General features: G+C 30.1%; 60 protein-coding genes, 2 pseudogenes and 1 riboswitch (1 of these 63 running past the window's edge). Of the genes and pseudogenes, 4 read left to right on the plus strand and 58 right to left on the minus strand.

What is annotated here, in order from left to right:
* Positions 1–65: 65 nt before the first annotated feature.
* The 15 genes from TS70_RS00005 to TS70_RS00075 form a co-directional block, all read right to left on the minus strand.
* A complete protein-coding gene (locus TS70_RS00005; RefSeq protein WP_198049039.1) occupies positions 66–2111 on the minus strand; it encodes a hypothetical protein in 2046 nt (681 codons plus the stop codon).
* A 141-nt stretch (positions 2112–2252) separates the two neighbouring features.
* A complete protein-coding gene (lpdA, locus tag TS70_RS00010) occupies positions 2253–3638 on the minus strand; it encodes a dihydrolipoyl dehydrogenase (protein WP_198049040.1) in 1386 nt (461 codons plus the stop codon).
* Between the two features lie 16 nt (positions 3639–3654).
* A complete protein-coding gene (locus TS70_RS00015) occupies positions 3655–4932 on the minus strand; it encodes a dihydrolipoamide acetyltransferase family protein (protein WP_040093011.1) in 1278 nt (425 codons plus the stop codon).
* An 18-nt stretch (positions 4933–4950) separates the two neighbouring features.
* Positions 4951–5940, minus strand: coding sequence for an alpha-ketoacid dehydrogenase subunit beta (locus TS70_RS00020; protein WP_198049041.1), 990 nt, complete (start codon positions 5938–5940; stop codon positions 4951–4953).
* Positions 5940–7043 carry a pyruvate dehydrogenase (acetyl-transferring) E1 component subunit alpha gene (pdhA, locus tag TS70_RS00025; RefSeq protein WP_198049042.1) on the minus strand — a complete coding sequence of 368 codons (1104 nt, stop codon included), beginning with the start codon at positions 7041–7043 and terminating at the stop codon, positions 5940–5942. Before pdhA ends, TS70_RS00020 begins: the two co-directional genes overlap by 1 nt.
* 35 nt (positions 7044–7078) lie before the next feature.
* Positions 7079–8065: a lipoate--protein ligase gene (locus TS70_RS00030; protein WP_198049043.1), complete on the minus strand. Its 987-nt coding sequence runs from the start codon at positions 8063–8065 to the stop codon at positions 7079–7081.
* 2 nt (positions 8066–8067) lie between these two features.
* The gene (locus TS70_RS00035; RefSeq protein WP_198049044.1) at positions 8068–9426 is read right to left on the minus strand and encodes an FAD-dependent oxidoreductase; all 1359 of its coding nucleotides are present in this window, start codon (positions 9424–9426) and stop codon (positions 8068–8070) included.
* A 238-nt stretch (positions 9427–9664) separates the two neighbouring features.
* Positions 9665–10606 (minus strand): 3'-5' exoribonuclease YhaM family protein, encoded by a 942-nt coding sequence (locus tag TS70_RS08185; RefSeq protein WP_040093004.1) that lies wholly within the window; start codon positions 10604–10606, stop codon positions 9665–9667.
* A gap of 62 nt (positions 10607–10668) precedes the next feature.
* Complete coding sequence (locus TS70_RS08190) at positions 10669–12957, minus strand: 2-oxo acid dehydrogenase subunit E2 (RefSeq protein WP_241460123.1); 2289 nt, start codon at positions 12955–12957, stop codon at positions 10669–10671.
* A gap of 40 nt (positions 12958–12997) precedes the next feature.
* Positions 12998–14674, minus strand: coding sequence for a phospho-sugar mutase (locus tag TS70_RS00050; RefSeq protein WP_040093001.1), 1677 nt, complete (start codon positions 14672–14674; stop codon positions 12998–13000).
* A gap of 129 nt (positions 14675–14803) precedes the next feature.
* Positions 14804–15463: a phosphate signaling complex protein PhoU gene (gene phoU, locus TS70_RS00055; protein WP_127092788.1), complete on the minus strand. Its 660-nt coding sequence runs from the start codon at positions 15461–15463 to the stop codon at positions 14804–14806.
* A 26-nt stretch (positions 15464–15489) separates the two neighbouring features.
* On the minus strand, positions 15490–16299 hold the full coding sequence (pstB, locus tag TS70_RS00060) for a phosphate ABC transporter ATP-binding protein PstB (protein ID WP_040092998.1): 810 nt from the start codon (positions 16297–16299) through the stop codon (positions 15490–15492).
* The gene (gene pstA / locus TS70_RS00065) at positions 16299–18401 is read right to left on the minus strand and encodes a phosphate ABC transporter permease PstA (protein WP_198049045.1); all 2103 of its coding nucleotides are present in this window, start codon (positions 18399–18401) and stop codon (positions 16299–16301) included. The genes pstB and pstA overlap by 1 nt, the downstream gene beginning before the upstream one ends.
* 2 nt (positions 18402–18403) lie before the next feature.
* Complete coding sequence (ptsS, locus tag TS70_RS08195; protein ID WP_198049046.1) at positions 18404–19726, minus strand: phosphate ABC transporter substrate-binding protein; 1323 nt, start codon at positions 19724–19726, stop codon at positions 18404–18406.
* Positions 19727–19818: 92 nt separating this feature from the next.
* Positions 19819–22773, minus strand: coding sequence for a chromosome segregation protein SMC (locus TS70_RS00075; protein ID WP_198049047.1), 2955 nt, complete (start codon positions 22771–22773; stop codon positions 19819–19821).
* Positions 22774–23033: 260 nt separating this feature from the next.
* Here TS70_RS00075 and TS70_RS00080 point away from each other — a divergent pair, with 260 nt between their 5' ends.
* Together TS70_RS00080 and TS70_RS00085 are read left to right on the plus strand one after the other, a co-directional pair.
* A complete protein-coding gene (locus TS70_RS00080; RefSeq protein WP_198049048.1) occupies positions 23034–23171 on the plus strand; it encodes a hypothetical protein in 138 nt (45 codons plus the stop codon).
* 284 nt (positions 23172–23455) lie between these two features.
* On the plus strand, positions 23456–23860 hold the full coding sequence (locus TS70_RS00085; RefSeq protein ID WP_241460721.1) for a trypsin-like serine protease: 405 nt from the start codon (positions 23456–23458) through the stop codon (positions 23858–23860).
* Between the two features lie 70 nt (positions 23861–23930).
* On the opposite strand, the gene TS70_RS00090 is transcribed toward TS70_RS00085, so the two are convergent.
* The 29 genes and pseudogenes from TS70_RS00090 to TS70_RS06895 all read right to left on the minus strand — a co-directional run bounded on the left by TS70_RS00090 (position 23931) and on the right by TS70_RS06895 (position 49501).
* The gene (locus TS70_RS00090) at positions 23931–25433 is read right to left on the minus strand and encodes a uracil-xanthine permease family protein (protein WP_198049050.1); all 1503 of its coding nucleotides are present in this window, start codon (positions 25431–25433) and stop codon (positions 23931–23933) included.
* A gap of 486 nt (positions 25434–25919) precedes the next feature.
* On the minus strand, positions 25920–27458 hold the full coding sequence (guaA, locus tag TS70_RS00095) for a glutamine-hydrolyzing GMP synthase (protein WP_198049051.1): 1539 nt from the start codon (positions 27456–27458) through the stop codon (positions 25920–25922).
* The gene (gene hpt / locus TS70_RS00100; protein ID WP_232332170.1) at positions 27459–27977 is read right to left on the minus strand and encodes a hypoxanthine phosphoribosyltransferase; all 519 of its coding nucleotides are present in this window, start codon (positions 27975–27977) and stop codon (positions 27459–27461) included.
* Between the two features lie 114 nt (positions 27978–28091).
* A riboswitch (purine riboswitch) is annotated at positions 28092–28189 on the minus strand.
* Between the two features lie 122 nt (positions 28190–28311).
* Complete coding sequence (locus TS70_RS00105) at positions 28312–29049, minus strand: DNA-processing protein DprA (RefSeq protein WP_198049053.1); 738 nt, start codon at positions 29047–29049, stop codon at positions 28312–28314.
* Positions 29050–29127: 78 nt separating this feature from the next.
* Positions 29128–29751 carry a ribonuclease HII gene (locus tag TS70_RS00110; RefSeq protein WP_198049054.1) on the minus strand — a complete coding sequence of 208 codons (624 nt, stop codon included), beginning with the start codon at positions 29749–29751 and terminating at the stop codon, positions 29128–29130.
* A 3-nt stretch (positions 29752–29754) separates the two neighbouring features.
* Positions 29755–30633, minus strand: a complete 879-nt coding sequence (gene ylqF, locus TS70_RS00115; RefSeq protein WP_127092578.1) for a ribosome biogenesis GTPase YlqF — start codon at positions 30631–30633, stop codon at positions 29755–29757.
* Between the two features lie 41 nt (positions 30634–30674).
* Positions 30675–31523 (minus strand): ribosome biogenesis GTPase RsgA, encoded by an 849-nt coding sequence (locus TS70_RS00120; RefSeq protein WP_040092975.1) that lies wholly within the window; start codon positions 31521–31523, stop codon positions 30675–30677.
* 65 nt (positions 31524–31588) lie between these two features.
* The gene (gene rplS / locus TS70_RS00125) at positions 31589–31945 is read right to left on the minus strand and encodes a 50S ribosomal protein L19 (RefSeq protein ID WP_040092973.1); all 357 of its coding nucleotides are present in this window, start codon (positions 31943–31945) and stop codon (positions 31589–31591) included.
* 35 nt (positions 31946–31980) lie between these two features.
* Positions 31981–32706 carry a tRNA (guanosine(37)-N1)-methyltransferase TrmD gene (gene trmD / locus TS70_RS00130; protein ID WP_198049055.1) on the minus strand — a complete coding sequence of 242 codons (726 nt, stop codon included), beginning with the start codon at positions 32704–32706 and terminating at the stop codon, positions 31981–31983.
* Positions 32707–33198, minus strand: a complete 492-nt coding sequence (gene rimM / locus TS70_RS00135) for a ribosome maturation factor RimM (RefSeq protein ID WP_040092970.1) — start codon at positions 33196–33198, stop codon at positions 32707–32709.
* Positions 33199–33450, minus strand: a complete 252-nt coding sequence (locus TS70_RS00140; protein WP_198049056.1) for a hypothetical protein — start codon at positions 33448–33450, stop codon at positions 33199–33201. It abuts the gene before it with no gap.
* A gap of 30 nt (positions 33451–33480) precedes the next feature.
* Complete coding sequence (gene rpsP, locus TS70_RS00145; protein ID WP_174842681.1) at positions 33481–33771, minus strand: 30S ribosomal protein S16; 291 nt, start codon at positions 33769–33771, stop codon at positions 33481–33483.
* An 895-nt stretch (positions 33772–34666) separates the two neighbouring features.
* Positions 34667–35502, minus strand: a protein-coding gene (locus TS70_RS00150) for an IS5 family transposase (RefSeq protein WP_198049057.1) whose coding sequence is annotated in 2 segments (ribosomal slippage) — positions 34667–35106 and positions 35106–35502 — 837 coding nt in all. Because the reading frame shifts where the segments join, the coding sequence is not laid out codon by codon here.
* A 26-nt stretch (positions 35503–35528) separates the two neighbouring features.
* On the minus strand, positions 35529–36581 hold the full coding sequence (locus tag TS70_RS00155; protein WP_198049058.1) for a hypothetical protein: 1053 nt from the start codon (positions 36579–36581) through the stop codon (positions 35529–35531).
* A gap of 289 nt (positions 36582–36870) precedes the next feature.
* The gene (locus TS70_RS00160; protein WP_232332156.1) at positions 36871–37545 is read right to left on the minus strand and encodes a hypothetical protein; all 675 of its coding nucleotides are present in this window, start codon (positions 37543–37545) and stop codon (positions 36871–36873) included.
* Between the two features lie 234 nt (positions 37546–37779).
* The gene (locus TS70_RS00165; RefSeq protein ID WP_040092967.1) at positions 37780–38256 is read right to left on the minus strand and encodes a hypothetical protein; all 477 of its coding nucleotides are present in this window, start codon (positions 38254–38256) and stop codon (positions 37780–37782) included.
* Entirely contained in the window at positions 38256–38744 is a 489-nt protein-coding gene (locus TS70_RS00170; RefSeq protein ID WP_040092965.1) for a hypothetical protein, read from the minus strand. Before TS70_RS00170 ends, TS70_RS00165 begins: the two co-directional genes overlap by 1 nt.
* A gap of 161 nt (positions 38745–38905) precedes the next feature.
* On the minus strand, positions 38906–39223 hold the full coding sequence (locus tag TS70_RS08200; protein WP_040092963.1) for a helix-turn-helix domain-containing protein: 318 nt from the start codon (positions 39221–39223) through the stop codon (positions 38906–38908).
* 122 nt (positions 39224–39345) lie between these two features.
* A pseudogene (gene asnS / locus TS70_RS00180) lies at positions 39346–40712 on the minus strand (asparagine--tRNA ligase).
* Between the two features lie 20 nt (positions 40713–40732).
* On the minus strand, positions 40733–41443 hold the full coding sequence (deoD, locus tag TS70_RS00185; protein ID WP_040092962.1) for a purine-nucleoside phosphorylase: 711 nt from the start codon (positions 41441–41443) through the stop codon (positions 40733–40735).
* Between the two features lie 78 nt (positions 41444–41521).
* The gene (locus TS70_RS00190; protein WP_198049059.1) at positions 41522–42352 is read right to left on the minus strand and encodes a MurR/RpiR family transcriptional regulator; all 831 of its coding nucleotides are present in this window, start codon (positions 42350–42352) and stop codon (positions 41522–41524) included.
* A 3-nt stretch (positions 42353–42355) separates the two neighbouring features.
* Positions 42356–43171 (minus strand): MurR/RpiR family transcriptional regulator, encoded by an 816-nt coding sequence (locus TS70_RS00195; protein ID WP_198049060.1) that lies wholly within the window; start codon positions 43169–43171, stop codon positions 42356–42358.
* A 5-nt stretch (positions 43172–43176) separates the two neighbouring features.
* Positions 43177–44133 carry a tRNA (adenosine(37)-N6)-threonylcarbamoyltransferase complex transferase subunit TsaD gene (gene tsaD, locus TS70_RS00200; RefSeq protein WP_198049061.1) on the minus strand — a complete coding sequence of 319 codons (957 nt, stop codon included), beginning with the start codon at positions 44131–44133 and terminating at the stop codon, positions 43177–43179.
* 128 nt (positions 44134–44261) lie between these two features.
* A complete protein-coding gene (locus tag TS70_RS00205) occupies positions 44262–44525 on the minus strand; it encodes an HPr family phosphocarrier protein (protein WP_198049062.1) in 264 nt (87 codons plus the stop codon).
* Positions 44526–44609: 84 nt separating this feature from the next.
* A complete protein-coding gene (locus tag TS70_RS00210) occupies positions 44610–45185 on the minus strand; it encodes a hypothetical protein (RefSeq protein WP_198049063.1) in 576 nt (191 codons plus the stop codon).
* Positions 45186–45188: 3 nt separating this feature from the next.
* Positions 45189–45518: a hypothetical protein gene (locus tag TS70_RS00215; RefSeq protein WP_198049064.1), complete on the minus strand. Its 330-nt coding sequence runs from the start codon at positions 45516–45518 to the stop codon at positions 45189–45191.
* Between the two features lie 15 nt (positions 45519–45533).
* Positions 45534–47723, minus strand: coding sequence for an ATP-dependent helicase (locus TS70_RS08210; protein WP_198049065.1), 2190 nt, complete (start codon positions 47721–47723; stop codon positions 45534–45536).
* A 38-nt stretch (positions 47724–47761) separates the two neighbouring features.
* Positions 47762–48523 (minus strand): RDD family protein, encoded by a 762-nt coding sequence (locus tag TS70_RS00225; RefSeq protein ID WP_232332157.1) that lies wholly within the window; start codon positions 48521–48523, stop codon positions 47762–47764.
* A 6-nt stretch (positions 48524–48529) separates the two neighbouring features.
* Positions 48530–49501 (minus strand): glycosyltransferase family 2 protein, encoded by a 972-nt coding sequence (locus TS70_RS06895; protein ID WP_198049066.1) that lies wholly within the window; start codon positions 49499–49501, stop codon positions 48530–48532.
* A gap of 129 nt (positions 49502–49630) precedes the next feature.
* Between TS70_RS06895 and TS70_RS08215 the strand changes: the two are divergent.
* Positions 49631–49735 (plus strand): annotated as a pseudogene (locus TS70_RS08215) (hypothetical protein); the annotation flags it as partial.
* 59 nt (positions 49736–49794) lie between these two features.
* A complete protein-coding gene (locus TS70_RS08035) occupies positions 49795–50112 on the plus strand; it encodes a hypothetical protein (protein WP_258267046.1) in 318 nt (105 codons plus the stop codon).
* A 46-nt stretch (positions 50113–50158) separates the two neighbouring features.
* On the opposite strand, the gene TS70_RS00240 is transcribed toward TS70_RS08035, so the two are convergent.
* The 14 genes from TS70_RS00240 to rplF all read right to left on the minus strand — a co-directional run.
* Entirely contained in the window at positions 50159–50338 is a 180-nt protein-coding gene (locus TS70_RS00240; RefSeq protein ID WP_040092954.1) for a hypothetical protein, read from the minus strand.
* A gap of 98 nt (positions 50339–50436) precedes the next feature.
* The gene (gene map / locus TS70_RS00245; protein ID WP_198049067.1) at positions 50437–51180 is read right to left on the minus strand and encodes a type I methionyl aminopeptidase; all 744 of its coding nucleotides are present in this window, start codon (positions 51178–51180) and stop codon (positions 50437–50439) included.
* 69 nt (positions 51181–51249) lie between these two features.
* On the minus strand, positions 51250–51609 hold the full coding sequence (rplQ, locus tag TS70_RS00250) for a 50S ribosomal protein L17 (RefSeq protein ID WP_040092952.1): 360 nt from the start codon (positions 51607–51609) through the stop codon (positions 51250–51252).
* A gap of 18 nt (positions 51610–51627) precedes the next feature.
* A complete protein-coding gene (locus tag TS70_RS00255; RefSeq protein ID WP_198049068.1) occupies positions 51628–52581 on the minus strand; it encodes a DNA-directed RNA polymerase subunit alpha in 954 nt (317 codons plus the stop codon).
* A 15-nt stretch (positions 52582–52596) separates the two neighbouring features.
* Positions 52597–52986, minus strand: coding sequence for a 30S ribosomal protein S11 (rpsK, locus tag TS70_RS00260; protein ID WP_070406476.1), 390 nt, complete (start codon positions 52984–52986; stop codon positions 52597–52599).
* 18 nt (positions 52987–53004) lie between these two features.
* The gene (rpsM, locus tag TS70_RS00265) at positions 53005–53370 is read right to left on the minus strand and encodes a 30S ribosomal protein S13 (protein ID WP_040092949.1); all 366 of its coding nucleotides are present in this window, start codon (positions 53368–53370) and stop codon (positions 53005–53007) included.
* Between the two features lie 21 nt (positions 53371–53391).
* Positions 53392–53505, minus strand: a complete 114-nt coding sequence (gene rpmJ, locus TS70_RS00270; RefSeq protein WP_004028447.1) for a 50S ribosomal protein L36 — start codon at positions 53503–53505, stop codon at positions 53392–53394.
* Between the two features lie 42 nt (positions 53506–53547).
* The gene (gene infA / locus TS70_RS00275; protein ID WP_040092948.1) at positions 53548–53766 is read right to left on the minus strand and encodes a translation initiation factor IF-1; all 219 of its coding nucleotides are present in this window, start codon (positions 53764–53766) and stop codon (positions 53548–53550) included.
* Positions 53767–53790: 24 nt separating this feature from the next.
* Positions 53791–54429: an adenylate kinase family protein gene (locus tag TS70_RS00280; protein ID WP_198049069.1), complete on the minus strand. Its 639-nt coding sequence runs from the start codon at positions 54427–54429 to the stop codon at positions 53791–53793.
* 18 nt (positions 54430–54447) lie between these two features.
* Positions 54448–55875: a preprotein translocase subunit SecY gene (gene secY, locus TS70_RS00285; RefSeq protein WP_040092946.1), complete on the minus strand. Its 1428-nt coding sequence runs from the start codon at positions 55873–55875 to the stop codon at positions 54448–54450.
* Positions 55875–56312, minus strand: a complete 438-nt coding sequence (gene rplO / locus TS70_RS00290) for a 50S ribosomal protein L15 (RefSeq protein ID WP_198049070.1) — start codon at positions 56310–56312, stop codon at positions 55875–55877. Before rplO ends, secY begins: the two co-directional genes overlap by 1 nt.
* 12 nt (positions 56313–56324) lie before the next feature.
* Positions 56325–56798: a 30S ribosomal protein S5 gene (gene rpsE, locus TS70_RS00295; protein ID WP_198049081.1), complete on the minus strand. Its 474-nt coding sequence runs from the start codon at positions 56796–56798 to the stop codon at positions 56325–56327.
* A gap of 165 nt (positions 56799–56963) precedes the next feature.
* On the minus strand, positions 56964–57329 hold the full coding sequence (gene rplR / locus TS70_RS00300) for a 50S ribosomal protein L18 (RefSeq protein WP_040092942.1): 366 nt from the start codon (positions 57327–57329) through the stop codon (positions 56964–56966).
* 21 nt (positions 57330–57350) lie between these two features.
* A protein-coding gene (gene rplF / locus TS70_RS00305) for a 50S ribosomal protein L6 (RefSeq protein WP_040092941.1) crosses the window boundary here: on the minus strand, positions 57351–57671 show its 3' portion. It continues 219 nt past the right edge of the window; 321 of the gene's 540 nt are visible here — the last part of the coding sequence; its start codon lies off the right edge, out of view — the gene reads right to left on this strand; the stop codon is at positions 57351–57353.

The following is a 57671-nucleotide window of genomic DNA, read 5'->3' on the forward strand; positions in this document are numbered from 1 at the left end:
TNTTTTTTNNAAATATTTGCAATTTTTTAACAAGTAATGCAAGAAGTCTACTGTTTATTATCTTATTAATAATTAATGTTAAAGCGGAAAGTGACCGCCTTTAAACTCTCTGGGATATTCCCACCTACTTGTAATGCTAATTTAATATCAAGGACCGTAAAAAGACTATAACGAGTTTCATCATTAGCAAGAAGGGTATTAAATCATTCAAGGAATGTGCCAGCACTACTATGATAATTATTAACTGGGGTAAATGTTGTTTGATAATCCTTTTTGAAAGTTGTTTCATATTGTGCTTTTGAAATACCATTAATAATATTTAATTTATTTCCTGCTACTTGGGCAATATTTTTGATAAACGCTCATGTTTGGTCAATAATTTGATTCATCAACATTGTTTCAAATGCCTTTTGATCAAGACTAATATTTCTTACATCAATATTAATTTGATTTAGTGTTGTTGTTGCTCCATATAAGTTAGCACTTCAATATTTTGTAAATAATGTATTTCGTTTTTGAGGATCATCAATGGTATACGCATCAACATTTCCTGGATGAACTAAATTAGTGACTGAGTGTAATGATGGTTGGTCAATTGTAACAAATTCTGTTCCTGGCACAGAATTACCAAGAAAATCAATTACTAAATTTTTATTTTCTTGAATTGTTCGTTTAATGACAGTATAATCACTTTTTTCAATAAAACCATATGATTGAAATGGTAAAATATTTCAATCATAAACCCATTTATATTTTGAATCATTAGGATTGCTCAAAACATCACGTTGTAAATCTTTAACAGCAGTTGCTAGTGTCTCTTTCCCGCTTAAGACATCTGTTACCTGATTGCGTAAACGATTACCAATGATATTTTGAACTGTTTCATCTTTTGGCAAGAACATAAAATAAAATTGTTCTGGTTTAGTGACGTCTAATCGTTTCGGTTGAATTAATTGATATCAATCTTTTCAATCATTTGGTACTAAATCTTCGGGTAAAACTAACCCCCGGTTTTCTGATGTTTCTAAAACATTAATTAAGAAAATTAATAATTGCGGAATGTATTGACCTCCAATATTAATGTCTTTTTTTGCTAGTGATCCGCTAAAATCAGGATTATTTTGTTGTGCTGATTGAATCACTCGATTCATATCAAACATATAGCCAACACTATCAAAAAATACCCCTGGTAAAATTTGATCTTGTGGATTAACACTTGAAATAGCAAAATTACTGTATGGATTATAATCACCAATAAATTCTTTATCTGTCCCTTTATTTTCGTTGTAAAAAGCAGCAAATTTTGTTTTATAAGCCGCATAAACTTCATCATCTAAAGTTAAACTATTATTGCTTCCATTTAACATAATATTATTTGCTTGACTACCAAGAATTTTTGTCTGATTTTCTCAAATTGTTGGGTCAGGTTTATCCTTGTTCATTGTTTCTGCTGTTTTAAAATTTAAAAAGTTTGATAAAAATCCTTCAATTCCAACAAAAAGCGTTGGCATTCAAATTAATGTTAATTGTTCTTCACCTTTATATTTAATTTTTAAATACAACATATTTTCCATTAAATTTAACTTATTTTGTTGAACATCAGCAAGTCCTAATGATTTTGTTCCTTGCGGATTAGTGTAAATATTTAAAATTTGAATTTGGTTAACATCACCATATTTTCCTTTAAAAAAGATATTATTCGCAATATACATTTTGGGGGCATTTGCAAAAATATAATTATAAGCATATTCTAATCGTAATGATGTCGTTTGAACTCGTGTTTGTGCAACACCGCCAGTTGTTGAATCAGGTAGCAGTTCATATGTTGCAAAAACAGGAGTTTTTTTAGTATTATCCCGTAGTTCAGTTTTAGCAAAATTAACTTGAAAATAATCCCCTGCCTCAAAGTCTGGTAAAGGACCATCCGTTTGAATTCCCCCATAACTTAAGATTTTCGCTAAAAATGACACCGCAAAATAAGCCGACGGAATTAAAACTGCGATATATAACAATACACAAATTGCCGCAATTCACCCTCTTTTTCGCGAAGCAACAGTAACGTTTTTCGTTAATTTATTAAGTTTATCTCAACTTCCTGGTTTTTTTGCCATTAGTTTCTTCCTTAATTCCCCTTTATATAACCTACGTGCTCTAATATGGACTCATTATAGCAAAATTAAGAATAAATGCAATTAAAGATTAGATTAGATTTTTTACAATTAATTAATAAAAAAAAGTTACTTTTTGTAACTTTAAATATGAATGGCATATCCTTCTAAACCGTGCGCAACTTCCATTAAAACTTCTGATAAAGTTGGATGCGGATGAATCGCTTTTCCAAATTCATGGATTGTTCCTTCTGTTTCCATACAAACAGTAATTTCTGAAATCATATCCGTTGCTGTTGCCGCAATAATATGGGCCCCTAAAATTTCACCGTATTTAGGTTCACATAAAATTTTAACAAACCCATCGGTTTCACCATCTGCTAGTGCTTTTCCATTCGCTGATAACGGAAAATTAAAAGCTTTATAAGCAATTTTATCTTTAATTGCTTGTTCTTCGGTGATTCCAACGGTTGCAACTTCTGGAAATGAATAAATACATGATGGAATGCGATTATAATTCATTTTTTCATTTTTTCCCTTAATATTATCAATTACTAAAAGACCTTGTGATGAAGCAACATGGGCTAACATTGCTCTTCCAACAACATCCCCAATTGCATAAACGCCTGGTAAATTAGTACGACATTGATCATCAACTTCAATATTTTTTCGTTCACCAATTTTTAACCCAATATTTTCAAAACCGGTTGTAACAGGGACACGACCAACTGATACTAAACAATAATCAGTTGCTAACTTAACTTCTTTTCCTTCACTATTATCATAAATGACGGTTTTACCTTTAATTTCTTTAATTTTAACAGATGTTTCAATTTTAACTTTATTTTTAATTAATAGTTTTGTTAATTCTTCACGAATATCTTTATCTAACATTTCTAAAATTGTATCTAAACCTTGTAAAATTGTTACTTCTGTTCCTAAACGACGGTATAAACAAGCAAATTCAATTCCAATAACACCACCACCAATAATTGCCAATTTTTTTGGAATTTTTGGTAATGATAAAGCTTCGGTTGATGAAATAACATAACCATCTTTTTCTGCTTGTTCAAAGCTTGGTAATGGTAAATTACGTGAAACACTTCCTGTTGCAATAATTAAATTTGTACATATATAGCGTTTTCCTGCTACTTCAATTGTGTTTTTATCAATTGCTTTTGCTTCACCCTTAACTAGGTCAACCTTATTTTTTTTCAATAAAAATTCAACCCCTTTTGTTAATTGTGTTACTACTTTTGCTTTGCGTTCTTGCATTTTTACTCAATTTGGGGCAACTTCTGTCATTTTTGAAATATCAATTCCATAAGTATCAGCATGACCAATTAAATCGTAAACTTTACTACTTTTTAATAACGCTTTTGTTGGAATACAACCAACATTTAGACAAACACCACCATAATATTTTTTTTCAATAATTAATGTTTTTAAACCTTCTTGGGCTGCTTTAATTGCCGCAACATATCCACCCGGACCAGCTCCGACAACAATTACATCATATTTATTTTCCATCTCATAACCTCTTCTCTTACAATAATAATAAAGCTGGTGATTCTAATAATTCAGTTACTCGTGCTAAAAAGCGTCCACCATCAGCACCATCAATTAAACGATGATCAATTGTTAATGACAATGGTAAGATTGAACTAACTTCAACTTCATTGTTGCTATTAATAACTGGTGTTTTTTTAATAATTCCAACTCCTAAAATTGCAACTTCTGGGAAGTTAATAACTGGTGTTGCTAGTTCAATTCCAGCTGACCCAAAATTTGTAATTGTGAAAGTTCCCTCTTTCATTTCATCTGGTTTTAATTTACGTTCACGTGTTTTTGATGCTAAATCATTAACCATTTTTGCAATTTGCATGACATTTAATTGATCAACACCTTTCACAACGGGAACCATTAATCCTGTTGGGGTATCAGTTGCCATCCCAATATTATAGTAATCTTTAAAAATAATTTCTTGTTGTTCTTGATCGTATGACGAATTTAAAATTGGAAAATCTTTTAACGCAACGGCACATGCCTTCATAAAGAAGGGCATATAAGTTAATTTAACGCCTTGTTTTTCTGCTTGTCCTTTTAATTGCGTTCTAATTTCAATTAATTTTGTAACATCAATATTTTTCATTAATGTTGTTTCTGCAATAACTGTTTTTGATAATGTCATTTGTTTAGCAATTGCCTTACGAATTGGTGACATTGGTTCACGACGAACAGCTCCCGTTGCCGTAATTTTTGGAATTTCAATTGGCATTGCTGATAATGATGGACCAGTTGGTGCGGCGCTATTACCCTGTGCTAAATCAGCTTTCATAATTTTACCATTTGACCCTGATCCTTGAATTTTTGTTAAATCAATTTTTAAATCAGCCGCCATTTTTCGCACAAGCGGTGTTGATAAAACATTACTGTTATTACCACTATTAATATTATTACTATTTGGTAAATGACGAGGAGCTAAAACAGTATTTGAAATTGGCACAGCACCAACTACCCCGGCTGCTTTTTCTTCTTCTACTGGGGCTGAGGCTGGTTGTGCTGGGGCGGTATCAGTGCTATCTGCACCACCATCATCAATTTCAACCACAACATCACCAACGTAAATTGTGTCACCAACATTCATATTAATCTTGCTAACAACGCCATCACATGGAGAATAAATTTCTGTATTAACTTTATCTGTTTCAACAGCAAACATTTCATCTCCATCTTTAATTTTGTCGCCAACTTTAATCATAATATTAGTAACTTTTCCTTCAGTTAATCCTTCTCCGATATCTGCAAATTTAAATTTAACCATTTTTCTTACAACTCCTCTCTAAAATTGGTAGTTAATTAATTCTTTAATTTTAACAGCAATTTTTTGTACTGATGGTTGATGATAATGTTCTCCACGATCAAACGGAATAATAATATCATAACCTGTTACCCGTCCAGCGGGGGCTCTTAAATATTCAAAACAATTTTCATTAACGGTTGTAATTACTTCTGAGGCAACTGAAAATGAACGAACTGCTTCATGAACAACTAAAATACGACCAGTTTTTTTAACTGATTCAATAACCATATCACGATCTCATGGTTGAATTGTTCGTAAATCAATTAGATCAACATTAACATTGACTCCTTCTTCTTTTAGTTGGGCCAATGCTTTTTCACAGTCACCAACCTGTGCCCCATAAGTAACAATTGTTAAATCATCACCTTCTTGAATTTTATAACCTTCACCAATTGGTAAAGTATAATATTCATCAGGAATTTCTTGTTTAAAGGCACGATAAATTTTTGTTGGTTCTAAAAAGATTACTGGATCTAGTGATTCAACAGCCGCTAATAATAATCCTTTCATATCATATGGACTTGAAGGAATAATCACTTTTAATCCTGGATTATGTGAAAACATTGCTTCCATTGCTTCAGAGTGGTGTTCTAACGCACGAATTCCTCCCCCCATTGGCATACGAACAATTAGGGGACAAGTGAAACGCCCACGTGAACGATTACGCATACGAGCAACATGAGTGAAAAGTTGTTGTAAAGCAGGATATGAAAATCCTTCAAATTGCATTTCAACAATTGGTTTCATCCCATTAATTGCCATTCCAACCGCACTTCCAACTAAAGTTGCCTCAGCAATTGGCGCATCAAAACAACGGTCTTCACCATATTTTTCTTGTAATCCAACTGTTGCTCGAAAAACTCCGCCTTCAAAACCAGCGTCTTCTCCATACACAACAACATTTTGATGTTTTTCCATTGCTAGATCTAAAGCATGTGTTAATGCTTGAATATTATTTACAACTGGCATTAGTGATGTCCTCCTTTACTTGGATATTTTGCAAAGAATGCCTCTGCTTCTTGATATTGTTCTTCTAAAAATTTTGGCATTTCAGCATATGTGTAAGCAAAAATATCACGAATTGAAACATTATTGTTTTCTTCAACTCAAGCAAATTCACCTTTAATAAATTTATCCTGCTCAGCATCTAATGCTTCTTGTTCTTTTTCTGATCATTTTTTCTTTGCAATTAAGTATGCTTTTAAACGAATTAGAGGATCTTTTTTTAAGGCTTCTTCGTGTAATTTTTCATCACGATAAACTTTTGGGTCATCAGCTGATGAGTGAGCTCCTAAACGATATGTATTACATTCAATTAATGATGGTCCTTTGCCCTTACGAGCAAGACTAATTGCTTCTTGAACGGCACCATAAACAGCAAAAAAATCATTTCCATCAACTAAAATATTACGCATTCCAATACCAACTCCTTTAACAGCAAAGTTAATTGCTTTTGTTGCTTTTCGGCGTGGTGTTGAAATAGCATATTGGTTATTTTCAACAATAAAGATCGCTGGAACTTCATGTAATTGCGCAAAGTTAATTGCCTCATAGAATTCTCCTTCTGATGTACCTCCATCACCAGTGGTTGTAATAGCAACACCATCACGTTTATTATACTTTTCGGCAAATGCTAAACCAGTTGCATGGGAATATTGTGTTGCAATTGGAATATTTACTGGCAAAGTATTGATTCCTTCTGGCATTTTACTCCCCATTTCATTTCCACATCAATATAACATAATGTTTCGCATTGGCACACCACTTGCTAATCAAGCAGCATTATTTCGGTAAGCTGAAGAAAATCAATCTTTTCCTTTAATGATTTGCATTCCATATGCTACTTCAGTTGCTTCTTGCCCCGTCGAAGATAAAAATGATAACATTCGCCCTTGACGTTGAATTTTATTTTGAAAATCATCTTGGCGACGAGATAAACACATTAATTTATACGCGGTTAAAACTTCATCATCGCTAATTTTTGGCATCAAGTCTGGTTTAACAATTTTTCCTGTTGCATCCATAATTTGAAGCATTTCATTTTTTAACGAATTAAACTTGTCAAAATACATTTTTAATTCCATCCTTTCTGTTTCTATATAAGTTTTTAATTAAAAATAACATCTAAGATTTCTTGTGTTTCAAATTTCTCTCCAAAAATTTCTTTAATATTAATTTTTAATAATTCTTTTGTAATTTTGTCCGGACTATATTTGCAACCCGTTAGAAGCGTTTCAAGGTGATCTGTTCCACCTGAACCTAAAAAGTCACCATAAAATTTAATATTTGTGATTTTTCCTTCATTAACACTTAAACGAACATCAACAGTTCCTTTTCCTTCATAACGGATTTTATTTTGATAACTAAATTCTGGTGAATTACCAAAATTTCAGTTTCATGTTCGATATTTTTCATCCGCTAATTTATTAGCAGCAGCAATAATATCGGGTGGTAAATCAACCACTGTTGTTCCTTGGGCTAATAGTTCTTTTGTAATAAAATCCATAAACTGATCAATTGTAATATCTGTTTCTAACAATGGGCGAATATTTGTTACTCGCGCTGGAATTGATTTAATTCCTTTTGAAACAATTTTACTCTGATCAACATTCAAATATTTTTGCATCTTGTTTAAATCAACATCAAACAAAAATGTTCCATGATGTAATAAGCGATTTTTATATTTTATTTGAGCATTTCCAGAAATTTTTTTACCATCAATTTCAATATCATTTTTACCAGCAAACTTAGCATTTAAACCAAGCTTTTGTAAAACATTGATAATAGGTTGCAAAATACTTTCATAATTTTTCGCGATTTCATTATCTTTATCAACAATGATGGAAAAACATAGATTTCCATCATCTTGATAAACAGCTCCTCCCCCAGTAATCCGTCTAACAACATTTACTTTATCAGTCTCAACTGCTTGTAAATTAATTTCTTCAATTGTATTTTGGTTACGACCAATTACAATTGTATTCGAGTTTTTTCACAAAAAGAAAATATTGTCCTTAATTTCACTTTTTAAGAGATATTCATCTAAAGCCAAATTAAAATAGACATCCGTAGAAGGATTTTTAAAACAGATCATAGTTATTTTTTAAAGTAATTTAAACCTAATACCTCTAATGCTGGCAAAGTAATAAAGTTATATGGTTTATTAAAGTGTGGCAAGAAGAAAATATCAACTAATGGTAATTCATCAATTGTAACTCCTTTCATAATAGCCAATGAAAACATATACATAACTTCTGTATGATTAGCTACTGAACCAACTTGTGCTCCAATAATTTTTCTTGTTTTTTTATCTCAAAGAATCTTAATTAAAACTTCTTGATAAGATTCCATAAACTCTGGACGATCATTATCGGTAAAAGTAATTTGTTCATAATCAAAACCAAGATCTTTTGCAACTGTTTCTGTTACTCCTGTTGAAGCTAATGCTCAACCAAAAACATTAATTGCATTTGAACCTTGGAATCCTGGTGATGCTAAACCTTCTGGTTTTAAAGCGTTAACAGCAGCAATAACTCCTGTTCGAACAGCATTTGTTGCTAAAGCAATATATGCTGGTGCTTTTTTAGCGTTATCATAAACTTCAACACAATCTCCAATTGCAAAAATATTTGGATCTGAAGTTCTCATATATTGATCAACCATAATTGCGGCATTTTTATCTAAATCAATAACACCATTTAGAATTTCTGTGGAAGGTTTAAATCCAACTGATCAAATTACTAAATCAGCATCATATGAACCTTTATCGGTTACTACTTTTGTTACCTTGTTATTGTTTCCTTCGAATTTAATAACTTTTTCGCCACCACGTAAATTAACGCCTGCTTCCCGCATTGCGTTTTCAACTTTATCAGTAAATGGTTTATCGTAGTAACGTGGCATAATACGATCTAAAATATCAACTAGGGTCACATTTTTTCCTTTTTGGTGAAAAGCATCAACTAATTCAACGCCAATGTATCCTGCTCCACACACAACCACATTTTTAATATTTTTATCATCATTTGCTTTTTTTACCAATTCCCCGTGTTGGTATCATTTAACAATATGAACACCTTCTTGGTTAATACCCTCAATGTTTGGAATAATTGGTCATGAACCAATTGCTAAAATCAATTTGTCATAATTGTCATCAAATTCTTTGCCAGTTTTTAAATCTTTAACACGAATTTTTTGACTTTTATTATCAACTGATAATACTTCATGTTCCATATTTACTTTAATACCTTCACTTTGTAAAATCTCTGGTGAAGCATAAAATAAGCCTTTTGGATCCTTTACCTCTCCTGAAACTCATAATGCAATTCCACATCCCAAAAACGAAATATTGTTGTTTTTATCATAAGTAACAATTTCTGCTTTAGGGTCTAATCTTCTTAGGGTTCTAACAGCAGTTGTCCCCGCATGATTAGTTCCGACTACAATAACTTTCATTTATATTCTCCTTCTCTGTTCTCATAGTATTTTTAGTTTTTTCGATATAACTAACTAAAAAAATGCGCATAGTTATATTTAAAAATGTGGCATCTATTCCTGAAAATTAAATCATACCGTACCTTTATTATATACCTGCCATAAAAAATAGAAAAGAAAAACACACGAAAAAGGTAAGAAAACTGAAAAAATACCAAAATTTTTGAAAAATTTTGGTATTTTTTGACTAGGATATCACTTATTTTTCAAAGTGTTTTAAGAATCAACGTCCTTCAACCGCTAATAAACGTTGTGTTTGCTCATTAACTGACGTTTTTTTTAATTCTTTATCAATTCGATAAATTCGCGCATCTAAATTATCTAAAAATGATAAAATTTCAGCTTCTAGTAAATGTGGTTCAACTGGTGACCCATATTCTAAACGACCATGACTAGCTAAAATCATATGCTCTAATAAAATAATCTTCTCAGAATTTAAATCATTAATTTTAGCCATATGGTTTAATTCATTTGCCATAATTGAAATATGACCAATTAATTTTCCTTCTAATGAAAAATCATTAGTTGCTCCACTTGTAATTTCAATAACTTTTCCCAAATCATGTAAAATAACACCACAATATAAAAGTTCAGCATCAATTAACCGATCAGAATATACATTAGCAACATTCTTTGCCATTTTTAACATTGTTAAACTATGTCAAATTAATCCTGATTTAATTTCATGGTGGTTGCGAACTGCTGCTGGTCAAATTTTAAATTGTTCCCCATATTTTGATAAAATTAAAGTCATAATTTCACGATATTCTGTTGTCTGCATTGCTTGCACTGTAGTAATAATTTCATCATACATTACATCAGGTGGAAGTGGTGCTACTTCAATAAAATCTTCTAAGTTAATACTATCATTATCAATAATGTCATAAGTATTAATTTTTGCTTGTAACACTTTTCGATATTCAATAATATTAATATTTACTTTATAACAATTTCCTTTAATTCAACATTCAATATCAGCAGGACGAGCATCTCATAATCGTGCTTCAATTGTTCCTGTGCGGTCTTTTAATGTTATTGACAAATAAGTACTCCCATTTGAAGCAGTTCCTTGTGTTACCTTATCAGCAAGGACCACTAATTCAATATTATTGGTCTCTTTCGTTAAGTCCTTAATATTCATTGTCTTTTTTCCTTTCTAAAAATAAAGAAATGCATAATGAAGAAAAACATCACTTTCTTGTTTTATAACAATAATCCTGGATTTGATAATAAATATGCAACATAATGTACAAACTTACTTGCTTCAGTAATATCAATCACAGCTTCATTATAACCAAGGGTAATTATCATAATATCACGAATTGTAATATCGTTTTTTTCAACAACAACTGGTTTTTTAAAGATAATTCCCATTGCAATTCCAGCAACATTGTCTTCTGGAATGGTAAAAGTTCCCCGCATAATTCCATATTCACCATAATTTACAATTGAAAATGATGCATCTTGATAATCTTTGTCGGTTAATTTATCATTAATAGTTTGTTCAATTAATTTTGTTGCTTTTACCGCAATTTCTTTAATTGATTCATTTTTTAAATTAGATAAAACAGGCATTTTAATCCCCGCATCAATATCAACACTAAAAGCAATATTATAAAATCATTTTAATAAAAGGGCATGTTCTTTACTAATAAATGATGCATTTAAAATTGGGAATTTTTTTAAACCCTCATAAACTGCCTTAATATAAAATGGTAATAATGTTAATTCAAGCTCATTTGATAAATATGCTTCTCGCATGATTGATAATAAACTAACTAATTCACTAACATCAACCTCAACATCAATAAAACTATGAGCAATATTCTTTCTGCTTTCCATAATTACTTTTGCCCGGGTGATTGCTTGATGATTTAATTTAATTTGGTCAGCTTGTAATATTTTACCATTATGGTCAAGAACTGCTTTGTCTGGCATATGTTCTGATGTTTCAACATGTGATTTTGAATGTCCTGCCGAATGTGCTTTTGTTTCAACAGAATGCGAAGCAGATTCACTATGACCACTATGTACCTTTGAATGTGAAGCAGCATGATGTGTTTTTACTTCTTCATCATGTTTTACTTCTTTATGGTGAACCGTAGATGTTGAATGAGACCCAGCATGTGCATGTGGTTTTGGGTGCGAAACAGTTTCTGAACCAGAACTAGCATCTTCATCAACATGAGAGCTCAAATGAGTTACTGGTTTTGAATGCGAAACATGTGTTTTTAAACCTTCAGAGGTGTCAGAATGCAAAACCGGGTGCGTTTCAGAATGAGCAGAATGTCCTTTTACTTCTGTTCGATCTGGAGCAGATTCACTATGACTACTATGGGTCTTTGGATCCGAAACAGAATGATGTGTTTTTACTGGCTCATCATGTTTTACTTCTTTATGATGGATTGTAGACATTGTGTGAGATTCTGCATGAGGTTTTGGTTCTCTATGATGAACAACAGATTCTGAATGATGAGGATGGGATTCGGAAGGTCCATTATCATGTTGTTTTGTTGAAACTACGTCTGTTACCCTTAAAACATCATGTCCTAACTTTGAATCAGTCTTCATTTCATCAATATTTGAGGCAGATAAAGCAATATCTTCTCCCAACTCTTCTAATGTTAAATCTTCACTAAAATAAATTGTTTCGGGATTATCATCATCTAAAATTAATTCTTTTTCATTACTTTCTTGATTTAACTCTTCTTGAATATCTGTATACATACGGTGAATCAACGTATTTGATATTTCATCATAGTTTTGCGTTTTTTCTTTCATTTCTGCTGATAATGCTAAGTCTCGTTCTAAATGTGCAATATCTTCAATAATTTCTTCTTGAATATTAATTGTTTCTAAATCATCTTTAACTGTTGTTAAATTGTCTTTTAATTGGCCAAGATCCTTTTTCAAGGTTTCAATATTATTTTCATTTGGAATATTTTCAATAACATTTTCAACTTTATCTTTTAATAAAAATGATGTTGTACTAACATTATCTTGAAATAAATTTTGTTTCTCTTGTTGCGGTGTTGTTCCTTCTGAGTTTAGCTCAATTGTCGGTTCAAAATCATTTTTAGGGTTTTCACCGGTAACTTCACGAGCTAATAATGTTTCAATTAATTCTTCACGAAAAATTTCAGTTTCTGATTTTTTAATATCAATTGATGGATTATTAGCTGCATTATATCTTGATGAACCAAGAAAAGAACTAGTATTATAATCTTGACTAGTTTCATATTTTTGGTCATTAAGAGCGGGTTCTAGTGGCACAATTTCTAATAAAACATCGCCACTATTAATAACTTTATTTTCATAAGCAATAAGATTTTGTACTTCACCAGCTTCTGGCGTTTTTATTTCATATACTTTATTTTGAGTGATGACATTAACGATTTTATCTCCTGCTTGCACCTTTTGTTGATTTTTAGCAAAAAGTTTATCGATAATACCTTTACGATTGTCATCAGCTTCAAATATAATCTTTGCCATTTAGTAACCCCCTATTTTCTAAATATATCTTAGCATACTTTTAAGTATTTAAATAATTAGTTTCTAATTCTTGATACATTGCTTCCATTTTTGCTTTTGCTTGTTCATTTGTTTTATCAACACAAACAAAGTAAAACTTAATTTTTGGTTCTGTCCCACTTGCCCGAACAGCAAATCAACTACCATCTTCAAAATAAAATTTTAGTAAATCTTGTCCTGGCATATTATATAACCCGTTTAGATAATCTTCCTTTTTAATACATTTAATTCCGTTTAAACTAGCAATCTCTTCTTGTCGCAATTTTTGCAACATCCTCTTAATAATTGTCTTTCCATCAACACTATCACGAACCAAATTAACGGTATTACAGTAAAAATATCCAAATTTATCATATTGTTCAACTAAGACATCAAAAAGTGTTTTTCCTTGTTGGTGATAATATCAACAAGCTTCAGCTAATACCACCGATGATTGAATTCCATCTTTATCACGAGTAATATCTTTTAAAACATAACCATATGCTTCTTCAAAACCAAATAAAAACTGAACTCCGTTGCTATCTGCTTTACTCATTTGATCACCAATTCATTTAAAACCAGTTAATGTTTTAATAACCTTAACACCATAACTTTCAGCAACTTTATCTGATAAATTACCGGTGACAAAAGTATTATATAATACACCATTTTGAGGTAGTGTGTTGCTCTTTTTATAATGTGAAAATAAATATTCAATTAAAACTGGGGCAGTTTCATTCCCTGTCATTAAGTAGTATTCCTTATCCGCAATCTTAACCCCAATTCCCAACCGATCAGCATCTGGATCATTTAAAATAATAACATCCGCATCAACCTTTTTGGCATATTTTAATGCTAAATCATAACATTCAGTTAATTCTGGATTTGGATTAGGCGCAAAAGTAAAATTAGGGTCATTGGCAAATTGTTCTTCAACAATAATAACTTCATATCCACAGTCTTGTAAAATTCGTGGTGTTCAGTCTTTACTTGTGCCATGTAAATTAGAAAAAACAATTTTAATATTACGTTTTTGATTTGGATAAAACTGCATTGCTTTAACATCGGCAATATAATTTTCTTCAATTGTTAAAGAAACATTAGTAATTAAACTTGGATCTGGTTTTAATGTTAAATTAAAAACTTCTTCTTTAATTTTCAAATAATTTGCTCCAATAATATCGGTTGCCACTGGTAAAAATTGGCAACCATTATGATCATAAATCTTATAACCATTGTACTCACGTGAATTATGACTAGCTGTAATAATGACCCCGGCAGCAGCTTTTATTTTACGAACAATATAGGAAACAACTGGTGTTGGTCGTACATCATTATTATTAAATAAAATTGCTTTAATATTATTAGTAGCAAAAATATCAGCAACCTCTTGTGCAAACTCAGTAGAAAAATGACGATTATCATGGCCAATTACGACACCCTTTGTTTTTAAATCAGTTTCTGAATAAATTTTCTTTAAATATTGCATAAATGCCAATGTTGCTCTTCTAATTGTATATAAATTCATTTTGCCCGTTCCAGGACCAAGTAATCCTCGTAACCCAGCTGTTCCAAATTCCAGATCATTCGAAAAAGCAGCAATTAATTCAACCTCAGACATTTGTTGAAATTCAGTTGCTAATGTTGGATCTAAGTTTTTAGCATTTTTCCATAACTTTAAATTATCTAAATATGACATATCAATTCTCCTTTAAAATCACCTTTTTAACAATTTTATTTTATAATATTTATAACAAATTACTAGTAAATCACTATTTATTTTCAATAATGTTATTAATAAAAAATAATCTTCATAAAGAAGATTATTTTAAATTGGTAATTCAAAGTCATAGATTTTTCCCTCAATAATATAAATTAAAGTTTCTGCAATGTTAATAATATGTGTTCCTGCTCGTTCAATTGAACGTAATTGTTGCATTGTTAGTGTAATAACTTTAATTTCTTCTTTAGTTTTTGCTTCTCGGATTTTTTCAATTAATGCATCATTTTCAACTTTATAAAGTTTATCCAATTCAGTATCATATTTTAAAATATTATATGCCGATTCAATTCGTTCTTCTTCAAAAATATTTGATACTTCAGTTAGCATTTCAATAACTTTAGCAACTAATTTTTTTAAAAAATTAATTAATTTAGTTGAGGGTTTATATTTAATATAGTAGCGACAAATACTTTTTGCATAGTCAGCAATCCGTTCAACCTCTTTAACAATTAAGATAAAACCAACTGCTCGTCGCAAATCTTTTGCTACCATTTGTTGTTTTGCAATTTTTCATAATGAAACTTCAATAAAAGCTTCTTGCATTTTATTAATTGTCTCATCAGAAGAAATCACATTTTTCCCAAGTTCAATATCATTTTCCTCAAGACACTTAACCATATCATCATATTGATTTTTTGTCATCGCAATCATATCAATAATCATTTGTTTTGTTTGGGCTAGATCATTTTCAATTTTAACGCTCATCGTTTCCTTTCTTCTCCTTTCTGTCATTATTCAAAACGACCAGTAATATAATCTTCTGTTTTTTTATTAGCCGGACGTGAAAAAATAATCTTAGTTTTATTATATTCAATTAATTTTCCTTTTGCAAAAAAAGCAGTATAATCAGCAACACGTGCTGCTTGTTGCATATGGTGGGTTACTAAAATAATTGTAAAATCTTTTTTCAATTGTGTAATTAATTCTTCAATCTTTGATGTTGATATTGGATCTAACGCACTTGTTGGCTCATCCATTAATAAAATTTTTGGTTTCATCGCAATGGCACGAGCAATACAAAGTCGTTGTTGTTGACCACCTGACAAAGCAAAAGCAGAATCTCTTAAATTATCTTTTACTTCATCTCACAATGCTGCTCGTTTTAAACTTTCAACAACAATACTATTAATAAGTTTTCGATCACGAATCCCTTGGTTTCGTGGTCCATAAGCAACATTATCATAAATGGACATTGGAAATGGTGAAGGTTTTTGAAAAACCATACCAATATCAGTTCTTAATTTGACAATATCTGTTTCAGGACTATAAATATTTTTTCCATTAATTAGAATTTCACCTTTAACAACGGATTTTGGCTCAACATCATTCATTCGATTAAATAATCGTAATAATGTTGATTTCCCCGACCCTGATGAACCAATAAAAGAAGTTACCGTATTTTCTTTAATTTTCATTGAAATGTTAAAAAGGGCTTGTTTATTTCCTTTATAGAAAAAATCAACATGTTTTACTTCAATTAAATCTGGATTATTGTCTGATGAATCAAATGTTGGATTATTAATGATTACTTTCGGATCCATTATTGTTCTCCCTTATTATCATCTTTGTCTTCTTTTGCTGTTTGTTTTTTCTTAGGTCCAATTTTTCTTCAAAAATTAGTAACGTTTTCTTTTTGATGAAGATAGTTTTCTTTTGAAAAGAAAAATTTTAAACTATTAATTCGCATTTTTCACTTCTGCTTAAATCCAATTTTAACATAATTTGGAGCAAATTTTTTCCCTAAAATATGGGCAAAACTATTTGATAACCAAATTAACACCATAATGGCAAAAGCTAATTCAAACATAATCCGCATCGCATCAGCTGTTGCGCCTTCCTTTGATAACATTAAAATTTGCGTTGTCATACTTGCTCCTGGGGACATAAACCCAGCAATTGGCAACCGGACAGCGGTTCCCAATGTTAAATAAACTGGGGCTGACTCCCCAATTACTCGCCCAATTGCTAAGATAATTGCTGTTACAATTCCTGGCATTGCGTTTGGTAAAACAACTTTTAAGGTTGTTGATGTTTTATTTGCCCCTAAAGCTAACGAAGCATTTCGCATTGAATTTTCGACTCCCGCTAAAGCTTCTTCAATACTACGAATCATAATTGGCAAAATAACAATTGTTAAAGTTAATCCTGATGCTAAAACTGATAGGGGCAATCGACAAACACCAATAAAGAATGCTAATCCAAATGTTCCATAAATAATACTTGGTGTTGATGATAAAACATCAATTGCAAAGCGAACTGCTTTGGCAAAAATACTACTTTGACGAGCATATTCATTTAAATAAATCGCAACCATTAAACCTAATGGCACTGCAAAGATCATTGAACAAATAACTAATAACAAGGTGACAAAAAAGGTTGAAAGAATTCCCGCACCGCCATCAAATGTTGAAGTCGAAATTAAGTCGTGCCAAACCATTCCAAATAAACCTTTTCAAATGATAGTAATTAAAATAATTAAGGTAAAAAACACCACAATCACTGTTGATGAAATTAGGAAGAACATTCCTAAACCATCTTTAAATTTTTTAATTCCCCGTGTTTTTTCAATTCGTTCATAAAATAATTTATTAATTTTATTACCATTATATGATTTACTTAAACGTAAACTTTTTGTTGTTTTACGAGTATGATAATTTCGTTTACGCTTATTAAAAGCTTGCGATGAAATAATAAAAATATTAATAATACAAACAATTATAAATAAAACCAAACCAATAGCATATAAAGCTGACTCATGCATTGGTCCCGAGTTTTCTAACATTTCTAACCCAATTGTTGAAGTTAATGTCGCAATTGATGAAAAAATAAAATTAAGAAAACCATTCCCAACTTTTAATCCATCAGGTGCATTCCCGGCAATCATCATAACAGCCATTGTTTCCCCAATAATTCGAGCAACCCCCATCATAATGGCTGTAATAATTTTAAACCATGCTGATCGTAACACAATGCGATAAGTGGTATGTGTTTTACTCAAACCTAATGCTAATGATCCAAACCGATATGAATCGGGAACGTTTTCTAACGCATTTATTGATAAAGAAATCATAATTGGTAAACCCATAAATGCTAACGTAATTGATGTTACCAATAAGTTTGATGTTGATGGTGCTCCCATTAACATAAATAACGGTCCTAAAATAGCTAAGGCAAATAACCCAAAAACAACCGAAGGAATTCCTGCTAGCAATTGAATAATTCCTATCACACGACGTTTAATCGTTGGACTTAAATATTCTGAAATATATAATGAAGAAAAAATTGTTAACGGAATTGCAAAAAGTAACGCAATTAATAAAACAAAGAAAGTAGCAATAACAATTCGTCAAATTCCAAATTGATTATTATTAGCATTTCAGGTTTGACCAGATAAAAATCCTCAAAAACCACCTGGATAATGTTGAAAAAAATAAATTGATTTATAAATAATAAAACCAACTAAAGTTAATAAAATTAAAATTGTTAAAATCGCAAAACTATAAATAATAATTTTAGATCCAAAATCAGTTAATTGTTTTCGACCACGAAAATTATTGGCAAAGCAAATACGTCACATGCGCATTTTTTCCCGCACTGGTTTTCTATCTGCTGTCATAACTTCTTTAACATCTTTATTTGCCATCGTTAATTCTCCAATCCATTATATTCATAACCAGGATACGCCTGATATTTACCAGGGAATTTTTGTAAAATAGTATCTCAAATACTACTATAATTTGCGCTAAAATTCCATGGAACTTTTTCATTAGGTGTTGCTTTGCCGCTTTTTGCAAATTCTGTATTATTATTATATTTTCGGAAGAAAATATCATCAAATGTTAAGGGTTCTTCTCCTTCTTCAATATATCAATATGCTGCATCATGAACACTTAATTTAAAATTCGAGTCATAATACGGATTAATCTGACCATTACGCAAATACTGCTTTGTTTTTGCATATGGCAACGGGTCTAACATTCAAGCAATAAAAGCTAATGCCTTATCAAATTGTGAACCACGATAATTAATAATTCCGGTAAATGGTCGGGTTAAAGAATACTTTGGATTAAATTCTAAATTTTTATCAATAATCTTATATGGTAATTCTGGTGTCGTTGTGCTTTGGCCAATCACACTTGCAATTGATTGTATTCCTAAGCGACTATCATCAATAATTGTTTTAAGATACGAAAACGAAATAAAGCCAATTGATCCTGGCGTAGTTGAAACAGCTTGATACATCGCACCATTTGATGCTGCAACTTGATTTGTATCATAGTTTTTGGTTTTAATTACTGCTGATTCAAAGAAATCTCTTGTTCCACTTCCTGCTTCTCGGGTTAAAGTATAAAACTTATTGCTCCCACCACTACAAGTTAGTTGTGAACCAAAAGCTTGTTGTCAAGTAAAATTAGGATCCGTATAAATTCGACGGATCAATTCTGTTCCTTTTCCACCATAAAAACTTTCAAAATGTAATGAATCTTGCGTAGGATTAATTTGACAACCAGCTGGTAAATGATAAAACAGCACAATATAATCACGGGCAAACACAAAACGAGATGTTTGATAATCTTCTCATAATTGTTGGGCATTAGCACGATTATCACCTTGAGTTGGCGTAGAATTAACATCTTTTGATAAAAACCCAAAAGCATAACTCCCATTTTTAACGCCGACTAAAGCAGCTGCACTTCCTAATGAATTATATAGAATGTCTTCTTTTTTATCACGTTTATACTGCTCGGTAATATTTGCCATCACTTGTGCAACAGAAGTACTTCCCCCCGCGACAATAACATTACTCGCCGAAGCAACTGTTCAAATAACAATTGATATTACTAACACTAAAACAAAACCAATTAAAGTAATCATTTTATGGTTGCTAATCTCTCCTACTAAAGTTTTAAAGAAATTTTTCTTTTCTTGTTTCTTTGAAACAGCTTTAGTAGATTCGTTTGGCTTCATCCGTTAAGTTTCCTCCCGCTGTAATATATTTTTAACTTTGCTCATTTATTTACATTAATTGTATCAAAAAAAATAAAAAATCATAAAATATCTTATGCTTTTTTATTTTCAAAATCTTGAATCATTTCCTCAGCTTGTTGCAATTTAATTCCCACAATCTTTGTTACCCCTTTTTGTTGCATTGTTACCCCATATAAGACATCACAATTTTCCATTGTTCTAACTCGATGAGTAACAACAATAAACTGGGTTGTCTCAACAAACGTACGAATGTATTTAGCAAAACGCTCAACATTTGCTGGATCTAACGGTGCTTCTGCTTCATCTAAAATAACTAACGGAATTGGGCGAACTTTTAAAATCGCAAATAGAACTGATAACGCAACCAATGATTTTTCACCACCAGATAATAAATTTAAATTAGTAATATTTTTCCCCGGTGGTGATACTTTAATATCAACACCAGTTTCTAATAAATTTTCTGGTTCAGTATAAATAATTTTTGCTGACCCACCACCAAATAAAACTTCAAAAGTTGATGGTAAATTTTTATTAACCTCTTTGATTGTTTTATCAAATTGTTCTTCCATAATAGCATCCATTTCATCAATCGACTTTAATAAATTTTTAACTGAATCATTTAAATCATTATATTCATTATTCATAAACTGGAAACGTTCATATTCTTCCTTATACTCATCAATTGCTTCTAAATTAACACTACCAATTTGCGCTAAATCACTTCGTAATTGTTTAATTTCATCACGAATCAAGTCTTCATTATCAATTACTTTTAATTCTAATGTTTTGGCATGATCATATGTCATTTGATACTCTTCTGTTAATCGTGTTAAATTTTGTTGAATTTTAACATTAATAATCGATAAATCAGTGTTGATTTTACTAATTTGGTCTTGTAAAGCGGAAATATAATAACGTTTTTCTGAAATATAATTATTCAATTCATTAATGGTGAATGATTGTTTATCTTTCAAACTATGGGCAACATTTAATTGTTGTTCTAATTTTGTTTTTAAAAGTTCTTTTTGCTTAATTTTATCAACAATATTAAGAACCTCTTGATTTTCTTCTAATTTTGTTTCATCAATATTTTTTGCTGTTAACAAATGGTATTCACTTTGCAATTTCATCTGATTATGCTTAATAATTTCAATTTGCCGCTTTGCCGCACCAATTGAAGCCTGATTTTCAGCAATAATTTCATTAACTTCATCTAATTGATGGCGAATTGTACTTAACTGTTGGATAATTCCTTGTTGTTCATCACCCTTAACTGCTAAATGCCCATTAATTTCATTAAGCTCTTTTTCTGGATTTACAATTGTCATTTTAGTACGGCGCGAACCACCCGAAACAGCTCCTTGTGGGCGAATTACCTCCCCATCCAAAGTAACAATATTGTAACGATATTTTGTTAATCTTCCAACTTCTTGGGCACTATCAAAATCGGCACAAATAATATAACGGCTTAATAAATAATCAATTGCAATGCGATATTCTTTGCTTGTTTTAACTAAATTATTTCCTAAACCTAAATATCCGGGTACTGACTTAATCACAAATTCTTCATCACTGCTAAGAAAACGCGGCGAAATAACATCCAATGGAATAAAAGTTGCCCGTCCAGCGCGATTTTGTTTTAAATATAAAATTGCTCGTTTTGCACTATCAACATTTTTAACTAAAATATCTTGTAACCGTCCCGTTAAAGCTGTCACAATTGCTTGTTCATACTTATTATCAACATTAATTATTTCTTGTACTAACCCAATAATACCAGGTAAAACATTTTTATTGTTGATAATATTTTTAACCCCTTCATGCAAATTATCTTGATTTTCAAACTTATGTTGTGCTCGTTCTAAATCGCTTTCTAAACGAACGATTGTTTTATTAATTGCCCCTAGATTCTCATTTAATTTAGCTTGAATTACATTAAAATCATTGCGCTGATTACGATATTCAAGTTGTTGTTTTTCCAAAATTTCTAATTTTTCTTGTTCATTTTGGAGATTAAAAGTTAGTTCATTGTAATCACTAAGCATATTAGTAATTGTGATATCATTATTTGACATTTTTAAAGCAGCTTCTTTATTATCTAATTCAATTTTATGAACTTTTAAATCACTAATTTCTGAAACTAAACTCTGAAATTCTCTACTTAAAGTACTAATTTTTGTATCTAAGTTAAAATTTTCTTTATTCAATTCATTATATTCAATTTCTTTATTTTTTAATTCACGATCTGCTTCTTGTTTTGTACTTGTAATTGTTTTTTGTTGTTCACGTAATTCAAATAATTTATCATTAAAAAAAGTAATATCCTTAACCAAAACTGCTAATTCAATTTCATTTAATTTATCCTTTAAGGTAGTATATTTTAAAGCTTTTTCACTTTGCCATTTTAAACTTGGTAACTTTCGTTCAATTTCATTTAAAATATCTTTTAGACGAGCTAAATTTTCATTTGAACGTTCTAATTTTTTTAATGATTCTAATTTTCGTCGTTTGTATTTTAAAACCCCCGCCGCTTCTTCAAATAAAGTACGACGATCTAATGGTTTTGCTTCTGCAAAAGCATTAATATTGCCTTGTGAAATAATAGCTAATGATGATTTTGTTAAACCACTATCCATCGCAAAATCTTGCACATCTTTTAAACATACCCGTTGTTTGTTAATAAAATATTCATTTTCTCCTGTTCCTCGAAAAACACGACGAACAATTTCAATCTCATCATAATCCATTGCAAAAATTCGTTTTGTATTATCAAAAGTTAATTTTACTTCTGCCATATTTAAAGCTGATTTTGTTTCAGAACCATTAAAGATAACATCTTCACTATTATTTCCACGCAGTGATTTAATTGATTGTTCACCTAAACATCAACGAATTGCATCATTAATATTTGATTTTCCACTCCCATTAGGTCCAACAATTCCAATCATTTCATGATCAAAATTGACAGTTAATGGGTCAGCAAATGACTTAAATCCAAACGCCTCCAGTTTTTTCAAAAATAGCACTGATTTTCACTTCCTTAAAATTTAACCTAATAACAAACTGAATTATTCCTTATTAATTATTCTATAAAAGTTAACTATTTGCAACTAAATTTTTTAAAATCATTGATAAATAACAAAATTAGGGAAATAATTTTTACAATAAAAAAAGTTAAAGCAATTTTTTTGCAGATTATTAAGGATATAATGAAGCCGGTTATAAAATAAGTGAGAATTAACCACCCTCATCTCAGAACCAATAATTTAAGAAAGAAGATGTAACTATGAAAAAAATACTGGTTTTTTTTACTAGTCTAGCAATGGCTAGCACAAGTACAATTAGTACAATCGTTATCAATAATAAAAATAATAATGTTGAAGTTACCAATGGTGTTGATGTTAAAAATGGTGAATTTCCATAATATGGTCTTATAAGTAATAAGGGCGCACCAATTACAACCACCGGAATTGGTGGTGGTGTTTTAATTTCTCCAAATTGACTTTTAACAGCAGCGCATGTTGCTAGTGATTTTCAATTTGCACAGTTACCAATGCAAGTTACATTTGGCCTTTATGATAAAGTAACACCTTATCAACCAGAAACGGTATATGCTAACCAATATTTTGTCTATGGTGGCAGTCATTATGATATGAAAAAGATATTGTTCTAGTTAAATTAGATCATCCCGTTACTGATATTACACCAATTCAAGTTGCAAATAAATCACAAATCCCCCAAGCAGGACAAAATGCAATTGTAACTGGTTTTGGAATTAGTGGTCTTGATTCACAAGGACAACCAATTTGACCAACACATATGAAAAAAGCATTAATGCCAATTCAAGACCCCGCAATTGCGAAAGACCCAAAATACCAAATTTCTAATTTTGATCAAAATTATGATTTTTTAGGTGAAACAATTACTGGCAAAAGAATAAGCTCTGCCCTTGGTGATAGTGGTGGTCCTGTAATTCAAAAAATTAATAACCAATGAGTAACAGAAGGAATTGTTAGCCACGGTGTTTATGATTGAACAACACCATTACCAACTGTTTTTACTGCTGTTGGAGCTTTTAGTGATTGAATTCAAAATATTATTAAAAATAATTAACCTACACATTAATATTCAAAAAATATATTAAAAAAAGCAATATTTATTGCTTTTTTTCTTTTATTATAATTTAATCATCTTCGTTATTAGGTTTCTTATTTTTATTATTTTTTTGGTTTTGACTTACTTCTTCTTTTTGTTCATTTTTATCTTTTACTTTTTTTGGGCGGTCTTTTTTCTTTTTAATAATTAGCTTGATTTTTTCTCACCATATAAAACCATTATTTTGATGATCTGGTAGAAGTAAGTTTAAGAAAATTCCAACAAAAGCAGCTAAAGCAACTCCCGTAAATTGTAAATTACCACTACCAATATTAAAGTTAAAAATTGCTCCCCCCAATCCTAAGACTAACATAATTGCTGTTACAAAGACATTTTTCATATTGGTATAATCAATCCGATTATTAATTAAAACACGAATTCCATTTGTTGCAATTAAACCAAACATAATCATACTAATACCACCCATAACTGGACCTGGTAGCATTTGAACCAACTGGTTAACCGAGGCAATAAAAGATAACACGATCGCAAACAGGGCAGCTAATCCCGTTACTCACACTGAAGCAATTCTTGTCATTCCAACAACCGAGGCATTTTCACCATAAGTTGTGTTTGCAGGACCTCCTATTAAGCCATCAAAAATAATTGAAACCCCATCTGCAACTAATGTTCGATGCATTCCAGGATCTTTAACAAAATTCTTACCTGTCATTTGTCCCATACTAATATGATCACCAATATGTTCAGCAATGGCAATAATTGCCAAGGGACTAATTGCTAAAATTGCTGGGACAATATTACTTGCTTTTAAATCTCAAATTTTTTTAAAAGAAGGATATCACTGTCATTGACTTGGGTCACTAATTTTTGAAGTGTCTAAAATATGATATTGAGTTCCAATTGCAAAATGCAAAATAACACATAATAAATAACCCATTATAACCCCAATAATAACTGGTACTACTTTTGCAAATCCCTTACATTTTAAAGCAATAATTGCCGTTACCAAAAAAGTAAAAACTGCAATCCCAATTCCAATTCAATGTGAATAACTTTCTTTTCAAGCTGCTGGATTAAATCCAGTATTATTAATAGCACTCGGAGCAACTGACATTTCAATAATAATAATTAATGGTCCAACAATAACTGCTGGCAATAGTCGTTCTAAAAATTTATTACCAATAAAATATACTAAAACTCCAAATGTAATATAAATAACTCCAACCATCATTACGGCAATAAAAATAGCATTTCCATACAAAGGATAACAAACCCCCATTGCTCCCATATAGGCAAATGAACTTCCTAAATACATTGGCACTTTTGCTGCCGTAATGGCAATGTAAATTAATGTTCCAACACCCGAGCAAAATAAAGCCATTGAAATATTCATAACTTCAACACCAGCTGTTTGATTAATAATCAACGGCACTAACACTGTGGAACCAAACATTGCAAAAACATGTTGCAAGGATAAAATTGATCATTGTAAAAAAGTTTTTGGGCGTTCATGGGGAGCTAATAATAATTTAACATTATTATCGATGCTCGTAATTTGTTCTTTTTCCATTTTTTCTCCTTTCATTCTTAAAATTGCATAAAAAAACTAGTTTATAAACATTATCAACTAGTAAATTTTGCATTATTAATTTTCATTATATTGTTAATTTATAGAATATTAAAGATATCAAAAAGAATTAACTTATTTTTTTGTAAAAAAATTTTTAATTCTTGTAGCATCTTAATTTGCATTTTATACCTCAACATTCTTAACATAAATAATATCATTTTTAAAATGATTTGTAAATATTTTCTTCTTAATTGTCTTGTAATAGTTGGAATAAAGTAAGTGTTTGCTGGTAAAATCCAGTAAACACTTACTTTATTCCGTCCTTGTAATATCCTTCATAAAGCTTTTTTCAAAATAAACCAATTATATGAAGAAATTCCCTATTTTTCTACTTTCACTCTTTTTTGCCCTAACAGTTATGAAAACAATCAAGCGCAGTGAGATTAATTCTCCCTTTTTTTATTTTATTAAACACTGTTATGGTTGCTACTCTCACTCAATTGTGCCGGGTGGTTTTGAAGTAATATCATAAGTCACACGATTAATACCATGAACCTCACTAACAATCCGTGATGAAACTTTATCTAATAGTTCAAACGGTAACCGACTTCAATTCGCTGTCATAAAATCAGTTGTATCAACACTACGAATAACAGCAGTATAACCATATGTCCGAACATCACCCATTACCCCAACTGATTGAACGGGCAATAAAACAACAAAAGCTTGAGCAACTTGATCATATAAGTCAAAATTATATAACTCATCAATGAAAATTTGATCAGCTGCTTGTAGTAATGTTACTTTTTCGGATGTAATCTCACCAATAATTCGAACTGCTAAACCTGGTCCTGGAAAAGGATGCTTGTAAACAAATTGATGATCAATTCCTAACGCTTCACCAGTCTTACGAACTTCATCTTTAAATAACTCGCGTAATGGTTCAATTAATTGAAAGGGTAAATCTTTTGGCAATCCCCCCACATTATGATGCGATTTAATTGTTGCTGAAGGCCCTTTTACTGATACTGATTCAATCACATCAGGATAAATCGTTCCTTGCCCCAATCATTTAACATTTTTAATTTTTTGTGCTTCTTCATTAAAAATTTCAATAAATAAGTTTCCAATAATTTTTCGTTTTTGTTCTGGATTAGTAACTCCTTTTAATGCTGTTAAAAATCTTTCTTTAGCATCAATTTTTAGAATGCTTAAACCAAATTGTTTTTGAAATTTTTGTAAATCATGTCAACCACTATCTTGACGCAATAACCCCGTATCAACAAAAATACAAGTTAGCTGTTGACCAATTGCTTGATGCAATAAGACTGCACAAACACTAGAATCAACTCCCCCCGATAATGCTAAAACAACATTGTGACTACCAACTTTAGTTTTAATTTCCCTTGTTGACATAGTAATAAATTCTGAAATTTTTCAATCTGCTTCACATTGGCAAATTTTAAAAACAAAATTTTTTAATAATTGTTCACCAATTAAAGTATGTGTTACTTCAGAATGAAATTGTAACCCATAAATTTTTTTCGTTGTATGTCTAATTGCACTAATTGAATTTGCACTATGCGCAATTTGAACAAAATCTTTTGGCATAACTTCAATGTGATCAGCATGACTCATCCAGACTTGTGATTTAACTGGAACATTAGCAAATAAATCGTGGTGATCATCAATAACTAATTCTGAAAAACCAAATTCTTGTTTCGCTGCTCGTTGCACTTTTCCACCAGATAAATGACTAATTAACTGCATTCCATAACAAATTCCTAAAATTGGTAAATCTAATTGAAGTAACTCTGAATCAATTAAAAAAGCATCCTCTGCATAAACTGAAGCAGGACCACCGGATAAAATAATTCCTTTCATTGGGGTTGTTTTAATTTTTTCTAACGGTGTATTGTATGGTCACACCTCACAATATACTTCTAAGTCACGAATACGACGAGTAATTAGTTGCGTATATTGTGATCCAAAATCTAAGATAATAATTTTATTTTCTGTTTTCATTTATTCACCTCTAAATATATATACATCGGGTAACTGACGATATTGATCATCATAGTCAAACCCATAACCAACCACAAATTCATTTGGGAAATTAAATAAAGCATCATAATCATATTTAAAGTCAGGATGCATTTCAATTTTATCTGCTAAACAAACCACTCGCAAACTATTTGGTTTTTTTGCTTGTAATTTTTCAATCACAACCGATAATGTTTGCCCAGTATCAATTAAGTCTTCAATTAACAAAACATCTTGCCCGGTAATATCTTTTGAAATATCTTTATGAATTGTAATATTGTTGGTAGAATTTGTTTTTTCATAACTTGAAACACTCATTGTATCAACAACAATATAATTTTTAAGTTGTTTTAATAAATCACTCATAAAAAAGAGGGCCCCGTTCATTAAACCAATACAATATAATTTTTTTCCCGCATATAAGGTATTAATTTTTTCCGCATAAGTTTTGATTCCTTCTTGAATCTTAGCTTCAGAAAGGTATAATTCTAGTTTTTCCATTTGCACAATTAATAATTCTCCTTTACAAAAATAAAAAAAATAAAAGCATAAACTATTATAGTTAATTCTAAATAGGTTATGCAAATTATTTTTGTTAAATCAAGAAAATAAAACAAAAGAATCTTCATGACCTATAGTATCTTAATAACGGTAAGATGTAGAAACGTTAGTCCATAACACTAACATATATAAGCATTTTATTTTTATCACACAACAACTATAACTTATTATTGCTAGTAATGCAAGGTAATTTTAAAATTATATGTTGTCCAATTCATTTATAATTAATTTTTATCTTTAATTCTAAAAATATTTTAATAAATATAGCAAAACATTATAACTTACAAAAAATATCATTAACACTTTCGATTAGTTGTGCACCATTTTTAATAAAACTATTGTTCTTATTAGCAATTGTAACTCGTTCGGGAAAGCAAAAGACTTCTTTGCCATCATGATTTGCTAACGTAACAAGCCGATGCGTATCATCATCAGGTGTTGATTGAACAATAATAACACCGTCCATTAGACCAGACATAATTCGATAAAGTTCATATTTTGTTTTCTTTAAATTTCCATCATATGATTCAGAAATAACAATTTGAAATTTAACATCTGGATATTTTTTGCAAATGTGCGCATAATCTTGTCATTTTTTAACTATTAGAACACCATTACCGAACCCAAGATTTTCAATAACACATTGATTAATTCCTTTTTCTAGCATTACAATTAAAATTAATTTTCGTCTAATAATTTTTTTTGTTAACATTTTAGTAATCAATAATCCTGTTTCATCTGGTTTTGTTGTACCACAAATTGCTAATTTATGGCATTTATTATTAACTATCGTTAAATCACCATCATAAAATAACACAAAAGGTGGTCGGTAAATATTGCAAAGAGCCTTTGGATAATCTTGATCAATAATTGTGACATACTGACAAGTAATTTTTGTTTCAATATCAATTAAATCTTCATAAGCAATTTTTTCTTTTGTCTTTAACGCTTGATAAATTTTAAGTCAATCCCCTTCATATTTTAATGCAAAAAAAAGTAGAACTCAACGCATCTTGCTTCCTTTCTATTAATAAATAAGTATCTTATTAACATAAAGAATATAACACGAAGAATTTTACTTTTTTAATTTTTATTTATCAGTAACATTATTTTTTAAAATAAGATCACGAACCGGTCGATAACTTTTCCGATGAATTGCTGTTATTCCATATTTTTGTAAAGCAGATAAATGTTTTTTAGTCCCATAACCTTTATTATTTTTAAAATCATATTGCGGATATGTTTGATCATATTCTAACATTAGATTATCCCGTGTTACTTTTGCTAAAATTGAAGCTGCCGCAATTGATTGTGAAAGATTATCACCATCAATAATTGCTTGATAATGATAAGATGGCGCTAATTTTTCAGCATCAGTTAAAATTAAATCTGGTTTAACTGTTAACTTATCAATTGCATTTTGCATCCCAACAATACTTGCTTGTTTTGGATTAAGTGTTTCAACCATTGTCACTGACATTGTTTCAATTGCATAACTGATGGCAACATTCATAATTTCTGTTGCTAACATTGTTCGTTGTTTTACCGTTAACTTTTTACTATCTTTAATTGCTGGATTAAAGTAATCCTTTGGTAAAATAACAGCACCAACAACTAATGGACCCGCTAAACAACCTCGTCCTGCTTCATCTTTTCCTGCCATTATTGTCGTGGATGAATATGATGCTAAAATTTTTTGTTCAAAACTATTCATAATTTACATTTCCTTTTGTGGCGGAAACTCAAATGAAACTAATCCAAATTCATTATTTCATAATTTATTTAAAAAGTCAGTTACAATATTTATGACATTGTCTTCATCAACTTTGTGAAAACGATTTTGTTGCATTCTTAATAATAAATGAAATAATTCAACTTCATTGGTCACATCAAACTGATCAATTGGTAATAAATGATATTGTTTTGCTAATAATGAAAAGTAATGTTGATACATTCATTTAATAGCTGCTAAACAAACATCTTCTTTTGGTAAAATATCTTCTTTAATTGCCCGGGTAAATGCTAAATTAAGAGCCACTTGGTGCTGTTCAATTTTTGGTCATAAAATCCCGGGGGTATCAATTAAATCAATTTGTTCATTTAATTTTAATCATTGTTGGCCCTTTGTTACACCAGGTTTATTACCAACTCGTGCTGAATTACGGTTTACCAAAGCATTAATAAAAGTTGATTTACCAACATTAGGAATTCCCGTTACTAATACTTTTAACTTTGGCGTTTTAATACCTCGTGCTTTATCCCGAGTAATTTTAGAACTTAAAACAGCATAAATTTTCTCAACAATAATTTTATTAATTTTAGTATGTTTACTATCTAATGGTAAGACAGTAATTTGTTGTTGTTCATAATAATTAAGTCATGCTTTGCTTACGATTGGATCTGCCAAATCTTTTTTATTTAAAATAATTAGTTTTGGCTTTGAACCTCGTAATTTATCAATTAAAGGATTGGCAGAAGAAAAAGGAATCCGACTATCAACAATTTCAATAATCAAATCAATTAATTTACTTTGTTCATCAATTTGCTTAATCGCCTTTGCCATATGGCCAGGAAATCAATGAATGTTCGTTGACATCTTCTTTTTCTCCCTTCTTAATGTTTTTCTTTATATAATTATTATTTAAAATAGTCCTCAACTCATTCTAACGAAATTGCTGGGATTTTTTTCCCATTTTGAAGATCTGCTAAAAAATCAGCACAAAGTAATAAATTATCGGTTGTTTCGCCTTCTGGCAATGAAACATTAGCTGACTTTAATTTAATAAATTCTTTCACAAGTTCATCAACCGAAGATTTTAATTGAACATTAACACTATATGCTGTTTCTAATTTTGCTTGATATTTTGTTAATAATAATTTAAAGGCTTTAATGGCCACAACTTCTGTGTTTTCTTCAATATTAAAAATTCCTAAAATTTGGGTATTTCAATAAACATTAGGTGTTTTGAAATTAACACCGGTAATCGGTGCTGTGTCAATGAATTCAACATTATTATAACGATGAACTTTCTCACGACCAAATAATGCTAATTTTGCTTTTTCAAAGCTTTCACTATTGTTAAATAGTTTTGCTAATAAAATTTCTTTATTACTATGCGGTAAACTAATAATTAATATTTTTTTATCAACATAATCTTTTAAAAAGGCATGAAACCCTTTTAAACACTGTTGATATTGTTCTTCGCTTTGCTGGTCAGGACTTAATAACATTTGACAGTAAATTCCTTGCCCATAATAATATTTCATTCATTTTTTTGTTTGTTCCACATCAGCTTTTTGTGTATTTGAAAAAAGGATTATTCTTTTTACATGTTCTAATTTTGCATAATTTAAAAGGTTAGCACCAGAGTACGCAACTCTTGCATCAACAACTTCAATAATAACATCTGCTGTTGCTGCTAGTTTATCAACTCTTTTATTATTTTTAATAAATTCACTTGGGATTGCAATTGTCTTGTCACACATAATTGTGTTTCCTCCTTGTTTTATAATTTAGTAGAAATTAAAAAGACTTTAACAGCCTTTTTAATTTATTTAGTTTTAATGATTTCCTTAATCCGTGCAGCTTTACCAACACGATTTCGCATATAGTAAATACGAGCACGACGAACACGCCCATATTTTACAACTTCAATTTTATCAATTAAAGGTGAATGTAGTGGAAAATTTCTTTCAACCCCAGCACCATTACTAATTTTACGAATTGTAACTGATTTAGTAATGACACTACCTTGTAACTTAATTACTACTCCTTCAAAAACTTGGATTCTAAATTTATTTCCTTCCTGAATTTTATAGTGAACCTTGATAGTATCTCCTGAAGAAAACTCAGGTAAATCAGCACGAAGTTGATCCTTTGTAATTTCTTCTGTTAAACGCATATTCATAACTGTTCTTCCTTTCTATGGTTAATAAACCTATTTTATTTTTCATTTTTAATTTTTGTTAATAAAATTTCTTGTTGTGGTGTTAAAGTCATTTTTAATAATAAATCTGGTCGTTTTAATCAAGTTTTTTTTAATGCCTCATATTCTCGTCACTGTGCAATGTTTTGATGATGACCGCTTAACAAAACCTCAGGCACAAGATGTCCATCATATGCAACTGGCTTTGTATAAACGGGATAATCTAAGAGATTGTTTGTAAAAGAATCATTGAGATGTGACTGTGCATTAATAACATCACTGCATAGTCTTGCAACACTATCAATCACAATCATACTTGCTAATTCACCACCAGTTAAAACATAATCTCCAATTGATAATTCATAATCAACATAATGTAAAATTCTTTCATCAAAACCCTCATAATGACCACAAATCAAGATTAAATCCTGCTCTTGTTTTGCCAACTGTTGAGCTTGCTGTTGACGATATTGTTTTCCCTGAGGTGATAATAAAATAGTAATACTATTTTTAGTTTGGTGCGCTTTAATGGCTTTAACTAATGGTTCAATCATTAGGACCATTCCTTCACCACCGCCATATTGATAATCATCAACTTGGTGATGTTTACCAACACTATAATCCCGAAGATTGACAATATTAATTGCAATTAGTTTCTTTGCTAAAGCTTTTTCAATAATTGATGTTGTTAAAAAATTATTAAACATTTCCGGGAACAAAGTCAATACTGTAAACTGTTTCATTTAAATCACCTTTTTTAAAATTACTTTTTGCTGAATCAAATCAATTTGTTCAACATATTCATCAATATATGGAATCATCATCTTTGTTTGATCAGTTTTTTGAATTTCAAAAACAACATGTGCTTTTGTTTCAAATTGATGTGATAATGTTCCAATTACAACATCCTGATAAAAAACTTTAAAATTAGTTAAATCCTCTTGACTAATAACTGTTGCTAATTCCAAATCCGCCTTTTGGCATAACAAATAACATTCTTTAAAAGCTAACACTTCATTAATATTATTAAATTCTTTAAATTTAAGAATATAACTATGATTAGTAAGTGTAATTTTAATTAATGTTACTGGTTGATAAAGCAGCGGCAACTGAAGAAACATTACCTTATTAACTAACTGTTCTACATCCTTAATGTTAATTAATAAAGTTGCCTTAACTTCTCCCTTAATTGCATGCGGTTTATTAATCTTAAAAATTTTTAATAAATCTTTCATTTAAAAAACTTCAAATTTAATATTAACTTTATGTTGATCAAATTGCCCTCTAATATTTAATAATGTTCGTAAATTATTAGCAATTAAACCTGATTTACCAACAACATACCCAAAAACTTCTTCACTACACATTACTAATAAATTAATTTCACCTGTTTTTGTTTCTGGCAATTGTCGAATCTCATAATATAATTCGTTATTGTCTTGAGAAATTAACGGTTCAATTAAATTTTTAAGTTCTGTAATATACATATTGTTTATTGTTGTAACTTTAAACAACAACTATTTTTTTGTGCTTTTTTTGGGTTTTGAAACTTGTCTTTCATTATGTAACTTAGTCATTAAACCTTCTTTACTTAATAAATTACGAACTGTATCGGTTGGTTGCGCTCCTGTTGATAATCATTTATAAGCAATATCTTGATCAATTTTTACATCACCATTTAAAGGATTATATGTTCCAATTAATTCAATATATTCTCCATCACGTTTGACACGAGCATCTGTTGCAACAATCCGATAAAAAGCCGCTTTCTTTTTACCTGTTCTTTTTAAACGTAATTTTACCATCAATTTTTTCCTTTCTAATTCTCTTTTCCTGTTAAACTATGAAACTTAACATCCTATATATCATACCTTAAATAAAAAAAGAGTCAAGTTTTTTAACTTAACACTTTTTCAATTAATAAAAATTGAACAAAAATAGTTGGTAATTTAATATTTTTTCGTTTAATTGTTTTCCCTTGTCTTCCAACCTCAGCAACTAAATTATTTAAATAAAAAAACTTTGTTTTATAAAGCAAAGTTTTAATTTTAATAAATATTTAATAATATTAAATTTCTAATTTTATCCTAGTATTCCTTTAATTATATTTTTTCATCAATCATTTATGTCATTTGGCTCATAAAAATCTTTATTTGTAACATCAAATGATGAAACTTTCAACAAATTTCATACTCGATAAATAGCATTCACACTTTGTGTTATAATGCATAAAAGAGCATGAATTTCTTTGCCACTACGATATAAATACATATCAATTCGTGATGTTTGATGAGCGACAATAAATCTATATTCATAATTTATTAGTTCTTGTTTAAGGTAAATGGGTTGCCGACTAGATCAATTATTCTTATCAATTTTTGAAGAACCAATTAATTTTGTTGATACTTTAATATTTTTCGCTGAATAGTTGCTCCTTGACCACCAGCCGCAACAACTGAATTATTTAAATTAATATAATCATAATATTTCAGAAACTCTTCTCATGAAGTTGCATAATCAGTTCATTTAAATAACTTAATAGACTTCTTGCATTACTTGTTAAAAAATTGCAAATATTTGTAAAAAAGATACTAATAGAAAAATATAATTTTAATTAATTATGTTTTTTATTTAAAAATTTAATATTTTTCCACAACGAAAAATTAATTTATTATTTAAATTATTTAATTTTAAATAAATATTTTATGTTAAATATAATAATTGTAAATTATAAATTGAGGCAATTAAATTAAATCTTAAACCAAATCTTTTTCTTCGATTACGATATTTTTCTGTAATAATTTTAAATTTTTTAAGAATAGCAAAAATATTTTCAATAATAATTCTCATTTTTNAAACTAGTCTATTATATTGCTTTTGTTTTTTGTTTAAAGGGTTTTTCTTTGTTTTCTTTGTAGGTATTAGAACATTATTGTGATTTTTTTGTATTCCTTGATAACCACTATCAACTATTAATTTGGTATTTTTTAAAATTGGGATTTTTGATTCTTTAAATAAAGCATAATCATGTTTTTTTCCGAGCGAAAAACTTGTTGCAATAATTTTTTTGGTTTCTTGTTCGATAATTACTTGTGTTTTGATCGTGTGTTTTTTCTTTTTACCAGAATAAGATTGTTTTTGTCTTTTTTTGGGCGTTGGATTGGAGTTTCGGTAGCATCAATAATAATAGTTTTATCATTAAAATAATCATTTATTAGTGCTTTTTTACCAGCAAGTTGTTGAAAATCAGAGTTTTTAATTAAAATATCTTCAATTCACTTAATATTACGATAACAATTAGCCTCACTAATATCAAAACTTTTACCAAGATGAAAATAAGTCTGATATTCTCGTCAATATAATAAAGTCATCAATAATCTATTTTCTAATGATAATTTATTAGTTTTACCACCTTTTTTAAATTTTTCTATTTCAGCAACTTTTAAAATATCTAACATTTTATTAAAAGTGGATTTTTTTATTCCTGTTAATCTTAACCATTCTCTATCATTAAGAGTATTAAATTTATTATTGTTCATATTTTTATGTCCTCATAAATTATATTTTATAATAATATTTTAATAAAAAAGGGTATCGCAAGAAGTCTAATATTAAAATGATCAGTTGTACCCCCTGTACTCATAGCTCCTATTTTTTTGAAATTTATTTTTGGGTTTAATTTTTCTTCTTCTAACTTTAACTTATTTTTCTCATTATTTTCAGCTTCTAAAAAGATACTCGTTCTTAAAATTCAAGCAAAAAAAGCAGAAGTAGTCGCTAAAACAGCAGTAACAGCTGGTATTATTAGCGATGTTCCACTAACAACAGTGACATTTGCGGTTAAAATTGGAAAAACAATATCTCAAAAACTATGCGCTAATGTTCTAATTGATAAAGTAACACGAATACTTTTAATAAGATTATTCTGGTACTCATTATTTATATTTAAATAATACGATATTCCCGCCGTTGTAACACCCAGTGATGCCGCAACAACAGTAGCCGCAATGGTTCACGGTACACTAATCCCAAAAAATCAGGCCGCTGCTCAAAAACCAGCGGCTGCAATTGCGACAATAGTAGTTGCTGTTTTAAACCCTAAATTTATATCATTTAGTTTATCTCAATATTCTAATGCAGCTTGTTTATCTTTGCTGATACTATATGCAACATTAATATCATTATTAAAATTTAACCCTGAATTTGAACTAAAAGCCATAGTTCCTTCATTTTTTTGGATTTTTTTGTCATACAAATTTTTAAAATCTGGAAATTCAGTTCGAAAATCATTTATCATAATATCAAATAAATTCGTAAATAGTTGTCCTCCCATTTTTTGATATTTTTTTACACTTTTTTTACCAAATTCACTAACTGATTTAAACATCTCTTTTTCACGTGAAGTTTTATTCGAAGAGTTTTTATTTAAATCTTTAAAGTATTTATTAACTTGATCTCAATCAACTTCATCCGTTTCAGATTCAGGACTTTGTAAAACTGATAAATTCTTGTTAATAATTCCTTCTTTGTTTGCTATCAAATTACTATTTGCGGTCAGATTTATGATTCCGCTTCCAACAATTGTTATTGTACCCAATAACACTAACAACTTTTGCATATATAATTTAATATTCCTTCTATTCTATACAACCCAACCACCCTACCAAAACTAATAAACTTTAATAATAAAAAAGAAATACGATAATTTGTTAAAAAATTAAATATATTAGTTCAAAATAAAAATATTTTTTAAAACCCATTTTAGTGATAAAAAATATTTAATAATGTTTGTGGTATGAAAACATCTTTGTTTTGTAATGTTACACTTTCTTCTTTAATTCCGAATACTTTTTCATTAACACGTTTATTCAATGTTTCACCATGATATTTACGATATAATTTGTTATTTAAAAAATATATAAATATTGTAAACCAACAAATAATGCCAAAATGCAAATGAAAGAAAAGATTAAAATTAATCATTCTCATTCTTGATAAACATTTAGGAAAAAATATGGATATCATGTATTTGATGGTCTATGGTCTAAATAACGTAATGTTCCCCGAATTAAAATAATAATAAAATACAAAACTGGGTAAATTAAAATTAATCATAATGTTAATTTATGATGTTTTTTAAGATTATATTGAAAATTCCCTGATGTTAAAATATAACTAATAATTATACTAACTGGGATCACTAAATGTAACACAATTGTTGATATTCATGAATAAGCATCATATTGGTTAGCATCTTGGGTATTGGTAAAAATTCCTAACCAAAAAACTAGCATTGTAATTGTAATATATGTCGTAACTGCTAATTTTATTAAATAACTCGGGCTACGATTTGCAAACTTACTTTCAAATAAGTAAACAAAGAAATACATTGCAACAATATAATTTGTTTGCGTTGTAAAAAAAGCATAATAATTTGATACTCGTTCTGCATAACCTAACGCACTAAATTGTGGTAATGGAGCAATAATTGTGAAAACTAAATCAACAATTAAAAAAGATAATACTAATAACAAAACTCCTAAGCGAACATAAAATAAAATTTTATTATTTCATTTAAACATACAAAAACCTCCGATATTAAATTAATTAATTTTTACTTAATATTTTATAATATTTTTGTTACGATGTTATTTTTTAATTGATATTACTTTTATAGTTCCTTTTTTAATAAAATTCAACTGTATTTCCAAGCTATATTATTTATTAAGATCAATCATAAACCTCTGATGTGACTAATTAAAATTTATCAAAATAATCAGTCATAACAATATCTCTTGGTTTTAAAATACCTCTCATTATTTAATTGTAATTTGCAAATTTTTAATTAATGTTTTAGAACAATCAGGACAAGCTAACGATGGAAAAACATCCCCATTTGAAACAAATTTAATTCCAACAGGATTAAAGAAATTATGACAAACTTCACATTCCTTCAGTCCTTGTTTGACTTGACCCAAACACTTTTCACACATATTAACATTATTTTCTCGTAAAAAATATTCATGACAATGAATACAATTACCAATGTCATTTTTAAACTGCCCTGTTTTTCATTTTGAATATTCATAACGATCATTTGAACCAACATAAACATAAACTTTTAAAATTCATTTATTATCTTTTGAAACTTTCTTGCCATTTAAAGTTACTTTTGTTAGTAAATATTTGTTAGCTTCTATTTGATTTGTAAAAATTTTAGCAACTTTAGCTTGATCTGGATAAAGTGCATTTTCAGTGTAAAACACTATATACAAATTTTTTGTCTCATTCACTATGTTTCCATCCTTTCTTGTTGTCTTGGAAGCGGATAATTTTGCGCTGCACATTTAAAACAAATAAGATATTCTTTATTATTAACTAATAATTTTCCGAATAATTCACGGTTAAAATCATCACGAACAAGACGATGTTTTTTACACAAGTCACATTGAAAGGTTTCAATTCCTGCTAATTCGCTTTCACATTCTGAACAAAGTTGATTACGATCTAATTTACTTTTTACCCGATTACATTGTTGACAAACCGATAATTCTTTAATAAATTCTTCTGTTGCCCGTTTATTCAATTCATAATTATCCGTTGTATTATCAAAGGTAAAGATTAAACAAAATGAAATTTGCTTAACAATATCAGTATTATATTTATTATCTAAATAACAATCTTCCAAAGCTTCCTTTGCATCAGCAGCTGTTTTGCAAATGCAACGCAATGTTTGTGTTGTTCCATTTCCATCAAAAATAAAATAATAATCCCAATTCACTCTATTATTCCTCATTCTACGACATTAATAGCTATTCTTTATTATTATATCACTAATTTACAAAAACAAAACAGAAAAACATAAAAGACCCTTATGGTCTTCTTTTTTCTTCATAGTTAATTCAACTGCACGGTAAAACAATATTATTTAACTATTTTAAATTAATTAGTAAAAATTCGTAAAACCTTTAATGCTAATACTCGTGGGCTTTGATCAAGTTCTTTACGAATTTTGGGATTATCAATAATTAAGGATAAAAATTCATATACTTTACTTTCATTATATGTCGACAGTTTATCAATAAATTTTTTAACATCTAATTTTAATGCAACTAGTAATTTTAAAATTTTATTTCAACTAGTTTTTGAACAATCTTTTTCAATTCGACAAATTGTTGATTGTTGTAAGCCAGATATCTTTGCTAATTCACGCTGGGTCAAACCTTTATAAATCCGTAATTGCTTAATAACTTCGTTCATTTATATATTCCTTTCATATAAAAAATAACTAAGTTAAATAATATATTTCTTTATCTATGCAATGCAAAAATTATAGCAGAAAAAAAATTTTATTGTTAAATAAAATTTTTGTATGCATCAGATTAAAATAATAAATTACGTGGAGTACGCGGGAAAGGAATCACATCACGAATATTCAACGCTCCGGTCACATACATTACCAAACGTTCAAATCCAAGTCCAAACCCAGCACTTTTATAATAACCATATTTTCGTAAATCTAAGTACCATTGTAAATCTGTTGTTGGAATTTTTAATTCGTGACAACGAGCAATAATCTTATCATAACTATTTTCCCGAACACTTCCTCCTACTAATTCTCCAATTCCTGGCACCAGTAAATCACAAGCAGCGACTGTTTTATTATCATCATTAACTTTCATATAAAAAGCTTTAATTTCTTTTGGATAGTTAAATAAAAACGTTGGTTTCTTAGTTTCTTGTTCACATAAATATCTTTCATGTTCAGTTTGTAAATCCATTCCCCAAAAAATATCAGCATTATCAAATTTATGACCATTCTTTACTGCTGTTTGTAAAATTGTAATTGCTTCGGTATATGAAAGTCGCACAAATTGATTATCAACAACATTTTGTAATCTTGTTAGTAACTGATCATCACCATTATCATTTAAGAACGCAAGTTCACGATGATTATTATTGAATAAATAATTAATAATATATTTCACCATTGTTTCAATTAAGTCCATATTCTCGGTTAAATCAATAAACGCAACTTCTGGTTCAATCATTCAAAATTCGGCAGCATGTTTTGTTGTGTTAGAATTTTCTGCCCGAAAGGTTGGGCCAAAAGTATAAACTTGACGAAAGGCTTGCGCAAACCCTTCAGCATGAAGTTGGCCAGAAACGGTTAAACTAGCTTTTTTGCCAAAGAAATCTTCGGCATAATGATCATCGGTTCTTGTTGTAACAACAAATGATTCACCAGCTCCTTCAGCATCATTCCCTGTAATAATTGGAGTATGAACATAAATAAAATTATTTTTGTTAAAGAATTCGTGAATTGCAAAAGCACTGCTGCTACGAATTCGAAAAATTGCATTAAAAGTATTAGTTTTTGCTCGTAAATGTGCAATTTCACGTAAATATTCATAAGTGTGTTTTTTTTTTGTAACGGGTAATCTTCACTTGCTTGGTCAAGAATTTCAATGTTACTTGCTTGAATTTCAAATTGTTGCTTTGCAGTTGGCGTTAAACAAAACTTTCCGGTAACTTTTACTGCCGATGAAACACGTACGCCACTAAGTTCTAAAAAATTAGTTAATTGTTCCGCCTTATAAACAATTTGAACATTGTCAAAAATAGTTCCATCATTAACAACTAGAAACCCTAATTTTCCACTACTACGATTTGAACGCACTCATCCTAAAATCGTAATTTCACTTTGATTTTGAATCTGATCTTGATATAATTGTAAAACTGTCGTCATTATTTATCTCCTTTTTGTTTTTATAATTTAATTGCACTTTGTAATGCTAATTCAACCATCTGGTGAAAATTATTTTGGCGTTCAGTAGCAGAGGTAACTTCACCTGAAATAAACGAATCTGAAATCGTTAATAATGTTGCTGCTTTTTTATTTAATGCTAACGCATTAGCAAACAAAGCAAATGATTCCATTTCAACACAAACCGCATTATATTCAGCTTTAATCTTCTTTCAATCATCTGCATTTTTACGATAAAAAACATCAGAAGAATGGACAATGCCAGGATAGGTCTTAATCTTAGCTGCTTGAGCAACTTCTTCAATTGTTTCAAAAATATCTTGTGAAGCTTGAAGAACTTTATCATTAACTCCAGCAACAATTTCAGCAAAATTATTTTCGCCATAAGCTCCCATTACATTAACAATATCATAAACTTTTAATGCTGCATCATAACTTCCAGCTGAACCAATCCGAATAATATTATCAACATCATAAAATTTAAATAATTCATACGAATAAATCCCAATACTTGGACAACCCATTCCGCTTCCAGCAATTGTAATTGGTTTATTCTGATAAGTCCCCGTATACATATACATATTTCTAATTTCATTTACTAATTTTACATTTTCTAAAAAAGTTTCCGCAATAAATTTAGCTCGTAATGGATCACCGGGCATCAAAACTGTCTTAGCAATATCTTCTTTTTTGGCATTAATATGTGGTGTCATTGTAATCTCCTCTTAATATTCTATGTTTAATTTATATTGTACTATAAAAAACAAAAAGAAACATTAGTTCCTTGCAATTTAACGATACTTTTTTAAAATTTTATTACTTTTAACCTTATTTTCTAAATATTGGCGATCTTTATCCATTGATAATAACACCTGAATTAAATTATCGTTTCAATATATTAATGGTAATAGCACTGAAATAAAAATTTCACTTTTTTCATATAATGATGATGAAACAACAATATGGTTAACATCAGCATATTTTGATAAATCAGAATTATATTTTGAAGTAACGGCAACAACATTTGCACCATTGTTTTTTGCTTCTTTTGCAGCCGCAACAACAGCTTGTGTTTTTCCCTCTAAACTCATACAAATTAGTAAATCATCTGGTTGCATTAAACTTGCCCGCATAATAGTATTATTTTCATCTTCAACTAAATTACTACAAGCAAAACCAAAACTAAATAAACGATTAGCTAACTCTTTTACTGCTAAACCGGTATTACCAACACCAACTAAATAAATTGCTTTTGCTTTTTTTAGTAGTGTCACTGTTTCTAACAATTTATCACTATGAAAAATTTGATTGTTACGTTGTAAAATATCTTGATAATATAAAAAGATATTCTCTGTTGCATCTAAATTTAAATTATTAGTTTCTAATCGTTCTTGTTCAGCAACAATTGCAATAATAAAATCACGATAACCTTTAAAACCTAATTTATCAATTAAAGAATAAATTGGCGAATAACCAATGCCCGTTGCTTTTGATAATTCTTCAATCTTGATATTACGAATATTGCGAACATTATCGCGAATATAATTAGCAATTTTAACTTCTTTTTTAGTACAACTTCCTTGAATCATTGATAACTTAGAAAGGATTGAAATATTTTCCATTTGTTAATAATCCCAACGATTATCTTGTTGTGCCATGACAAACTCTTTATCAACGATATCTGATGATCAAATCTTATTAATTAAATGATCAGTAAAATACATTCAAGGTAATAGTTTATTGACATAAATTTTATGGTCATTAGCGCGTTGATTAGGAGTAGAAATAATATGTGATCAATTTGATAATTGAACCGCTTTTGACATATCTTTTCCAGAAATAGCAATAATTGTAACTCCTTTTTCTTTCGCAATTGTTAAAGCTTTGTTGACTGATTCATTATCACCAAATAATGAATAAGCTAAAATTAAATCATTTTTATTCATAAAACGAGAACGAACCATTAGATCCTCTTCGTTTTCATTTAAATTAAAGGCATTAAAACCAAAGTGATATAATTCTAATGCTAAAGTTTGTGATAACGCATTAGTTGAACCCATTCCAATCACAAAAATTCGATATGCTCCCTTAATAGCATTAATCGTTTGATTCATTACATCATTATTAATCATCGTATCATTTTGATTAAGAATATCAAAGTATGTTTTTTTCATTAAACTTTCCATGTTTTCAAAATCTAATGATTTAATTTCAACATCAGCAGCAATTGCAATTAGAAAATCACGATAACCTTTAATTTGCACTTTTCGTAACAAACCATAAATTGCACTATAACCAGTATTAACTCGTTGTGCTAAAATTTCAATATTCATTGTTGTTACTTCTTTCATATTTTCTTTAATATATTTAATTATTTCATTTTCCTTTTTGGTAAAATTCTTTGAATCAAATGTCTCTAATTTTGATAAAAACGATGCCATTGTATCTAATCTCCTTTTATTCTATTTTCCATTAATTCTTGTGCCGCCAAGCGGGCAATCATTGCAGCATTATCAGTACAATATTCTAATTTTGGAATAATTACTTTTAAATTTGATGTTGCTAGATCTAATATTGCTGTCCGCAATGCACTATTGGCAGAAACGCCGCCAACTAACGTAACCATCTTTGGTTGAAAATTTTTAATTGCCAACTTTGTTTTTCGCATAATAATATCAACACAAGTTTTCTGAAAGGTGGCACAAAAATTAGGGAGGTTAAGATTTTCCTTACCGTGTTCTTTTGCAATTAAATTAGCTGCCGCTGATTTTAAACCACTAAAAGAAAAATTATAACTTTGGTCATTCAAAGGCAATGGTAAATGATAAGCGGTTGGTGTCCCAGTTCCTGCTATTTTATCAATGATTGGCCCGCCAGGATATCCTAGTTCTAGCATGCGTGCAACTTTATCATAACATTCACCAACTGCATCATCTAATGTTAAACCTAAAATTTCAAAATCTAAATGTTTTTTCATTAATATTAGTTGGGTATGGCCACCACTAACAAGAACCGCTAACAAGGGAAATAAAAAATTATTATCAATTGCACTAGCGTAAATATGACCATATAAATGATTTAATGGCAGAATTGGAATTGCTAAATAGCTGGCTAAAGTTTCAGCAATTATTTTACCAATATGTAACGCACCAATTAAACCTGGTTTTTCTGTGTAAGCAATGTATTGTAAATCTGTGATTTTTATTTTTGCTGTTTGTAAAGCTTCTAATAAAACATATGGAAAATTTTTTAAATGCAAACGGGACGCAAGCTCTGGAACAACACCACCACATTTTGTGTGTTCATTAATTTGGGACGAAATAACATTTGCTAAAATTTTTCTATTTTTATAAATCGCAACACTAGTTTCATCACAACTTGTTTCAATTGCAAAAATTACCATTACATACACCTCTAAAATATAATAATTTTTAATAAAATGATAAGAAACCGATTACTATCAAAAATAATAATAAATACTACAAAATTGTAGTATTTATTATTGTTTTGTATATTCAATAAAAATCCAATCTAAATAACCTTGTTGTCTTTCATTACTTTTTCGATTCCTGCAATTGCAGATTCTTCGTCAGCACCTGATGCAACAATTTTCACTTTTGCACCTTGGTGAATTCCTAACGCAATAATAGTCATAATTGATTTCAGATTACCAGTTTTTCCTCCTGAGAAAATAGTAATATCTGACTGGTACTTTCCTGCTTCTCCTACAATTAATGCAGCTGGGCGAGCATGCATCCCAACAGGATCAGCGATAACAGCTTTAAATGATGCCATTAAATTTCCTCCTTTAAAATATACTCACTTATTATATCAAAAAAAATAAAAATAACTATATTATCATTCAACAATTTTACCTTTTTAACCAATAATTTCAACGGGAATTTCTTGTTGTTCATCAGAAATTGTTCTTGAATTTAGAAATATCATTATCTGTTCAATAATTCAATTAAAATTAATTTTAATTGCTTGATTTGATATCAAATAATTAGTCACTAAATTGGGTTCAAAAATAACATTAATAATTTTGCAATCTAATTTTTTAATACTTTTAACAAGAAAATAACTTTCTTCATCAACACAAATTACTGTTTCAATATGTTTGTCAATTATCGTATTTGTCAATAATGTTACATCAGTTTCATAATCATCACCAGTTAAAACAAGATAATTTGTCAATAAGTTTAAATCATTACTAGCCTTAAAATATCCTCGATATAATGTTTTTCACTCTGTTCCTAATGATAAATACAAGATTGCTTTTGTTTGCGAAGCAATTTTTGTTACTAATTGGTACATTATTTTTTCAAAGTTAAAATATAATGCTTGGAACTTGTTATTTTGTTGTCCAAACAGAAGAACATTGATATTATTTTCATATTTTTTTAATAGTTTTGAAACTTCTTCATAATAACTAGTAAAAATAATTATTTTCATATTTTATTGTTGTTGTAAGGCTTGTAGCTTTAAGTCAAAGAGGTTTTCATCTTCATTAATTAACACGATATTAATCATAATATTTTCATTGGCTAATTTATTTGCTAAAAATTGAATAATTTGGCAAGTCCATTTTGATGTTTTATCAAAAATTAATAATGTAACATTTGTTTGCACCTGATTCTTTTTAAATAAAAAATCATTTTGTTGTAAAATTGCGTTAATCCGCTCTCGCATATCATCACTAATTGAACCGCCACTAAAATAGCGCGAAATTGTGCCAACACCACAACCAGCAATTTTTGCTAATTCTTTATAATTTTTAATTTTCATCTAGTTCAACCTCCCTTATTCTACTTTCTTAATTGCCTGACTATCTGCTGAAATGATTTTAACTTTGTACGGGTCTGGAAAAACAATTTGTACATTTTGAGCAATAATTTTTACAACCACCCCAATGCCAAACAAATCATGACTAACAGTATCATTTACTTTTCATAAGTTAGGTTTAAAAGATGGTTCAACATTTTTGTTCAAATGAAAAACTGTTGTTTCACCACTTGACTTCATCCCATCACGGTTTGAAAAAGGTTTTGGTTTACTAAATATTAATTCACTATTAACCTTTTGATGAAAATCACTATCTAATTCTTTAATAAAACGCGAAGGAAAACGTTCGTTTCCGGTAATATATGAATAACCTTCTGGATGACTTAAAAATAACATTTCTTGTGCTCTTGTAATCGCAACATATAATGTTCGTCGTTCCTCTTCAATCTGATCATGGCCTATTTTAATTGCCTGACTTGATGGAAAAATTCCTTCATTTAAACCAACAATAAAAACAATCTTTTTTTCTAATCCTTTCGCATTATGAATTGTCATTAAAGAAACAGTATTATCAGTTAAATTATCACTATCACTATCGGTTTGTAATGAAACTAATTGTAAGTATTCACTTAATAATTCAACTCCAGTTAGATTATCATTTTGCTGGTCAAATTTTTTTATTGAGTTAATTAATTCTAAAATATTTTCTTCACGTTCTTCTTCAAAATTATCACGCAAACGTTGTTGATATCCTGTTTTATTTAACAATAATATTACCAGATTTTCAATTGTTGCTGTTTTTGGTAATTCTGTTAAAGCAGCTAACATTGCTGTGCGTAAAGCAGCTAGATTATGTTGTAAACTTGTTGGTAATAAATCAAAATGATGTTCTAACAATGCCGTAAAAGTTAATTCTCGTTCTTTTAAAACTGTGATAATTTGTTCAAATGCTTTTGAACCAATTTTTGGCGTTAATAATAATACTCGTTCCACTGCTAACTGGTCATTATTCATAATTATTTTTAAAAAGGCAAGCGCATCTTTAATTTCCTTTCGTTCATAAAATTTGAACGCTCCAAAAATACGATAAGAAATTCCATAGTCTGCTAAAGCAACTTCTAAATCACGCGATAAGTAATTTGCCCGATATAAAATTAAAACATCTTTATAATCATAACTTTCTTGTTTAATCAATTCCTTAACTTTTCGTGCCACAAAGTCACTTTCATCAGCACTATTTACAGCATGATATAAAATTGGTAACTGTCCTAATGTTTGGTTTGTAAATAAATCCTTTTCAATTCGGTCTTTATTATTTGCAATTAAATTATTAGCTAATGACAAAATACTTTGACTTGATCGATAATTTTCATTCAGAATAATTGTTTCTGTTCCCGGAAAATATTGCTCAAGATTTAAAATTAACCTAACTTTTGCTCCCCGTCATGAATAAATTGTTTGATCAGGATCCCCAACAACCATAATATTATGTGCGTCACCAACTAATCATTTAATAATATCAAATTGAATTTCATTTGTATCTTGAAATTCATCAACTAAAAAATAATCAAAACGATTTTGTCATTTTTCTAAAACTTCTGGATGGTGTTTAAATAACTTATATGTTAGCAAGATTAAATCGTTAAAATCAAGACTATTTAATTCTTTTAACCGTGTCTCATAATGTCCATACACTTCCGCTCAACGTTTTTCATCCCCAATTGCATTATCCTTTGCACTGGCCGGACTAATAAAATCATTCTTTTGATTACTAATATAATTCTTTACCATCCGGCTTTCTTGGGCATCATACTTAGCATTAAATGTTTTATAAATATTACGTAAAATACTATCTTGATCAGCCATATCAATAATATTAAAATTACGCTCATAATTTAGCGCAACAATATCTTCGCGTAAGATGCGTACACACAAAGCATGATAAGTTGAAATCATACAACGTTTGCCATTAACACCAATTAAGTCAACAATCCGTTCTTTCATTTCATTCGCTGCTTTATTCGTAAAAGTCACCGCACAAATTCGTCATGGTTGTAAATCAGCGTATTTAATTAAATAAGCAATCTTATTAATAATTACTCGTGTTTTTCCACTACCAGCGCCAGCAATAATTCGAACAGGACCATTAATTGCTAAGACAGCCTCTCGTTGATTTGGATTTAAATGTTCAATAAATTCATTTCCCATGTGCTTCTGCCTTTCTTTTCAAACAATTACATTTTACCTTATAATTCATCAATTTCTTTTAAAATTTCATCAGAAATATTCCCCGGTTGATCTTTTTGTAAATGAATATGTTGATGCTCTCTTGTTATTGGTTTTTTTGACGCCTTTTTTTGTTTTTTAACAATTGGTTTTGTTCTAGCATTAAATAAATTAAAATGACGATCAAATAAAATTTGATGATTTGGATTTAAAACAACCGCAAAAATTAACCCTAAATATCATAAAAAATAAGTTGTTGTTACAATTCGAATCACAATAATTGCCACGGGATTTTTGTTAGTTGTTCGAAATAAATCACCTAAATTAACATGAAAAATTAAATTTAAACTTAAATTTGTTAATAATACAATAAACCACGGCAAAAATATAATAAATAATTCTCGCGTAAAAATAACTCCTAATTTTAATTTTTGTTCTGTGTTAACTAATTTAATTTGAAATAAAAACTTACCAATCGTTTTACCATCTCAAAAATACGGTAAAAGGACAAAATAACAAAAGAACAACAAAAATGTTATGCCAATCACAACAATTGGTACTCAAACAGTACGCTGAGCATCTCAGTAATTCATTGTCAAAGTTAAAATTAATGGAATTAAACTAGCTAAAATAATATCAAGAAAACGCACGAAAATAATGCGTGCTGGTCGCGCTAATTGGTGCAAGTTATAATCTTCGCCTTCCGTTGTTGTTGCTATTGTCGTATTCTCCGTATCGTTGTTTTGCATCGAATGCTTAGTTTTATCATTTAATTCTGTCATAAAATCTTATTTAGCATTTTCTAGTTTTCAATTTTTAATAAATCCTTTAATATCACTAACAATTACTTTAAACTTTGGTTCTTGAATATCTTTAATGTATTTATTTTTAAGAAAACTTTTATATCGTCGTTCTAATTTATTTTCGGTGCTATGAATCGCTTTAATAGATAAGGCTTTATTGTTTTGCAACCGTACCAGACGTAAAAATGTCACAAGACAAAAACGAATAAAGGCATATTCTAATTCTTCTTGATACTCACGATATAAATTTAAATCACGATATAAATTAAAAATATAAATTCATTGTTTTAGTAAATCAAAAACGCTATAATTGACAAGCCCTAATTCATAATCAGCTAAAATATCTTCAATTGCTAAAAAACCGTTGGCATATGCTAAGATATTATAAATGAAGAAGGCATCAGTCCGGCGATAATTAAGTAACATAATATTTTTTTGCAATACTAATTTACGCCGAAAAATTTTAGTAAAAACCAAAGAATGGGTGTAAGCTAACACTTCCTTATCTGTTTTTGGAGATAATAAAACATTAGCTTTATTACGAATCTCACTATTTCCTTTTGAATGCGGATAATGTAACCGAAATTCAACAATATCAATTTTTTTATGCTCAACTTGGTGTTTTGTAACATTTTCTTTTAGCACAGCAACAGCTGTTTTATGAATAACTTCACCTTCATCAACAATCATAAAATAATCCCCACGTGCAACACAAATAGCACTATTAAGACCATAAGAAAAACCTTGACTTCGTAAATTGGTAACGACTTGCATTTTTTTACCAACATTATAAAAATGCTCACTCATAACCTCTAATGTTGGTGATTTAGGTTGAAAACCAGTATCATCAACTAAAACAATTTCATAATCACCATTGGTTTGCTCTTTAATTGACATTAATGTTTTCATTAGTTTGACGGGGTTATTCTGTGTTACAATAAGAAATGATAAAAACATACTAGTATCCCCCCCCTATTTATACTTGTAATAATTATAACATTTTAATTTATTTTTTAGTATAATTATTATATTACACTAGAAAAGAAAATCATTGAACTTAAATGCTTTGAAAATAGAGGTTTTAAAATGCCAAATGAAACATTACAAAAAATTTTACAACAAAGAGAAATTAAAACAACCGATGATATTATCTTTCGTACCATCTTTGATGTTTTAAGTGCCCTTTTTACCGATGAAAATCATCTTTCAACATTGAAAAGTGGTTATACTATTAATGATCACCAACAAGTGTGACTAGTAAATATCCCACCACCCATCGCCTTGCTGGGGAAATTGAAAAGGGTTATGCCAATTACATTGCTCCTGATGGAACATATCTTTATCAATTTGATAGCACCAAACCGCTTAGTAAACGAAAAAAACTTGGTGAACAACAAAGCCAACAGCAAACTGAATTTGTCACTTTTGCAAAATTAAATGAAAAAGAAAAAGGCATTGGTTATCACTTTGTTGGTGTTTTTCGGTTTAATGGTTATACCGATGAAGATTGTCAAACAATGATTTATAAAAAAATTGCTAATTCTTATCACTTACCACCTATAAAATAATTTCCAACATAAAAAACAAAAACCATACTTAATTCTAAGTATGGTTTTAAAAATTATAATTATTATTACGATTTTGTTTTGCTTCTAATCGTTGTTGTTTTGCTTCTTCGCGCGCCATTCGTTTTACACGGCCATAATCAAACGGGTCATATTTTCCTGTTCCCGCTTTAATATGCTTACCAAAAATATTAATCTTTCAAGTTCAATTTCTTTCTTTGAATCTCATCATTATCTCCTCCTATAATAAATTATCAAGCCCTTTTTATTTATGATACACGATATTAGAATATTTTTCAATTTCAAATTTAAAAATTATAAAAACCGTTATGTTAAAACCTCATAACCGGTTTCAGTAATTAATATCGTATGCTCAAAGTGGGCACTCGCTAATCCTAATGCCGAAACAGGTGTTCACCCATCATCTAACATTTTAATCGCTTTAGTTCCAATTTGGACCATTGGTTCAATACAAATTGTTATCCCTGCTTGCAACCGCAGCCCCGTTCCCGCACTTCCAACATTCGGAATCATTGGGTCTTCATGTAAACTGTGCCCAATTCCGTGACCAGTAAATTCAGTTGGTAAGTAAAAGCCTTCCCCTTCAACATATGTTTGGATTACAGCACCAATATCACCAATCCGAACGCCTGGTTTTAAAATTGCCATTGCTTTTGTTAACGCTGTTTCTGTAACAGTTAGTAACTTAACATGCTCTGGATTTTGATCAGCATCAACAATAACAGTAAAAGCACCATCACTATTATAGCCCTTATAAGCACATCCTGCATCAATTGAAACAAGATCACCCACTTGGAATGGAACATCATTAGGAATCCCATGCACTAAGACAGTATTTAAAGAAACACAAATTGATGCAGGAAAACCATATAATCCTTTAAAATTGGGTTGACAATCATTTGCGGCAATAATTTCTTCTGCGCGATGATTAAGCATTATTCCTGTTACGCCCGGTTTAATCATTGCTCGTAATTCTTGATGAATTTGTTTTAAAACAACACCAGCTTTCCGCATATATTCAATTTCTTGCTCAGTTTTAATTGTAATCATGTTTTGACTCCATTTCTTTTTTTATTGTATCATAAAAAGAAAAAAACTAACGATCCTGTTAGTTTTCCTTTATACTAATTCAATAATCACCATTGGAGCATTGTCCCCTTTACGATTATCTAATTTTAAAATGCGAGTATAACCCCCATTACGATTTTGATATTTTTTTGCAACACCATTAAATAATTTTTGTAATGCTGTTTCTTTTTCATTCGCATCAATATCGCGTAAAAAACTAGCAGCACGACGACGAGCATGTAAATCTTGTCGTTTCCCTAAGGTAATTAATTTATCAACATGACGACGTAGTTCTTTTGCTCGGGTTTCAGTAATTTCTAAACGTTCATTAATAATTAATTCTGTTGCTAAATTACGCATTAAGCCATTTCGTCAAGCTGTATTTTTTCCTCTTTTTTGTTGATATGACATGATAACATTCCTCCTTTCCTAATCGCGACGAAAGTGTAAACCTAATTGGGCCACTTTGTCCTTGATTTCTGTTAGTGATTTTTTTCCTAAGTTTCGAATATCTTGAATTTCATCTTCTGTTTTTGAAACTAAGTCCCGTAACGTATCAATTTTTGCTCGTTTTAAACAGTTTTGTGAACGTTGGGTAAATTCTAATTCATCAATACTACGATCTAATTCATCTTCTTCTGTTTCAGTTTCTGATGAAATAATTTGGGTTAATTTAATTGCTTCGTTTAAATTAACGAAGAACTCTAAGTGTTCAGTAATAACTTTTGCCGCCATTGCAACAGCATTAACTGGTGTAATTGAACTATCAGTTTGAATTTCTAACTCCAATTTTTCTAAGTCCGCATTTTTCCCAACTTTTGTTGGTTCAACATTATATGCTACTCGTTGAATTCGACAATAATTTGAATCAATCACGATTAAATCAGCATATTTTTTTTCTTTCTTGTTATCTGTAAATGATTTATAACCACGCGAATTACGAGCGTGTAATTCTAGTTCTAATTCCCCACCTTTAGCAATTGTTGCTAATAATAAGGTTCCATTAATAATTTCAACTCCCGTTGGCACCACTAAATCTTTCGCGTAAACTTCTCCTTCTTTTGAAGAAACTACCTTCAAGATAACTGATTCACCATCAGGAATAATATCTTGGTTAATTTTCAATACTAAATTTTTAATATTTAAAATTATTTTTGTAACATGTTCAACAACCCCGGGAATAGCAGTAAATTCGTGTGAAGCCCCTTTAATACGAACTGCAAAAACAGCAGCCCCTGGTGTTGCTGATAACAATGTTCGGCGTAAAGCATTCCCCAATGTTACCCCAAACCCTCGTTCTAAAGGTTCCACTAAAAACTTTCCATAATTATTTGCTTTATCTTCTGCTTGTAATTTAAATTCTGGTCTAATAAATTGTTTCATCGCCTGATCCTTCTCCTATCCTCTTGGTCTTTTTGGTGGTCGTGCCCCATTATGAGGAATTGGCGTTACATCTTTAATTGAAGTAATTTCTAATCCAATTGCTTGAATACTACGGACTGCAGCATCTCGCCCCGGACCTGGTCCTTTTACTTCAACTTGAACACTATTCATTCCGTGTTCTTGACTTGCTTTCCCAGCAGCTTCAGCAACCATTTGTGCTGCATATGGGGTTGATTTTTTACTTCCTTTAAAACCCATTGCCCCTGCTGATGATCATGAAATTACATTACCCGCTTCATCGGAAATGGTAACGATTGTATTATTGAAAGTTGAATGAATATGTGCAATTCCCTTTAGGACATTTTTCTTAACTTTTTTCTTATTCGTTGTCTTCTTAACAGCCATAATTCTTCTCCTTATCTATTATTTTTTCTTATTAGCAACCGTTTTACGCGGTCCTTTAACCGTACGAGCGTTTTGCTTTGAAGATTGTCCGCGCGCTGGTAAACTTTTACGGTGACGCATCCCACGATAACTCCCAATTTCCATTAATCGTTTAATGTTTAAAGCAACTTCACGCCGTAAGTCACCTTCGGTTTTTAGTTTTGCAATTTCATTCCTAATTGTTGTTAATTCATCTTCTGATAAATCTTTTACTCGAATATCTTCTGATATTTTTGCTTCTTTTAAAATTTTTTGTGATTGTGGTTTTCCAATTCCATAAATGTAAGTTAATGCAATTACAACGCGCTTATCATTTGGAATATCCACTCCGCCAATACGTGCCATCTATCTTCTTCCCGTCCTTTCTTAACCTTGTCGTTGTTTATGTTTTGGTTGTGAACAAATTATCATCACACGCCCTTTTCTTCTAATTACACGACATTTGTCGCAGATTTTTTTAACTGATGATCTTACTTTCATCGTGTATTCTCCTTTACCAAATTTTATTTTTGTTATTCTTTTTTATTTATGTCTAAAAATAATTCGCCCACGTTCTAAGTCATAAGGTGACATTTCGACAACTACTGCATCCCCAGGTAAAATGCGAATGTAATTCATCCGGATTTTACCCGAAACGTGAGCTAAAATAACTGCCCCATTTTCTAGTTTCACCTTAAACATTGTATTTGGTAATACTTCTAAAATTGTTCCTTGTACCTCTAATAAATCAGTTTTGGCCATTTTATCTATTACCTCCAATCCCCGTTATTTTAGAACTGCCATAATTTGGTCCCATACAGCATATCCTTCCATATCAGCATCAATAACGGTTAGTACTTGCTGATTTAAATAATACTGCACTAAGGGTACTGTATCATTTTGATAAGCTGCTAACCTAATTTTAATTTTTTCTTCACTATCATCTTTTCGTTGCACCAATGGTGTTTGATCATCATCACAAACTCATTCGACTTTTGGTGGAAACGCTGTGCGATGATACGTACGTCCACAAGTTGGACAAGTTAACCGTCCAACAATCCGATCAAATAATTTTCTTTCATCAATTTCAAAATATAAAGTATGATCAATTTTACTATTCAACTTTTGTAGTAACTGGTCTAATTTTGCTGCTTGCGTAATTGTCCGCGGAAAACCATCTCAAATTAAATCACCACTGATTGTTTGTAAATGTTGTTCAACCATTTCAATCATAAGATCATCAGGAACTAACTTTCCTTGTTCAGAATATTGTTGACACAACAATCCTGACGGTGTTTTCTGGTTAATATTATCACGAATAATATTTCCGGTTGAAAGATGCGTAAAGCCAAATTGTTTGACTAAATGCTCAGATTGGGTTCCTTTCCCACTACCTGGCGCTCCTAACAAAATAATGTTTCGCATTGTTTGTCCTCTGGCTTTCTATCATAAGTATGAATCTTTTGTTTCATCTTCTAATTTCTGTGACTTTTTGTCAATAAAAGCTTGTTGAGTAATACGACCTTTAACTTGACGCATTGTTTCTAACGCAACTGACACCATAATAATTAATCCTGTTCCTCCAATTGCTAATGCACTTGGTAATGATGTTAACTTACTAATTACATATGGTAAAATCGCAATTGCTGCTAAAAAAACTGATCCTAAAATACTTAAACGGTTAATTGTTCCTTTAATGTATTTTTCGGTTTCTTTTCCGGGACGGACCCCTGGAATAAAAGTTCCGGCCTTTTGAAAGTTTTCCGCAATCTTTTCTGGATTCATTTGAACTTGTGAATATAAGAACGTAAATAAAATTGTTAACACAGCATAAATAATAATTCCTGGCCAAGTACTAAACGATAAATAATTATTCGTAAATTGGACAAAGCCATTAGCTGGATTGCTAACGCTAATAATTTGAGCGACAGTAATTGGCGCTGAAATTAATGCTGAAGCAAAAATTACTGGAATAACTCCCGCGGAATTAATTTTTAAGGGTAGGAAGGGATGATTATTTTCATCACCTGACGCTAACCCACTTCCGGTTTGTTGAATTGGTAATTTACGTTCTGATTCATTTAACATTACAACAAACAACACTACCAATAAAAACATTACAACATAAACTAAGAATTTTAAAATTCCATCAAACAATAAGTTAATATCCTCTTGTCCTGAAATTCAAAACTTAAATGTTGTTTGTAAATTGTTTGGTAATTGCTCAACAATTCCAGCAAAAATAATTAACGAAACCCCATTTCCGATTCCTTTAATTGTCATTTGATCTGCTAATCATAACATTAACATTGTTCCAGCAATTAAAGCCGTTGGTACTAACAGATAATAGAAAATTGGACTTCCAGTTCCAAAATCAGATGAATCTCATTTTGGCGAAATAATTCCTTGATTTGCCATTGTAAAAATTGTTGCAATTCCTTGCATAATTGCAAACGGAATTGTTAATCATTTTGTTAAACGATCTAATTTTTTTCGACCGCGTTCCCCACTCTTCGCTCAGCGCGATAGTGGGGGAATAACGTCAGTTGATAATAACTGCACAATAATTGAAGCAGTAATATATGGTGAAACTCCTAACGCTAAAATAGAAAACTTCCCTAATGTTCCTCCTCCCAACATCGAAATCAAACTAAAGAACTGGTCATTGTTTGATAGATCTTGGAAGTTCTGTGAAATTGTAACACCTGGGACTGTTAAATAACTTCCCAAGCGGATTAAAACTAAAACTAATAAGGTAAAACCAATTCGTTTCATCAAATCTTTATTTTTAACAAAGAAATTTGATGATTTAACAATATCAATATCACCATTTTTGCGGGTTGTTTTTCTTTTTTTTGTTTTAGTTTTCACTATATTACCTCCACTTTTCCTCCGGCTTTTTCAATTGCTGCTTTTGCAGTTTGTGAAATTTTGTTAACTTTAACATTAACACTCTTAGATATTGTACCATTCCCTAAGATTTTAATTAATTCTTTCTCATTTTTTAGCACTTTTTTTGCAACTAATGTTTGATGGTTAACGTCATTTAAACTAAGTTTTTCTAAATCACTTAAGTTTAATAACACATAAGTTTTTGTTGAAATATTAGTAAACCCAACTTTTGGTAAGCGGCGAAAGATTGGCGTTTGTCCCCCTTCAAAACCAGAACGAACGCCACCCCCAGTACGAGCATTTTGCCCCTTATGACCTTTCCCCGAAGTTTTTCCAAGACCAGAAGAAGTTCCTCGTCCTAAACGTTTTTTACTATGACGAGCCCCTTCGGTGTATTGTAATTCGTTTAATTTCATCTTCCTTACCTCTTATCCTTGTAATTCTTCTGGGGTTTTACCACGTAATTTCGCAATTTGCTCAACTGTTCGTAAATTGCGTAAACCATCTAATGTTGCTCTAATCATATTGATTGGCGTATTTGATCCTAATGATTTTGTATAAACATCTGCTAAGCCCGCTAGCTCAATTACTGCTCGCGCTGGCCCCCCGGCAATAACTCCGGTTCCCTTGCACGCTGGTTTAATTAAAACCTCACCGGCTCCAAAATGACCAATAATTTGATGGGGAACTGTTGTTCCAACTAAAGGCACTTTTACTAATTGTTTTTTTGCTTCTTTAATTGCTTTTTTAATTGCATCAGGAACTTCATTTGCTTTTCCAGTTCCAAACCCAACACGACCTTTTTTATCACCAATAACGACAACTGCCGCAAAACGGAAGTGACGTCCTCCTTTTGTAACTTTTGTCACACGACGAATTGTTACTACTTTTTCTTCAAACATATTATCCTCACCACGACGATCAAAGTTTCGTTCTGAACGTTGATATGGTTGACGGGGATTGTTTCGTGAAAAATCACCTTTTGGTGGTTGTGATGGTGTTGATGGTCCACCAGTATTTGGTGTTAAATCTGTTTTATTCTCTGCCATATTTTCTTATTGCTCCTTTTAAAATTTTAATCCTGCTTTACGCGCAGCTTCTGCAAATGCTTTTACTTTTCCATGGTATAAGTACCCACCACGATCAAATACTACTGTTGTAACTTTTTTATCAAGTGCTTTTTTTGCAATATCAGTTCCGACTTTTTCTGCCGCCCCAACATTACTTGTTGTTTTTAAATCTGCCATTTTTAATGTTGAGGCAACAACAATTGTTGTTTGCTTAACATCATCAATTAATTGGGCATAGAAATGCCCATTCGACTTGAACACATTCAAACGGGGAATTGCAGAAGTACCATTGATTTTTGCACGAACACGAAAATGTCTTTTTTTACGTTTTGCGCTTCGACTTTGACTTTGTAAATTTGCCATTGTTGTTCTTCCTCTCTTCTGCTATTTACCAGCAGATTTCCCTTCTTTACGAATAATATGTTCATCTTTGTATTTAACCCCTTTTCCTTTGTAAGGTTCAGGTTTACGATAATTTCTAATGTTAGCTGCTACTTCCCCAACTAATTGTTTTGAAATTCCTTCCACAACAATTTGTGTTGGTTTGGGAAGGGTAATGGTAATTCCTTTTGGAATATGATACTCAACTGGATGGGAATATCCTAAGTTTAAGGTTAATTTATCACCTGCTAAAGCAGCACGATAACCAACCCCATTAATTTCTAATTCTTTTTTGAAACCTTTGCTAACACCTTCCAACATTCC

Origin of the sequence: Spiroplasma sp. hyd1 (genome assembly GCF_016082235.1) — a bacterium.
GTDB classification, from domain to species: domain Bacteria; phylum Bacillota_I; class Bacilli_A; order Mycoplasmatales; family Mycoplasmataceae; genus Spiroplasma; species Spiroplasma poulsonii.